Origin of the sequence: Lactiplantibacillus daowaiensis, from assembly GCF_005405085.1 — a bacterium.
GTDB classification, from domain to species: Bacteria; Bacillota; Bacilli; order Lactobacillales; family Lactobacillaceae; genus Lactiplantibacillus; species Lactiplantibacillus daowaiensis.
This window is the reverse complement of record NZ_BJDJ01000012.1, coordinates 1-57,671: the sequence shown is the minus strand read 5'-3', so window position 1 is coordinate 57,671 and position 57,671 is coordinate 1. Positions and strand designations below refer to the sequence as shown.

The window sequence follows — 57,671 nt, the reverse complement described above, 5'->3', positions numbered from 1 at the left end:
ACTAATAGCGAACATTATGCGGTATACTAGCAACGATAACAACTAATTAGTTGAGATAGACTTGGTGGAAATGCTCGAACATTCGGAAATTTGAACTGAATACTCACTTTTTTTGAGTTGCTTTCCAGTTCTACCCTAGTTTTTTTAGACTAAATTAGCTACAATAGAAAGAAATCACTAAGGAGCGTGCAGCATAACATGGGTAAGTTCGAGGTTTTAAATCATCCGCTCATTCAACATAAGTTAACGATCATTCGGGAAAAAGAATGTGGCACTAAAGTTTTTCGGGAAATGGTCAACGAAATTTCGACCTTAATGGCTTATGAAGTTTCACGGGATATGCCATTGAAGGATATTGAAATTGAAACGCCAATCACGAAAACCACGCAAAAGACATTAGCCGGTAAGAAAGTTGCCATTGTGCCAATCTTGCGTGCCGGTCTTGGGATGGTTGATGGGGTCTTAAACATGATTCCAGCAGCTAAGGTTGGTCATGTCGGGATGTATCGTGATGAAAAGACATTGAAACCAGTTGAATACTTTGTGAAATTACCTAGTGATATTTCACAACGTCAATTATTTGTGGTTGATCCAATGTTAGCCACTGGTGGTTCAGCTATCATGGCAATGGATATGTTAAAGAAGCGGGGCGCTAGCAATATTAAGTTCATGTGCTTAGTTGCGGCTCCTGAAGGTGTTAAAGCGTTACAAGAAGCTCACCCAGATATTGATATTTATACTGCCGCATTAGACGACCATTTGAATGAAGATGGCTACATCGTTCCTGGTTTGGGCGATGCTGGTGACCGGTTATTTGGTACCAAGTAAATTAACTGATTAGATGTGAAAAGCGTGGTTGATCTGATAACAGATTAAGCGCGCTTTTTGTGTGCCGTTTTTTTACTAAGGAAGATTCGATGCAATCTATATTCAAATAGATTGATATAATATAGTAGTAACGCTATATAATAGCGTGATAAATGACACCGTTGCTTGGTCAAGTTGTAGGTGGACATGGCTATCAATGGTACCTGCAGGTTGTAACGACCTGAACCGGATGTCGGCTTAGTCGTGTCTCAGTTTAAAGCGTAAACCGTCAACAACTATTGACAAACATAATCAACTCAGCTATTCTAGGTACAACAATTAAACAGTTCCTTTAATTTAGCTCAGAGAGGCTGAAAAGGATGACGGACGTTTACCCGCAGTGGGTGAACGCTATTCAGACAGACCAGCCGCTTTTGAGTGGGGGTCTGTCTTTTCTTTTATCAATTATTCAATATAAGGGGTGCGTTATGGCAAAGCAAACGGCGTTTCATAATGACGATGTCGTCTTGGACATTCACGACCGACCAAAGTTTGGGAGTTGGCTCGGGTTATCGATTCAGCATTTATTCTCAATGTTTGGTTCGACGGTGTTGGTCCCAATTCTGGTTGGATTAAACCCAGGGATTGCGTTATTCAGTTCTGGGGTCGGGACATTGATGTATATCTTGATTACCCGGCATAAGATTCCGGCGTACATGGGGTCAAGTTTTTCGTTTATCGTCGTGATGCAGTCGTTGATGAAGACGGCTGGTTATCCAGCGATTGCCCAAGGGACCGTTGCGGTTGGGGTCGTTTACCTGATTGTTAGTCTGTTAGTCACGTTGATTGGATCTGATTGGATCGATAAGGCCTTGCCGCCAATCGTTGTTGGGCCAATCGTCATGGTTATCGGCTTGTCATTAGCTAGCACCGCCGCTAAAGATGCGACGATCAATGGTAGCCATTATGACTTGCGCTTCTTTGCGGTTGCCATGTTAACGATGATCTTAACCGTCATCTTTAACATGTACTTACGTGGCTTTATGAGCTTAGTCCCAATCTTGTTAGGGATCGTTTGTGGCTATTTGATTGCGGTCATGTTTGGCATTGTCAATTTTGCACCAGTCATGGCTGCTAAATGGTTTGCCATGCCTGACTTCCAAATCCCATTTGTGACTTATCATCCGGGTATTTATTGGGGCGCCATTTTAAGTATGGCACCGATTGCCTTTGTCACGATGTCCGAACATATGGGGCATATCATGGTGTTAAATAAGTTAACCAAACGAAACTTCTTCAAAGATCCTGGCTTGAATCATACGTTAGCTGGGGATGGGACTGCGTCAATTATTGCCGGTTTCGTCGGGGGCCCACCAGTGACCTCTTATGGTGAAAATATTGGGGTCCTTGCAATTACTCGGGTACACAGTATTTATGTCCTGGGTGGGGCGGCCTTGTTTGCCATCATCTTTAGTTTTGTCGGCAAACTATCTGCTTTGATTCAAAGTATTCCATCACCGGTTATCGGTGGCGTCAGCTTCTTGTTATTTGGGGTCATTGCGTCTAGTGGGATGCGGATCTTAATTGATAACCAAGTTGACTTTAATCAAAAGCGTAACTTAATGATTGCATCGGCTGTTTTAGTCATTGGGATTGGGAATGCGTACTTACAATTAGGCACTTTCCAATTTAGTGGTTTAGCAGTCGCAACTGTGCTTGGTATTATTATGAATTTAGTACTGCCAAAGGCGGCCGTTAACGAACAGTAAGCGCTAGCATACTTTCTTAAAAAGTGAAAACTAATGCGAGTTTATGAAAATCCTATGACATGAAAGCAACGTGAAAGCTTGATGTCATAGGATTTTTGCTAATAAATAAAAAGTTGAAATTATTTTGAATTTTTATTGCCGTGGTGGTATTATTACCATTGTATTTTGATTAGGGGTAACTCTAATTTACTATTTCATGTTTCGATACAATTGACGTTATGTTGAGTACACGTTATGGTTATCCTGACACCGAAATTAAGGAAAGAGGTGATATTCTGTGAGTGATCCAGTTCCTACCGTCAAGTTCCTTGGTTTAACGTTTAACGTGGCGAACGACCTTTCAATTTTAATTACTTGTTTGATCGTTTTCTTGTTCGTTTTTGCGCTATCTCGGCACATTGCGATGAAACCAAAAGGTGGGCAAAATGTGCTGGAGTGGCTCGTTGAGTTCACGAATGGCATTGTCAAAGGTTCAATTAAGGGGAATGACGCATCACATTTCGGTTTATATGCGTTCACGCTGTTCCTCTTCATTTTCGTTGCTAACCAAATTGGGTTGTTCATTCATATCCAAGTTGGGGAGTATACGTATGTTAAAAGTCCTACCGCTGATCCGGTAGTCACTTTGACGTTATCGTTGATGACGATTGCGTTAGCACACTATGCCGGAATTACGAAAAATGGCGCCAAAGCTTATTTCAAAGGCTACTTAGCACCATTTACTTTGTTCTTGCCGCTTAACATTTTCGAACAATTCACAAACTTCTTAACATTAGGTTTGCGGTTGTTTGGGAATATCTTCGCTGGTGAAATGTTACTGACCTTAATTAGTGGTTTAACCAGTAGCAAAAATTGGATCAGTTATATCTATTCACTACCAGTTGAGTTAGCCTGGCAAGGATTTTCAGTCTTTATCGGGAGTGTGCAAGCATTCGTGTTTGTCACCTTGGCTTCAGTTTATATTTCTCGACAATTAACGCCAGAGGAATAAGAAGAAATTTCTGTTTTTTAATTTTAAGGAGGATACACAAATTATGGGAGCTCTTGCAGCAGGTATTGCGATGTTTGGTGCCGCTATTGGTGCCGGTGTTGGTAACGGTTTGATTATTTCTAAAATGCTTGAAGGTATGGCCCGTCAACCAGAATTATCTGGTCAATTACGGACTAACATGTTTATCGGTGTTGGGTTGGTTGAAGCGATGCCTATCATTTCCTTCGTTGTTGCCTTAATGGTTATGAACAAGTAATCATTGGATAACAGATTCATTTTTATCAAAATGGAAGAAGGAGGTGTCATTAGATGCTCTCGCATTTAATTATCGGTGCATCCGGTCTATATCTGGGCGACATGTTATTTATTGCGATTAGTTTTATTATTTTGATGGCGTTGATTGCGTTAGTTGCGTGGAATCCAATCACTAAAATGATGGGTGAACGGGCTAACAAGATTGCCAACGATATTGATACGGCTGAAAAATCCCGCAAAGAAGCGAGCGATTTAGCTGACCAACGTCGCGAAGCGTTATCACACTCACGGAGCGAAGCAAGCGATATCGTCGCTGATGCTAAGCAAAGTGGTGAAAAACAACGGGCCAGCATTGTCGCTGACGCGCAAAACGAAGCAACGCAGTATAAACAAAGCGCGCGCAAGGATATTGAACAGGAGCGTCAGGATGCCTTAAAGAACGTCCAATCTGACGTTGCTGACATTTCTGTCCAAATTGCTTCGAAGATTATCAAGAAGCAATTAGACCCTGAAGGCCAACAAGCATTAATTAATTCGTATATTGAAGGGTTGGGAAAGCATGAGTCTTGATAATCTTACAATTGCAAATCGATACTCAAAGGCCCTCTTTGAGCTCGCGGTTGAAAAAGATCAGACCGAAGCATTCCTGACTGAATTAAAACAATTGCGGCAAGTCTTTATTGATAACCCTCAATTGGCAGAGGTCCTCTCAGGATCATTGCTAACGGTTGATCAAAAGCAGGAAATGCTGCGTACTTTGACTGACCATGCTTCAGAATACATTCAGAATTTTATTCAAATGTTGTATGATTATGGCCGTATGAGTAACTTGGTAGCGATTATCGACGCTTTTGAACAACGTTATGACGACAGTCAACAAATTGTTCATGCCGAGGTAACGTCTGCGGTCAAGTTGTCCGATGAGCAAGCTAAAGCCATCGCAGCGGCGTTTGCTAAACGTGTCGGGGCAAAACAGGTTCAATTGAACCAAAAGATTGACCCCGAAATCATTGGTGGTGTTATTGTGAAGTCAAACAACCAAACGTTTGATGGTAGCGTGGCATTACAATTAATGAATTTAAAACGAGCACTCATCAACAATTAAAAAAAGTCTTTTACGAAGAGGTGAAACTTTTATGAGCATTAAATCTGAAGAAATCAGTGCTCTAATCAAACAACAATTAGAAAGTTATCAAACTGAGCTCTCAGTTGCTGAAACCGGTACTGTCACCTATGTTGGTGATGGGATCGCCCGGGCCCATGGACTCGACAATGCCTTACAAGGGGAATTGCTTGAATTCAGTAATGGTGTTTACGGGATGGTGCAAAACCTTGAAAGCAACGATGTTGGTATCGTTGTTTTAGGTGATTTTGACGGTATTCGCGAAGGCGATACTGTTAAACGGACTGGCCGTATCATGGAAGTTCCAGTTGGGGACGCCATGATTGGCCGGGTTGTTAATTCCTTAGGTCAACCAGTTGATGGTTTAGGTGAAATCAAGACCACGAATACGCGGCCAATTGAACACAAAGCCCCTGGGATTATGCAACGTCAATCTGTTAGTGAACCCCTCCAAACTGGGATCAAGGCCATTGATGCCTTAGTACCAATTGGTCGTGGCCAACGTGAATTGATCATTGGTGACCGGAAGACTGGTAAGACTTCTGTTGCCATTGATGCGATTTTGAACCAAAAAGATCAAGACATGATCTGTATCTATGTTGCCATTGGGCAAAAGGACTCAACTGTCCGGGCTCAAGTGGAAGCTTTGAAGAAGTTTGGCGCGATGGATTACACGATCGTGGTTACGGCCGGTCCTTCTGAACCAGCCCCATTACTTTACTTGGCACCATATGCTGGCGCTGCTATGGGTGAAGAATTCATGTTCAACGGCAAGCACGTTTTGATCATCTATGATGATTTATCAAAACAAGCCACCGCTTATCGTGAACTCTCATTGATCTTACGTCGGCCTCCAGGTCGTGAAGCTTATCCTGGGGACGTTTTCTACTTGCATTCACGGTTGCTCGAACGGGCAGCTAAGTTGAACGATGACTTGGGTGGCGGTTCAATGACAGCCTTACCAATTATCGAAACGCAAGCTGGGGATATCTCCGCTTATATTCCAACCAACGTTATCTCCATCACCGATGGTCAAATCTTCTTGGATAGTGATTCATTCTATTCAGGTGTTCGGCCAGCGATCGATGCCGGGGCTTCTGTTTCTCGGGTCGGTGGGGATGCTCAAATCAAAGCGATGAAGTCAGTTGCTGGGACTTTACGTTTGGACTTGGCTTCTTATCGTGAATTGGAATCCTTCTCACAATTCGGTTCTGACTTGGATGCGGCAACGCAAGCTAAGTTGAATCGTGGTCAACGGACGGTTGAAGTCTTGAAACAACCCGTTCATTCACCATTGAAGGTCGAAGAACAAGTTATGATCTTGTACGCTTTGACCAAAGGGTATTTGGACAAAGTTGCCGTTGACGACATTGCTCGGTATCAAACTGAAATGTTTGATTTCATCCGCAGTAATCATCAAGATCTTTTTGATACGATTGTATCAACGAAGAAATTGCCTGATACTGACAAGGCCAATGCAGCCTTAGATGAATTTGCCAAGCAGTTCCAGCCAACCGCTGCTGCTGCTAAGTAATTAAGAGCTGAAAAGGATGGTGAGTAGTGCATGGCAGAATCATTAATGGATGTTAAACGCCGGATTGAATCAACCAAGAAGACTCATCAGATCACGTCAGCTATGCAAATGGTCTCAACCTCAAAGTTGAGCCAGATTCAAAAGCATACTGGCACGTATCAGGTGTATGCTTCTAAGGTTGAAAGCATCGTTTCTCATCTTGCCAAAGCTCATCTGATGTCAGCTAGTGCCGGCGTTCCCAACAGTAATTCCAACACCATTTCGGTGAGCGAATTGTTGGCACAACGCCCCGTTAAACGTACCGGATTATTAGTGATCACCTCCGACCGGGGGTTAGTTGGTAGTTATAATAGCAGTGTCTTAAAACAGACGAATGCCTTTATGCAAGACCACCAATTAAACGCTGATAACGCGGTCGTTTTGGCGGTTGGTGGTACTGGTGCGGACTTTTATAAGAAGAATGGCTTAAACGTGGCCTATGAATACCGCGGCGTCTCTGACGTGCCAACCTTCAAAGAAGTTCGTGAAATCGTCAAAACCGTTACTTCCATGTACCATAATGAAGTCTTTGATGAACTTTACGTGTTCTATAATCACTTTATCAACCGGTTATCATCAGGATTCCGGTCAGTTAAAATGCTGCCGATTTCTGAAGAAACCTTTGAACAAAGTGAACAAGATAACCGTAAAGCCAAAGATAGTCGAGTCGATGTTGGACCCGAATATGAAATGGAACCTTCGGAAGAAGCGATTTTGTCAGCCGTATTGCCACAATACGCTGAAAGTTTAGTTTACGGTGCCATTTTGGATGCCAAAACTGCTGAACATGCTTCATCGTCAACCGCGATGAAAGCTGCATCAGATAACGCTGGCGATTTAATTGATAAATTAAATCTGAAATATAACCGCGCACGTCAAGCTGCTATTACCACTGAAATTACCGAAATCACTGGTGGTTTGGTTGCGCAAGAATAACGAATTGGGAGGAATTAACGACTAATGAGTACAGGTAAAGTTGTACAAGTTATTGGACCCGTCGTTGACGTTGAATTCTCTCTAAACGACAAGTTGCCTGATATTAATAACGCCTTACTCATCCATAAAGATGGCGATGATACCTTAACGGTTGAAGTTTCGCTTGAATTGGGTGATGGGGTCGTTCGGACCGTCGCCATGGATGGTACGGATGGTTTACGTCGCGGGATGGCCGTTGAAGACACTGGTTCTTCAATTACGGTTCCTGTTGGTAAAGAAACGTTAGGTCGGGTATTTAACGTCTTAGGAGAAACCATCGATGGTGGTCCTGAGTTCGGTCCAGATGCAGAACGGAACCCGATTCACCGGGATGCCCCTGCATACGACGAACTCACAACCAGTACGGAAGTATTGGAAACTGGGATTAAAGTTATTGACCTCTTAGCACCATATGTTCGTGGTGGTAAGATTGGGTTGTTCGGTGGTGCCGGTGTTGGTAAGACCGTCTTAATCCAAGAATTGATCCATAACATTGCGCAAGAACATAACGGGATTTCTGTCTTCACCGGTGTCGGTGAACGGACTCGTGAAGGTAATGACCTTTACTTCGAAATGAAGGGTTCTGGTGTTTTAAAGAACACGGCCATGGTTTATGGACAAATGAACGAACCACCTGGTGCCCGGATGCGGGTTGCTTTGACTGGTTTAACGATAGCGGAATACTTCCGTGATGTTGCGGGCCAAGATGTGTTGTTATTCATCGATAACATTTTCCGGTTTACGCAAGCTGGTTCTGAAGTTTCCGCCTTACTTGGCCGGATTCCTTCAGCCGTTGGGTACCAACCAACGTTGGCTACTGAAATGGGGCAATTGCAAGAACGAATCACTTCAACCAAAAAAGGTTCTGTTACGTCGATTCAAGCCGTTTATGTGCCTGCCGATGATTATACCGACCCGGCACCTGCGACGACTTTCGCCCATTTGGATGCGACGACCAACTTGGAACGTTCTTTGACTGAACAAGGGATTTATCCTGCCGTTGATCCGTTGGCTTCTTCATCAATCGCTTTGGACCCATCAATTGTTGGGGCTGAACATTATCAAGTTGCCACCGAAGTTCAACGTGTCTTACAACGTTATCGTGAATTACAAGATATTATCTCAATCTTAGGGATGGATGAATTATCTGACGAAGAAAAGACCACTGTTGCACGTGCACGGCGGATTCAATTCTTCTTGTCACAAAACTTCTTCGTTGCTGAAAACTTTACGGGCCAACCTGGTTCTTATGTGCCAATCAAAGAAACTGTCAAGGGCTTCAAAGAAATCCTTGCCGGTAAATATGATGACCTACCAGAAGATGCGTTCCGTCAAGTTGGTAAGATCGAAGATGTCGTTGAAAAAGCGAAATCGATGGTCACTGATTAGGAGGGGTTAACATGGCTGACAATGCAAACTCATTAACCGTTAGCATCGTAACTCCAGACGGTCAGGTCTATGAAAATAAGACGCCAATGTTGATCGTACGTACGATTGACGGCGAATTAGGGATTTTGCCTAATCACATCCCCGTAATTGCGTCTTTAGCAATTGACGAGGTCCGTATCAAACAAGTCGAAACTGATCAAGAAGACGACGAAATTGCCGTTAACGGTGGCTTCGTAGAATTCAGTAACAACACGGCGACCATTGTGGCCGATAGTGCTGAACGTCAAAATGATATCGACGTTGCGCGGGCGGAAAATGCGCGGAAACGAGCAGAAAGTCGGATTCAAGCGGCCCAACAAAAGCATGATGATGCTGAGTTGGCCCGGGCCCAAGTCGCTTTGCGGCGGGCTATGAACCGATTGAACGTTGCCCATCACTAGTCGTCAAACTTGCATCTAGGTGCAAGTTGATTGATGTGTGCAATGTCGCACGAGCGTAAAAGCTAATCAAAGCACCGCAACCAATTTTGGTTGTCGGTGCTTTTTGTTTTACGCTGAATTTGCGGGATGGGTCGGTCGCGACCTTTGGCACAGGTCGAGCCACGCCGAAGACGGCAAGGGTGCCAAACGCCAACGCGAAAATCAGGCATAAGGTCAAGCCGATACAAGTGCGAGTCATACCTTTGGTCAGGTCCAATTATGGCCGTGGATAGGGGCATTTGCTTGACTTTTAGATACTTGAACAATAGTTGTCACTTAACTAACCATTTAGCTGTGTCTAATCCAGGAAAATGTAATGAAATTGTAAAATGTAATATTTATAGCGACACTTCCTATGTTATGATGATTAGGAAACCAACAAGGAGTTGAGCGAATTGCGCTATTTAGGCGTTCAAGCGCTATTAAACCTCGTTAGTCAATTTTTATTTATTTGGATTGCTTTTTGGGCGTTGCAACCCTTGCGATTGGATCGCAAGATGGATGCCAGAGCACCGCAGCAAGCACGGGCGTTAATCGTGTTGTTGGCGGTGGTCATTGGCTACACAGCTAGTCAGTTTTTCTGGAGCTTTTTTGATGCAGTCCGAAATCTTGTGTATCTAGTACGTTAATAATCGCGAATGTATGGAGGGTTTATCCATGGAAGAAATTGTAGTTCATGGCGGTCGGCGTTTAACGGGTCATGTGCATATTGAAGGCGCTAAAAATGCGGTTTTACCGATTTTAGCAGCGGGCTTATTAGCTAGTTCTGGTACGACCCACTTGACCAACGTGCCCGTGTTATCAGACGTGTTCACCATGAACAACGTCTTGCGTTTTTTGAATGCAAAAGTTGATTTTGATGAAATTAATAAAGAAATTAATATTGATGCGAGTCACGACCTGTCATCAGAAGCCCCATTCCAGTATGTTTCTAAGATGCGGGCCTCGATCGTGGTGATGGGGCCATTGTTAGCCCGACTTGGTCATGCTAAAGTGGCGATGCCTAGTGGCTGTGCGATTGGTTCGCGGCCAATTGACCTACACTTGAAAGGTTTAAATGCCTTGGGTGCTGAAATTGAACGCCATGATGGGTACGTTGAAGCAACGGCCCAACACTTACATGGTGCGACGATTTATTTAGACTTCCCAAGTGTGGGCGCCACCCAAAATATTATGATGGCGGCAACGTTAGCTAAAGGCACCACGATTATGGAAAACGTGGCGCGGGAACCGGAAATCGTTGATTTGGCTAACTATTTGAATCAAATGGGTGCTAAAGTCACTGGTGCTGGGACTGAGACGATTCGGATCGAAGGGGTTACCGCTTTACATGGCTGTGACCATAGTATCGTGCAAGACCGCATTGAAGCGGGTACCTTTATGGTCGCTGCAGCGGTGACACAAGGGAACGTTTTGATTGAAGATGCGATTGCCGAACATAACAAACCGTTGATCTCTAAAATGCGTGAAATGGGCGTGCGGGTCACTGAAGAAGCTGGCGGGATTCGGGTCATTGGACCTGTCACGCTGAAACCAACGTCGGTTAAAACGATGCCACATCCCGGGTTTCCAACGGATATGCAGCCACAAATGACGATTTTGCAGTTGTGTGCCCAAGGGACGAGCTTATTGACTGAAACGGTCTTTGAAAATCGCTTCATGCATTTAGATGAGCTACGGCGGATGAATGCTGATTTCAAGGTGGAAGGTCGTTCTGTTATTATGTATGGCCCAACGAATTTCAATGGGGCGCAAGTTGCCGCTACTGATTTGCGTGCCGCCGCTGCCCTAGTGATTGCTGGGTTGGTCAGTCGGGGCTACACCGAAGTCACAAACTTGAAGTATTTGGATCGTGGCTACTTTAATTTCCATGGTAAGTTAGCCAAGCTTGGCGCTGAAATCAAACGAATCGACGTACCGGATGAAGCCGTGTATGCCTTAAATCCTGATTTTGTGGACCAAGCGGCCGAATAAACTTGAAATAGGTCTAACCAAAACCTTCAAAATACGATAAAATCGTGTTTGAAGGTTTTTTTACGGAAAAATTGCCGCACATTCAGGAGGAAACTATGTTTATTAATATAATTGACCAACACATCTCATTGAAGCCGACCGAAATCGGCGATGCTGAACCCTTATTTGCTTTAATTGACGCTAATCGTGCGCATTTGAAGCCATGGATGGCATGGGTGGATGCGACCGCTACTGTAGCTGATGAACAACGCTTTATTGAAAGCATGCTGACCAAGCAAGCGCGTGGTGAAGTGTTCATTACGACAATTATCGTTGATGGTGAAGTTGCTGGGATGTTAGATATTCATAATATCAGTGCGGCTAATCATCGTGGCGAAATCGGCTACTGGCTAGGCGCTGACTTTGTCGGTCATGGCGTGATGACTAAGTCACTGGAACGCTTGGAAGAGATTGCCTATACGGAATTAGACTTACACAAGTTGCAATTGAATGCCGATGTTGCCAATCAAGCGAGCCGCGCAGTTGCTGAACGGCGGCAATATCATTTGGACGCGACGTTACCAGAAAATGCGTTTGTTAATGGCGCATATGTGGATGAAGCCATTTATTCGTTAACGGTTGATGCTTGGTCACGTCGTCAAGATGATTAAGCTTCGTTAAAATTCGGGCTTCAGGGGCTTGCTAGCACTGGATGCAGGCTGTTCAGACCCTGATGGGGTATGCTATAATTGTTTGTTGTATAACTGTAAGTTTGAGAGGAGAAAAAACATGGCTTTAGATATTGGTATCGACTTGGGTACTGCCAATGTTTTGATTTACGTTTCGGGGAAAGGGATCGTGTTAAACGAACCCTCTGTCGTTGCGATTGATACGAACACGAATCAAGTCTTAGCGGTGGGGTCAGAAGCTTACCAAATGGTTGGTAAAACCCCTAGCAACATTCGGGCAATCCGGCCATTGAAAGATGGCGTTATTTCGGATTTTGATGTAACCGAAGAGATGCTGTCTTACTTCATTAAAAAATTAAACGTTCGGGGCATTATGTCACGACCAAGTATTATGATTTGTACGCCAACTAACACCACTGAAATCGAACGCAAGGCGATTTTACAAGCGGCTGAAAAGTCTGGTGGTAACAAGGTTTATTTGGAAGTCGAACCAAAGGTTGCCGCGATTGGTGCGGGGATGGACATTTTCCAACCACGCGGTAACATGGTCATTGATATCGGTGGTGGGACGAGTGATATTGCCGTCTTATCATTAGGGGATATCGTTGCCAGCAGCTCATTACGGATGGCTGGCGATCGGATGAACCAAGACATCGTTAACTATGTTAAGGATGAACATCACTTGTTGATTGGTGAACGTAGTGCTGAACAAGTGAAGATTCAAATCGCGCAAGTCTTCAAACAAGATGGCGATGATGACAAACACATGCAAGTACGTGGGCGTGATACGGTTACTGGGATGCCACGATCAATTGAAATTGACTCAAATGAAGTTGAAGTGGCGATCCATGAAACCTTGATGCAAATTGTCAGCACGGCTCATCATGTGATGGAAACTTTACCACCAGAAATTGCTTCCGATATTATTGATCGTGGGATTACGTTAACTGGTGGGGGTGCGCTTTTGAGTGGCTTGGATCAATTGATCAGCCAAAACTTAAAAGTGCCCGTTGTGGTTGCTGAACACCCATTGAACAATGTGGCGCAAGGTGCCGGTATTTTGCTCGAACATATGCAAAAAGCAGGTAAAAAATAGGCGTGCAACGGATTTTAATAAGCAGTATTCGCTGGTATCAACGGGTCATCTCTGCCGGGACGGCACCGCATTGCCGGTATTGGCCGACTTGTTCAGCCTATACGTTGACTGCAATTGAACGTTTTGGCGCCGCTAAGGGCACCTTAATGGGCATAGCGCGTATTTTACGCTGTCACCCGTTTGTAAAGGGTGGTTTTGATCCGGTGCCAATGAAGTTTTCACTTCGACGCCAACCGATTTCCAAGGAGGAACAAATCAGTGTCAAGAAAAGATAAAGCTGTCTCAGTTGACTTAAACGAAACGCAAGTTAATGGTCAAACCGTGACGGAAGTTTTAATTGGTAAACAAGTTATTGGTCAAGTAACGGAAGTTGCAGATAACCGTTTCGATGCTGAAATGGTTAGCGACAACCAACCATTTGCCCATACCAAATCATTTGATGAAAGCTTACAAGAAGTTTTATCAGCTTATCATTTACACAAAGGCTAATTTTTGGTTAACCTTGCAACCTGGTGTCGTTAATCGGTACCAGGTTGTTGTATAATCAAGGGTATCTTAAGAAAATAAGGAGTGCTATTGTGGCAGAAGAATCCAGACTCCGTACTCAAGAAGAAGAATCTCGAATTGATTACGGTATCATATTTTCAGTCATGATGTTGGGCCTGATCGGGCTGGCCTCAATTTACGTTGCCGCTAGTCACGATTCCAGTTCCGTCAACGTGACCAAACAAGTTATTACTCAAATTATGTGGTTCATTATTGGGACCGCGTTAGCTGTCATCATTATGCAATTTGATTCGGAACAATTATGGCGGGTCGCCCCGTTGGCTTATTGGTTCGGGATCTTCCTATTAGCCGCCGTGTTACTGTTATATAGTCGTTCGATGTATGCCAGTACCGGTGCCAAAAGTTGGTTTGCGGTGGGGTCATTAACCTTCCAGCCATCTGAAGTGATGAAGCCGGCCTTTATATTAATGCTAGGTCGGGTCGTCACGATGCATAATACTGAAAACCCAGTCCATTCGTCAAAAAGCGATTGGTTATTGATTGGGAAGTTATTTGCTTACATGGTGCCTGTTGCGGTGCTGTTAAAGTTACAAAATGACTTTGGGACGATGTTAGTGTTCTTTGCCATTTTAGGTGGGGTCATCTTGGTTTCTGGGATTTCTTGGAAACTGTTAGCGCCGACTTTTGCGATTGTCTTTGCAATTGCGGGGACCGCGTTATACTTGGTGATTTCTGATAGTGGTCGCCATGTCTTGGAAGCCGTTGGGTTTAAAGCTTACCAATTCGCGCGGATCGATACGTGGTTAAATCCATCGACTGATACGTCGAATAATGCTTACCAAGTTTGGCAAAGTATGAAAGCCATTGGTTCTGGTCAGATTACAGGACGTGGGTTTAACGTCTCACACGTCACCGTGCCAGTGCGTGAATCTGATATGATTTTCTCCGTTATTGGTGAAAACTTTGGCTTTGTTGGTTGTACCGTCGTGGTCTTGTTATACTTCTTGTTGATCTATCAAATGATCCGGGTCACGTTTGATACTAAGAATGAATTTTATGCGTATATTTCAACCGGGGTCATTATGATGCTCTTGTTCCACGTGTTTGAAAACATTGGGATGAGTATCGGGCTATTGCCAATGACTGGGATTCCGTTGCCGTTTATTAGTCAAGGGGGTTCGGCGTTGATCGCCAATATGGCGGGGATCGGTTTGATGATGTCGATGCGGTTCCATTACAAGTCGTACATGTTTAGCCGTAACGACCGGTTCGAATAAAAATTAAATCAAGGAAAGCATGGTGTTGGATATGAGTGAAGATGCAACTTACTTTTGGACTAAAGATACTGATGGGCATACGCGGATTGGGTTAACGAAATCTGCGCACGAAGCACTCGGTGAGATTAAATATGCGGAGTTACCAGCGATTGGTGACAAGGTGAGTCAAAAGCGGGCCTTCCTCAGTATTGAAGCCACCAAAGCGGTTTCTGAATTTAATTGTCCCATCAATGGGACGGTCGTTGCCGTTAATCCGGCCTTGAAGACTGATTTTGATGATTTGAATAGTCTTGAAGATGGGGTTGCTTGGTTAGTTGACGTTGACTAACTGAAAACTGGTTTGAAAACACTTGACAATTCTTTCAAGCCTCGGTATACTCGACACATTAATAAATCATTAAAAAATAACATTTTGAAAAGATGAGTACGTGGTTACGACTACTAAGAGAGTCACTAGTTGGTGCAAGGTGATTAGTCGCGAAGCCGAAGATGGTCTTGAATTAATGTAGGTTAGTGAGCGTCAGTAAGCTAGCCTTGGGTGCACCCATTAACGTGCGGAGTTTATAAACTCTTGAGATAGCTGATGCGAGTCAGCTATAAACATAGGTGGTACCACGAGACCAAGCTGCTCGTCCTATTATTATAATGTCATTATAATAATTAGGATGAGCAGCTTTTTTTGATACATGGATTAAGGAGGAATCGCATTGATTGAATTTAAAGACGTGACCAAAACGTTTAACACGAAACAAGGCGCCGTACATGCGGTCCAAGATGTTAACTTAAAAATCGAAGATGGTCATATTTACGGCATCGTTGGTTATTCTGGTGCTGGGAAGAGTACGTTAATTCGGATGCTTAACGGACTAGAGACGCCAACAACTGGGACGGTGACGATCGACGACGTGGAAATTTCCGCTTTAGGCGGTGCCAAGTTACGTGAACAACGCCATAAGATTGGCATGATTTTCCAACATTTCAATTTGCTCTGGTCACGGACCGTGTTGCAAAACATCATGTTTCCACTCGAAATTGCGGGTCAAAGTAAAGCTGAAGCGAAAAAGCAAGCGGAACATTTAGCTGACTTGGTTGGGTTAGCAGGACGTGAACAAGCTTATCCATCTGAATTATCTGGTGGGCAAAAGCAACGGGTCGGGATCGCCCGGGCCTTAGCGAATGATCCCCAGATCCTCTTATCCGATGAAGCAACCAGTGCGTTGGATCCACAAACGACGGATGAAGTTTTAGATTTATTGTTGGATATCAATAAGAAGTTACATTTAACGATTGTGTTGATCACGCATGAAATGCATGTGATTCGTAAAATTGCGGATCATGTGGCAGTCATGGAATCTGGTAAAATCGTTGAACAAGGTCCCGTCTTAGAAGTCTTCAAACGACCAAAACAAGCCGTAACCAAGCGCTTTGTTAACGAAGAAGTGACACCGTCCTTGACTGATACGACAGCGGTTGTCGATCAACTGCTTGCGAAGTATCCAAAGGGGACAATTGTTCAATTGACGTTCCATGGTGACCAAGCCAAATTACCAATCGTTTCTGAAATGTTGAAACAATATGGTGGTTTAGATTTGAACATCATTGAAGGGACGATCCATCAAACCCAAGAAGGGTCGATTGGGACCTTATATATTCAATTAACAGGCGAACAAGCAGAAATTGATGGCGCCTTGGCGTACTTGCAAAAGATGCGGGTGGAAACGGAGGTTTTAAATCGTGAATGATCAAGGCTTAGGTTCATATTTCAAGTTCTCAAATGTTGACTGGGGCAATATGATGACTTCCACGTGGGAAACCATCTGGCTAACCGTCGTATCAATGGTGGTTGTCGCCATTTTAGGGATTGCCCTGGGGTTGTTGTTATTTGAAACAACTGACAGTCACAATCCACTAGTCAAGCTATTGAATTGGCTCGTGGCATTGTTCGTTAACGTGTTCCGGTCCATTCCGTTTATCATTTTGATTGTGCTATTATTACCGATTACGCAAAAGTTAGTCGGCACGATCATCGGACCACGCGCGGCATTGCCATCATTGATTATTTCCGCGGCACCATTTTATGCGCGGATGGTTGAACTGGCTTTCCATGAACTCGATCATGGGGTCATTGAAGCCGCTGAATCAATGGGCGCGACGCGTTGGCAGATTGTCCGGAAGGTCTTGTTACCGGAAAGTTTACCAGCGTTAGTTTCTGGGATTACGGTGACGACGATTTCATTGATCGGGTATACTGCAATGGCCGGTGCGATTGGGGCCGGGGGTCTTGGTAACTTGGCTTATCAAGATGGGTTCCAATCCAATAATAATGCGATTACCTTAGTGGCAACCGTGATTATCGTCATTATCGTGTTTATCTTCCAATTTATTGGTGATATTGCTGTTAAGCATATCGATAAGCGCGCTTAAATTTAGTTAGGGTATTAATCACATAGGAGGCAACAAGTTATGCGTAAAAAGGGAATTTTAGGGTTATTAGCAGTGGCCGCAACGGCCGTCTTATTAGTTGGTTGTGGGAAGTCATCATCGTCTTCAAGCAAGATGACCACCATCACGGTTGGGGCTTCGGCGGTCCCACATGCTGAAATTTTGAAGCACGTGCAACCACAATTGAAAAAGGAAGGCGTTAATTTGAAGATCAAAGTCTTCCAAGATTACGTCTTACCAAACAAGGCCTTGGCAGCTAAAGAATTAGATGCCAACTACTTCCAACACACGCCATTCTTAAAGAACTGGAACAAAGAAAATAACGGGACATTAGTTTCAGCTGGTTCTGTTCATTTGGAACCAATTGGGGTTTATTCTAAAAAAGTTAAGAGTTTAAAGGACTTGAAGAAAGGGGCAACCGTCTTGGTCAGCAGCAATGTGGCTGATTATGGTCGAGTTTTGACACTCTTTAAAGATGCTGGTTTGATTACCTTGAAGAAGGGGACCGATATCACATCAGCGACCTTTAGCGACATTAAGACGAACAAGCGTCATTTGAAGTTCAAGCATTCTTACGAAGCTAAGTTAATGCCTCAATTTTACAAGAACAACGAAGGTGATGCCGTTGTGATCAATGCCAATTACGCGGTTCAATCTGGCTTGAATCCAAGTAAAGATGCAATTGCACTTGAAAAGTCAGATTCACCATACGCCAACATCGTGGCGGTTCGTAAGGGCGACCAAAACAAAACGGCTATCAAGAAATTGATGAAGGCGTTGCGTTCTAAGAGTACCCAAGAATGGATCAAGAAGAAGTACAAGGGTGCCATCTTACCAGTTTCTGATAACTAAATTTAATCTTGATTTAAGTGATCCGGCCAAAGCAATTTGGTCGGTTTTTTTATTTGGATTAAAATTCCATGAGACCAGGCCCAGCTTGACTTTAGACCGCTTCCAAGGTACGCTAATGAAGTCAAATAAATTGTAGAATGGGGTTAGCAAAATGCGTAAATATGGTGTTATTGGTTTAGGTCAAGTTGGGGCCACTGTTGCTTATACATTGGTACAACAAGGGACCGTTGATGAATTGGTTTTAATCGATCATAATGAAGCGCTAGCACAAGCACAAAAGATCGATTTAGACGATGCGTCAGCGCGGCTCGCTTCAACGACCAAGATTATTTTAAATGATTACGCGGCTTTAGCTGATGCTGAAGTTTTAATCGTGGCTTCTGGGAATATCAAAGCCATTGATATGAATAGCTCTAAAGGCCGTTTTGGTGAATATGATTCTAATCAAGCGATCGTTCGCGATATTGCCCCTAAAATTGTGGCTTCTGGGTTTAAAGGTATCTTAATTGATATCATGAACCCTTGTGATGTCATGACTGATTACTTACAACGTATGACTGGTTTTGACCGTAACCGCGTCTTTGGGACTGGGACGTTCTTGGATACCGCCCGGATGCAAAAGTGTGTCGGTGAAGCGCTAGGCACTAACGGAAAAAACGTGGATGGTTATGTCTATGGTGAACATGGCAATTCTCAATTCGTTGCTTGGTCCACTGTGCGGGTCAACGGCCAACCAATTTCACATTTCCAAGCAGCGGCGCATTTAGACTTGGATAAATTAGAAGATGATGCGCGCCAAGGTGCGTTTGCCGTGATGGCAGGTAAGCACTATACCAATTTTGCGATTGCCACTTGTGGCGTGCGTTTGGCTGAAGCCGTCAGTGCCGATGCTAAGTTAGCTTGTCCTGTTTCTGCATTTGATCCCGAACTTGGGACGTATGTTGGGATGCCAGCGGTTATCGGTAAAAATGGGATTGAATCCTTGATTCGTCTTGATTTAACGGCGGATGAACAAGCCTCATTGGCAGCGTCTGCGAAGTTTATTAAAAAGAATGTTGATGTTTTACCACAACCTTAAGCTTGTGGGTTAGTTAAAAGATGGTCGCTTGCTGAAGCTGAATTTCAGTGAGCGGCCATCTTTTAGTGTGTCTAGCACCCGCAAGTTTGGCGAAGCATGCTAAAATAGACGTTAAACTTAGTTATAGGAGCGCCGAATGGATACTAAAAAATTAACAACATTAAAAGCCGATTGTTTACAACTGCGGCAACATATTCGTGCGGGCGATTTATACCAATCGTTACCACAGCGCATTGGCTATTTAATCAATCAAATCGATGTCGTATCGGCGACCACGGTGATTGCGGTCCCCGATGGCGATGTTGAGACTTTAATTGAAACCTTAAATGCTGGTCTAAATGAAGGTAGTTTAACAACCATTACCGATGATCAGATTAAACAACTTTTACCACATCTGGGGTCATTGAATCCTGCCATCCGTGATGCTGGTTGCTATTATTTATTAAACGAAGCCTTACAACAACAATTATTAAGCGAAGACCAATTAGGGCTGATTTTTGATACCTTGATTCAAGATGACCAATTATTTGCGCATATTGATGAACCACAAAATGATGCGATCTATCAGCGCTCATTTGCGATTTTGATTTTAGCAGTGCTACTATACGCGGATCATGCAGGGTTTCATTTTATGACGGACGCCCGACTAGAACAACTGGTACAACAATTTACCACGTACTTAATGCTTGAACGTGATACGCGTGGTTTTGTGGGCACTAATGGTTGGGCGCATGCGTATACCCACGTGGGCAATTTGTTAGAAGAATTGGCAGAAGAACCACGATTAGCACGCGCTGATAAGTTAATGATGCTGGCGACGTTGATTGAACGTTATCAACGCTTGAACACACCACTGATTTTTGGTGAACCAGAACGCTTGTCGTCATATTTGGCGTTGATCACCACTAAAGACGATGTTTATACTGAATACGTCTTATTGGCCTTTAAACGTTGGCATCAACAATTGATCATGCAACCAGCACCTAAGTCAGAATCGGCTTGGAATCGGGTCTTTAATCGCAATCGGTTGTTAGAAGCGATGGCGTTACACGATGATTTTCCAACGGCAGTCAGTGATTATCTCGATGAAGAATTGGAATTTTTAGGTTAGTTGAAGGGAAGTTTTTAGATGCAAGCAAAAGCAGTTGGTCTCTATCAAGGGACTACAAGTGACGCCGACCAACTTTTTCAAGACGTCACGCTTGAGGTGCCTGCCCCAACTGGTCGCGACATTTTAGTCGCCGTCCAAGCGGTTTCGGTTAATCCGATTGACACGAAGCAACGCCAAGCACAACCAGCAGTTTCGACACCACGAATTTTAGGATTCGATGCCGTTGGCAAAGTTTTAGCGGTGGGTGAGGCGGTGACGTCGATTATGACCGATGATATTGTCTACTATGCCGGGGCGGTCGACCGTCCCGGTAGTGATGCCCAATACCAACTCGTTGATGAACGACTGGTGGCCTTAGCGCCGAAAACTTGGTCAGCATCCGATGCCGCTGGGGTGCCACTAACAGCCTTAACGGCGTGGGAAGCGCTGTTTGAAAAGTTAGGTTGGACCGCTGAAAAAGGCGCCAATGAGGGGCACAGTGTTTTGATTGTCAATGGTGCTGGCGGGGTCGGTTCGATTGCCATTCAGTTGGCAAAGTGGGCCGGCCTGACCGTCGTTACCACGACTGGTCGGCCAGAAACGACGGCGTGGGTCAAACAATTGGGTGCTGATATCGTGTTGGATTACCATCAAGATTTGGCGGCACAATTGGCGGACCAACAGCTTAAAACCGTTGATAGTGCAATTTTATTACATTCAACTGATTTGTACTTGCCCAAAGTTGCGCCACTAATGCGACCATTAAGTACAATTGTCGCGGTGGTGACAAATGCGCAGCCGCTACCGATGGACTTGCTAAAGCCGAAGAGTTTGAACTTTGCTTGGGAATTCATGTTTACTAAAGCCAATTACCAAGTACCTGAGATGGCCACGCAGGGGATGATTTTGGCACGTGTTGCGGCCTTGGCCGATGCTGGTGAGTTAACGGCGACGACCAAACAAGTCTTAGCTGGGATCAATGCGACGACTTTGACGCAAGCCCATCGAATTGTTGAAAGTGGCCAAATGCTGGGTAAATTAGTCTTAAGCGCGCCTTTTAACGGATAATAGCGCTAACAAAGTTGCAAAAATGTTTTCAATTGTAGCGAGATATTGTAAAATTAAATCAGCCGTAGTATGAAATAAATCTTGATAGGATGAACTTAATAATGGAGACACAAAAAAAGATCCATGTTGGCTTGTTGTTTGGCGGGAACTCTTCTGAACATGATGTTTCAAAGCGTTCTGCGCACAATATTTATGATGCCATGGATAAGAGCAAGTATGACGTTGACTTATTCTTGTTAACTAAAGATGGTATCGTATTAGATAACGCCGCGACCCAACGCATCTTTGCGGGGGAACCGGAAGATAAAGTCGTTGCCGAGGAAATGCCAAAGTTAGATATGCGTGATCCATTGGCGCCCATCAAGAACCTGGCGAATGCCACGGATATTGATATCTTCTACCCAGTGGTGCACGGGAACTTAGGTGAAGATGGGACGTTGCAAGGACTCTTCAAGTTATTGAAGAAGCCTTATGTTGGTAGTGGCGTGTTAGCTTCTGCTGCTAGTTTTGATAAGGATATTACGAAGCAAATCTTAACGCATCACCATATTCAAAATACCAAGTACGTTGTGGTGACACCGGAAAACCGCGATCAAATGACATACGCTTATTTACAAGCGCATGTTGGCGATCACTTGTTTATCAAGCCGGCCAACCAAGGGTCATCAGTCGGGATTCATAAAGCTGAAAATGAACAAGAATACTTGGATGGCTTAGCCGATGCGTTCAAATATGACTTCAAGATCTTAGTTGAAGAATCAATCGATAATCCACGTGAAGTTGAATGTTCAATTTTGGGTAATGAAAATCCTAAAGCTTCTAAGCTTGGGGCGATTGATGTGCCCAAGACGGACACGTTCTATGATTACAATAACAAGTTCGTGGATGCTAGTGGTGTCACGTTTGAATTGCCAGTTGACTTACCAGCTGACTTGACGAAACGGATTCAAGACATGTCATTAGGCGCTTTTAAGGCCCTTGGCTTGAAGGGTATGGCACGCGTTGACTTCTTAGTTTCTGAAGCTGGCGAACCATATTTGGGTGAAATCAACACGTTACCTGGTTTTACGAATATTAGTTTGTATCCAAAACTCTGGGAAGTTTCTGGCATTGGTTATTCTGATTTGATTGACCAATTGATTCAACTCGGGTTTGATGAATTTAAGCGGCAAGCCGCAATTCACTATGATTTTGTGGCGTTAGACGCAGAATAAACTAGCGTTAACGTTGTGGTGGTTGGGATTTAATTCCAACCACCTTTTTTTACATAAACGGGGAGGTTTTAATATGCGGCGCTATTGGGAGTGCCGACAACTAGGACAACATAGTTTAACTGGCGAGGCTTGGTTAGGCTGGCTAGCTGGGTTAAGTTTAGCCGTACTAGTTAAAGTGTTAGGGGTACAAGTTGGTGGCTGGTTAACATTAGTTGGTTTGGGTATTTTGAGCGGTTGGCTACCCTGGCTGACTGGTCGGTTAAGCCATCAAGTGCGGTCTAAGCGTCAACTCGGTTATTTATGGACCTTACAATTAATGTTCGCTTTAATCTGGTTGCCACTTGGTTGGGGTGGCTATTTAGCCACCCTGCAGGCCAGTGTCAGCTTACCGGCCGCATTTCAAAATTGGCTATTTATGACCCGCTATCAGTGGCTACCAATCGTCGGTAGTTTGTGGGCGGTGTTATGGGTCGTCTCATGGAAATGGCTGCCAAGTTTTGGTCAACAGTTGCGTCAGCTGACAACTTGGCGTGCTTGGTGGTTGACTGGCTGGCATACCCCATTTTGGCCAGTGGTTTGGCGCTTATGCCGCTTGCTTGGTGGTGTGCTTGGCTGGCTAGTGTTAGTCGGCATGGGGATCGGTGTGGTTGCCATGGTTGAACGGGTCAGTCGCTTAGCTGGTTTAGGAATGGCAGTGTTGGTCGTCACTGGCGTGCAGTGGGACATGTGGTGTTGGTTTGCTGGTGGGTTACAACGTTGGCTAAAATGCCCAGTGAGCACCCGGCCACACGCTTGGCGTCATGGGGGCTATCTCATCCTTAGCTTAGGCTTGGCCATTTGGTGGTTAAATGGGACTAATTTGGCGGCACCAGCAGTTATCGCCCATCGGGGGGTGAATGGTCACAATGGCGTTCAAAACACCACGACGGCGCTTAAACGGACCGTTAAAGCAACACAACCGGCAGCTGTCGAGATGGATATCCAACCGACCGCCGATCACCAGTGGGTCGTGATGCATGACCCGACCCTTGATCATCTAGCCGATCGGCGTGGGCCAGTTAGTGATTATCAGCTCAATCAACTAGCTGGCCTACCGCTGCTAGAAAACGGGCAACATGGTCGGTTAAGTACGTTCAGTCATTATTTAAAGACTGCCCATCACTTGCAGCAACCATTGTTGGTGGAAATTAAGGCGTTGGGACCAGCAGATGAATTAATGCCGGCATTTGCTGATAAGTATGGTCGGCGCTTGTCGCAACATCAAGATCAGGTCCATTCGTTGGATTATGCCGTTGTGGCCCGTCTGAAACGACAAGCACCGCAGTTAAGGGTTGGCTTTATCACGCCGTTTTATCTCACTGATTTTCAAAAGAATGCGGCTGATTTTTATTCCCTCCAAGCGTTAACCGTAACGCGGGAGCAACTAGCGGCAGCGAAACGACAAGGAAAACCAGTTTACTTATGGACGGTTGATCGGCCGCTAGCGATGCAACGATTGACGACACTGGGGGCAACTGGTCTAATTACGAACCGGCCCGGCAAATTACGCCATTTGATGCAGGGGCCACGTTTGGTTTATACGTATCAACTTATTAACTGGGTCGTTAGTTGGTTATAAGTTTATTAACCCTAATTTAGGGTGGTGGTGTAGTCGCTAGACCGATTAAACGCTAGTATTTAGGAAAATGATGAGCGCCTTTGTTTGACGGCCTTAAAGTGAGCTAAACCAAGTGATGAATCGCTTTTAATCGGGTTGGTGGTTCACTTAACAACGGGTAGTTTAGTTCAGATAACTAAGCGGAGGGCGTGATAATTTCTGAGTGACGTTTAGTATTAACCATGATATAACTTAATATTAAATAAGAATTAATCTTATTTCTTGCGTATTATGTGTTATCTGAATATAATAATATGCGTAATTGGTATTGTCCAATTCATTAAAATAGGGGCAAATAAGTTATTTTGAGTACTCCCAGAGGATCGATTAGGTGTAACAACATTTAGTGTGCGAGTGGGGTCGGGCTAAATGGTGACAAAAATTAGTACGGTTAGGTTTAACGGCAATCGATAAAAGAGGGGTTTAAGATGAGAATTTTGGGAGAAAAGGTCCGGCAATTCCGGAAACGCAAAGGGATGTCACAAAAGGAATTGGCTGACGGTATTTGTACGCAAGCCACGATTAGTTTAATTGAAAAGAAAAGCAAGATTCCTAGTATGAAGATTATGATGAAGATTTGTAATCGACTGGGGATTCGGTTGTCTGAGGTCATTATTGAAAATGATGATCAATTATATCGGACATTTAAGAAAATCGATAATTTAATTCGCCATGACCAACTGGCTAATGCGGCCACGATTTTTGAAAAAATTCGGCCGAAACAGTTACGTAGTAATACGGATAAAAAACAATATTATTACTATGAAGGTTATATCCAATTGATTTTGAATGACAATCCCGATGAAGCGATTTTTAATTTTGGGATGTTGTTGAATCAATTTGTGAAGTCGAGTCATGATATGTATGCGATTCTAGCTACGTTAGGCACCGGTTTAGCGTATGAACGCAAGCAGTCGTATGATAAGGCCGAAATCTTCGTCAAGCAAGCCGTTGCGACATTGCATGCGATGGATGCACAAGATATGCCACTTGGCGATGATGATTACTTACAAAATGAAATTTTAATTTATGCGTCTGCGGCACAACTTTATGCGAAAATCAACTTCCCACAAGAAGCGTTGGAATTGATTGATTTGGCGCTAAAGAAAGCCCAAGATAGTCAGTCACTGTATTTGCTGGATCGACTATATGCGCAAAAGGCGGCCAATGAAGTGGTCTTAAACAATGTGCAAGCGGCCCATGACCATTATTATGTGGCCTACGCATTGAGTCTAGTCACGCACAATGCCAAGTTGACCCAAAAGATTATTGAAGATATGGCGACGTATCATATCGCGCCATTAAAAGTTGCGCGTGAAGCATAATGAACACAATCTAAAAGCCCGTTGCGTGTCAGGTTGACATGCGGCGGGCTTTTTAGTGTAAATCACGATAAATATTGATGACTTTGCCGACAAATTGATCTAGATATTGTGCCCAAGAAATAAACAGTGGTTGGCCCATCCCACCAAGGGTCAACATCAGATGTGAGTAGTCGAGCATATAAGCTTGTCGGATAACGGTATGGTCTTCATCCAGATTAATCGCAATTAACGTGGCTTTACGAAGCGGCAGGGTTTTATCTTCGGCCGTCGCTTGGATGACAACCACATCGTTAGATAAAATGCCAAGACTGGTTAAATCTGATTCGGTGACGCGTAGCCAGTTAGTGACAGTCCCAATTTTTTTCGTACCGAAATAAGGCGCTAAGGCGGTTTGGATGTTTTGGTCACCCGGGATAATCAGTTGCTGTTTACTACCGGTTACTTGGATTTTCTGTGGTTTTTGCGCTTTACGTTCATCAGCGTTTGATTTGTAATCTGGAATTAAGCCGGCAAGGTTAAAGATTTCTTGTTCTGAAATCCGTAATCCGGCTGCGATTTTCCGCAAGTTAATTGGTTTTGGAATATTACGTTTGTTGTTTTCAACTTGCGAATAATAAGATGGTGAAATGTCGGCATACATCGCAACTTTACGTACCGAGTCGCCATGGCTGAGCCGAATTTTTTTAATCTTATCGCCAAATGTTTCATTCTGCATACGGTTCGCTCCTTATATTTAACAAGTATAGCAACGAACCTTACGCCCACCTAGGATTGACCGCTTAAAAAAGCGTAAAAGTGGTTGCAAAAGTAAAACGTGTGTTTTATACTATTTTTTAAATAAGCTAGTCGTGATTATAATGGCATAATGTTGTATTAATCAGCCTGATAGCTATTAATATTGTGATGTTGCAGTGATGGGGACCGGGGTTGAAATGGGGATTAAAACCAGTTGTTTATCCTGTAGTGTTTGCAAAAGTAAAACACTTTGGAGGCGTTTATATGAATTTTTGTCCGAAATGCGGGACAGCGGTAAGTCAAGAGGTCCGTTTTTGCCCGAAATGCGGGTTTGATTTAAGTGGCACATCAACAGCTAATTCGACGAGTACGGTGACACCAGAAGCGGTATCGGCACAGCCAACACCAATGAGAACCGCGACCAGTACTAATGATCAGGCACAGTGGCAAGCAACAACGGCCACGGCAACAGCTGAAACTGATTACCAAAGTAATTTTGGTTTTATGGGCGCGACAAAGGAGCTATTTAATCACTATGTGACGTTTAGTGGTCGGATGAGTCGGGCTAATTTTTGGTGGGCTTATTTAGGCTACCTCGTGTTGTATTTGATTGCGATGACGCTTTACTACTCATTTGGTGACACGTTTAGTAGTTTGTTGCTAATCGCAATTGTGTTGATTTACACTTGTCCATTACTGTCTGCGGCTAGTCGCCGGTTGCATGATACGAATCGGTCTTTTGGTTATTATTGGGTCTTATTGATTCCAATTGTGGGTGCGATTTGGCTGATTGTGTTGTTGTGCAAAGCTGGTGACGAGCAAGCTAATCGTTTTGGCTAGGTTGTCATGGCTGAAGTTATTTATTGCCCGCATTGTGGGGCGCAAGTGGCACCAACACAACGATTTTGTACGCATTGTGGTTTAGACGTTCGCGGACCATTAGCATCTCCAACAGCGTCAGCTGCTAAAACGGTGCCAGTGACACATCAAAATATGTTTGATTCAGCCACCACGCAATTAAATGGTTGGACCGGTCAACGACGGAAAGTCCCGATTAAATTAGGCAGTATGTTTAGCGAGGTCTTTAAGCGGCATACGGAAGCCGATGCTGAGACACTATTTATTGTCGGCACTGGTCACACGACGCCGACGTTACAGCAAGTGAGTGATTCACCAGTTAAGCCGTGGTTATTTTCGCGAGTTTTTGTCATTTTTACGATGACGATTGCCATTTTGGCTGGTAGTTTTTTTCTGTTTAATGGCGAGAAAATGTATATTAGTCTGATTTTTATGAGTGCGCTGGCTGTGCCATTTTCGTTATTAATGCTGTTTTTTGAAACGAATACGTTTCGTAACATTAGTATCTTTAAAGTCACGAAAATTTTTATGGTCGGTGGTGTTGCCGCGGTTTTGGCAACGATGGTGCTATATCAATTTGTCAATGTTCAGAATTTAACGGTGGTGACCGCAATTATCGTCGCGATGGTTGAAGAGACTGGCAAGTTAATTATCATCGCTTACTACGTTCGTCGGTTAAACGCACGCTTTATTTTAAATGGCTTACTCATTGGCGCGGCAGTTGGCGCTGGTTTTGCGGCCTTTGAAACAGCTGGCTATGCGCAAGATTTAGGATTATCGGTTTTATTGATCCGGAGTTTGGGGTCTTTAGGCACACACACGCTATGGGGTGCAATCAATGGGGCCGCGCTTGTTTTAGCCAAAGGCGATCGATCACTAACGGGGCTTGTTTTTCGCGACGGTCGGTTTTTACGTTTCTTTGGGTTGACGGTGGCATTACATGCGATTTGGGATATGCCGGTACCTTTTGACTTGATCTTACAGCTGGGGTTAATCGTGGTGGCTTGGATTACCGTCCTCGTCTTGATCAATGCGGGGTTACGGGAGGTTCGAACGCTACAAGCACAAACGTGAAAAGGAAGTAGGAGTGGAAAGTAATGAAGTTTTGTATTAAATGTGGGCAACAATTAGCAGCCGAAACGCAATTTTGCACGAATTGTGGCGCTGAACAACCTGATGCGACAACTACTGAAAGTAGCACTGAATCAACTAACGAAACGGAAGCGACATCAGCAGCAACTGAAACGCCGCAACGTGCAGCGCAAGCAACGACGGTACCGGATGATGAAGAAAGTAGTCGGCAAATGAAATGGCTGATTATTGGTATTATCGTCGCTTTATTGGTCGCAGTTGGTGGTGCGATGGGTTACCAGACGTATAAACGTAATCATCTTACCGAACAAGATATTGCCGATATTGGGTATGATGTCGCGACTAATAGTTTAGGTGATGACATTACAGTCTATTATGACAAGACTAACAATAACATGGATATCGTTGCTAAGTCGGGGTCGAGTTTATATAATCGCGCAGATGATGTGGTCAATGGCTATATCAGTGCCGGTCGGTTGACGTCTTATGTCGGCAAATTCAAGAAAATTTCGACCGAGATGGCTAAGAAAATGCCGACTGATTCACGAGATGTGCGTGTCAGATTCATGAATCCTGAAAATACGAATCGATACTTATACATTACGCAAAATGGTGATGTGACCTATGACTTTACTAAAGATGATGATTAATTAGGAAAGCTTAAATGCGGAGACGGCTGTGACTAAGTCAATTACTTTAAAGAAGGCGTACGAATTCTAAAGCGGAGTGGCTATCGTGATGAACTATATGGCGGCGGTCATTTTAGCACGATTAATTATGTTCATTTACCAAGACATAAAACAGTACGGCGATAGGTTATTTGGAGGCGTAACGACTAATGAAAAAAGCGATGCAATTACCGGTGCTATTGGGGTTGGGACTGATGTTAGGTGGTGTGGGTGCCAGTTATCAAGTTCCGACAGCTCAAGCGGCTGCTTGGCATACGGGGACCCCGAAAGTCTTACGGCACAAATGGGTTGAAAAGGGCTTTGGTATTCATTTTTATAAAAAACACATTGTTGTTTGGGACCGTTCAGTGGGGTGGTTAGCCACCGCACACCCGTGGATTAATGTACGATATCAAAAAATTGGTAAAAATAAATATCGGACTTTTGCTTATTGCCCACATGATGATCGAAATTTTTTGTCCACTTGGAAACTAAGTGCCAACCATAAGAGACTTAATGACGACTTGCATCGTTAGCATTGATGACTTTGGAGGGGAATCAAATGAAAAATAAACAAGTTTTAGCTTTATCAGCAACCGTTTTAGCTACTTTAGCGATGGGGGCCACAACCTTAACCGCCAATGCGGCTACCACGTATCAACGGAGCAAAATTACTAAGGTTGCTGCAAAAGCTTATTATGCACAACGGCAAACGGGGAAGACTTATCAATTAAAGGGAACGACCAAAAAGGCAACGTTGAAAGCCAACCATGCCTTGAAAAATTATACTAAAGCGACATGGACAGCCACGAAAAAAACTAAGCTTACCCAAAATGGTAAACAGTATTTGTATTACTACGTTAAGAGCAGTAAAAATGGTGCGAGCGGCTGGGTTAATAGTAAATATTTAGCAGTTGGTCGTAATTTTCAAGCAACAACGGCCACTAGTACGAGCGTGACAAAGCTTGCGGTTGCTAAAGCTGGCAAGTATTATAGCCTAAATGGTAGCAATGCTTATGTGAAATTTAGTCATGGTGTTGCTTTGAATAGTGATGCTACTTATACGCAAAGCCAGCAACGGTATGTCTATAAGGCCGGTAAGAAGTACCTTTATTATTATGTGACTAGTGCTGATGGGAAGGCTACTGGCTGGGTTTGGCATGGATACTTGAAGGCAGCCACTGATAGTAGTGTTACCACAACTGGGACGGTCAATAACACCACGACAACGGAAAAATTTTCAGAAAGCAATAAGACAACTAATGAAACCGGCAACTCCGACTCAAATAATACTGAGTCAAATAATAGTGGCTTAAATATTGTTAAACGTAGTACGTTTCTTCAAAACTTGGATGACAACCAGACATATGCACCCGGTGTTTACATTGAAGGACAGTTATATACCAACATCCACTATGTGGTGGACGAGTATAATCACCAGTCACTGTTTGGTGACCATGATGGTAAAACGGTTGATACAGGCTATGGACCATGGGATACTATTTTTTTGGCAAACGGTGATGTACTTAGTGATGTAGATACCTTCTATAGTACTAGTGCACCGATAGATGGCTTTAATCCGATGCAAGGCACAAGTGATAAGGCAACATATACGTGGCAACAATATCATGCGCCAGGCTACACTTACACGGAATGGCAGTTTAACGTTGTGACTAAGAAATGGGATCAAGGCAGAGTGTTACGAATATACACAGATTAGCATTGATGACTTGGAGGGGAATCAAATGAAAAATAAACAAGTTTTAGCTTTATCAGCAACAGTTTTAGCTACTTTAGCGATGGGTGCCACAACCTTAACTGCTAATGCGGCTACCACGTATCAACGAGGCAAGATTACTAAGGTTGCCTCGAAATCTTATTATGCACAACGGCAAACGGGGAAGACTTATCAATTAACAGGAACGGCCAAAAAGGTGACATTAAAGGCTAACCATGCTTTAAAGAATTATACGAAGACCACTTGGGTTGCGACTAAGCAAACGAAGATTACTAAAAATGGTAAACAATACCTTTATTACTACGTCAAGAATAGTAAGAATGGCGCTACCGGTTGGGTTTACAGCAAGTATTTAACTGCTGGTAAGAACTTCCAAGCAACGACGGCTAAAACGACCACTGCAACTAAGTATAATCAAGCTAAAGCAGGCAAACTGTATACGTTAACGGGTAGTAATGCTTACGTGAAGTTTAGCAATGGTGTTGCTTTAAAAGCTGATACAACGTATACCCAAACGCAACAACGGTACGTTTACAAAGCAGGTAAGAAGTATCTTTATTTCTATGTCACGACAACTGATGCCAAAGTTGGCGGTTGGGTCTGGCATGGTTATTTGAAGGCCGATAGTAGTACGAGTTCGACGAACAGTACCACGACTAATTCAACTAGTAATGGTACAACGACTGGCACCACGGATAATAATTCATCAACCAATACGTCAACCAGTGACAGTACACCAGCTTGGGCAAGTTATGACGGCAAACGTGGTCCAATTATTATCGATGAAGAAGATTTTAATAGTTATCTATGGAAGGGGAATACTTATGATTTAGGTGTCTACTATAACGGCAAACGCTATACTAATGTCCATTATAAGTATGATACGTCGAATCCATACTTATATAAGCAAACGCTTGTTGGGACAACCGATGGTAAAGAAGTTGCGATGACCTGGAGTGGTGCTGGATCAATTAATATTAAGGTACCAGTCGATGGTGATGCCATGCTTGATGATGAAAATAATTACTTTAGTATTTATGCCCCGTCAAATAGTTTTAAACCAGGTATTACATCTGGTCATGGAGATCAGGTCTCGAGTGGAACTTGGTATCAATATAATGTTGAAGCTAACAATTATAGCAAGTGGCAGATGAACTTAACAACCAAACAATGGGATAAGACGGCTGTTGTCACCAATCCTTACGACGCTCAGTAAATCATTAAGCCACGAAAAAAACGTTGCCTGCAATTGCAAGCAACGTTTTATTTTAAGCTAAATTACTTTTTCTTAGGTTTAGGTGCTGGTTTGTTGGCCAAATCAGTCCGGACAACTAAGACATCACAAACCGCCATCCGAGTAACATATTCGGTAACGGAACCGATTAATAAACGTTCCACGGCGTTTAAACCAGTGGCGCCAATCATAATCAAGTCAATGTCTAAATCTTTTGGTACATCCCGCGCAATAATTGTCTTGGGTGCGCCATATTCGATCGAGTAGTCCACGTTATCTAAACCATCCGCCTTGGCTTCGGCAACGTACTTGTCTAAAGTCTTTTGGGCGGTGTCAGTAACTTGCTCTACCATGGTCGTATCAAAACTAGAAATGTTTTGGAAGGCCCGGGTATCTACGACGTGTACCATATGGACGGACGCTTTAGGTCCATTTCGTTTGGCCACGGCGACCGCTTTTTTAAATGCTAATTCCGCTTCGTAAGAACCATCAACGGGAACTAAGATGTGTTGGTATTGTTGTAACATCATTCTCACCCCTCAATACTTTATACTTATATTGTAAAGGTTTTCGTAAAAAATAAAAAGCGTTTTCTACTGGAAGCCCATAAAACTAATTAAAAATAAACCGATCCCCATCATAATGATGCAACCGCTAGCCAAAGTGATCGCGATAAACGCAGTACTTTGATAAAAGATGGTAATGGCACTCGCCACGGCCACGATGAGCATTAAACTCCCGCCATAACGCGCAATCGACTTGACCGCTGGTGTTTTAGTGGGGTCAAAGGTTAAAAATGGTTTGGCTTGATGACTTACTAAGTAGTAGCCGAGGACGGCTGCGATGATGGTGTAGATGATAAGTAATAAGGTGATCACTGTTTTTTGCCTCCGTTTTTTGTTTTGCTGAAACGTGCTCAGGCGCAACCCGTCGGACCTCACACGCTATAAAAAAAGAGCCAGGACAAGTCCTGACTCACGGAAGCAAGCTTCCGGAAAAACTAGTGGTGCCGTTAATCGCCCTTCAGTATTGACCCGCTTCAAGGCAGGTGGGACCTACTGTGAGGCCACTCAACTACCAAGTGATAAGGCATGTTTAGTGACAACCTGTAGTTGGTCCCAAAGTAGTATTAATTGTTCGGCAACACTTTGTTTAGAGCAATGCGCACACCTTAGTAATTTCGACTATTAGTCTAGCATATTAAAATAAAAGTTGCAATTATTCTCGTGGCAATCACGATGTTAACGGTTTCGTGAATTAGCCTGTAATAATTTTTTGTATTGTTCACCAAGGGCCGTTTCATAGCGACCGTTAGTTTTCGGTTCGTAATAAGTCGCTTGTTTGATAGCATCGGGTAAATATTGTTGTGCGACCCAGTCGCCAGGATGATTATGGGGATAATCATAACCAACCCCGTGACCAAGTTTAGCGGCGCCAGCATAATGGGCGTCTTTTAAGTCCGCGGGAATATCGCCAAAATGCCCGTTACGGACCGTTTCTAAGGCACCATCAATGGCGGCCATGGCCGAATTGGATTTAGGTGACAATGCCAACTCAATCACCGCATTAGCTAGTGGAATGCGGGCTTCTGGTAAGCCTAATTGATCAGCGGCTTGGACAGCTGCGACCGTGTGGCTACAAGCTGGCGGGTTCGCCAGGCCGACATCTTCATAGGCAATCACCATCAAGCGCCGCATAATACTCTTTAAGTCTCCAGCTTCGATGAGCCGCGCCATATAGTGCAGGGCAGCATTGGCATCGGAACCACGGATCGACTTTTGAAAGGCTGAGATCACATCATAATGTGCGTCACCATCTTTATCGGCGGAGAGTGCTTTTTTCTGCAAACACTCTTCGATAATTGGCTGGGTAATCGTGACGTGGTCGTCGTCTGGTTGCACTGTTGAAAGAACTGCCAGTTCTAAACCATTGAGGGCACTCCGCAAGTCACCGTTGGTTGCCGTACATAGATGGTGTAAGGCGGCTGGTTCTAAGTCAACGTGATATTGACCCAGGCCACGCTTTTCATCGCTTAGCGCGCGTTTTACGGCCGTTTCGATGTCCGTTGGTTGTAACGGGTGCACTTGAAAGATTTGTGTCCGACTTCGAATGGCTGGATTGATACTAATATAGGGATTTTCAGTGGTCGCCCCAATTAAAATAATCCGCCCATTTTCTAAATGGGGGAGTAAGAAATCTTGTTTGGTTTTATCAAGCCGGTGGATTTCATCTAAAAGTAAAATGACGGTACCGCTCATTTTGGCTTCTTCGGCCACGATTTGCAGTTGCTTTTTACTATCCGTAGCCGCGTTAAGCATCCGAAAGGCATACTTAGTCGAGCCCGCAATCGCACTAGCAATACTGGTCTTACCAGTGCCAGGTGGGCCATAGAGAATCATTGATGATAAGCGTTTCGCTGTGACCATCCGCGCGATGATTTTGCCGGGACCAACCAAATGTTGTTGGCCGACGACTTCTTCGATCGTTTGGGGTCGCATGCGATATGCTAATGGTTGTTGCATCTTTTTACGCGCCTCCCTTGCAAAACTAGTCCCAATTATTATAGCATTTAGAAGGAACCTAGCCGAGTAATCGGTTTAAACCTACGTGAGCCCTAATCGCTCGCACCAATCAATATAAATCTTAAAACGAGGTTAACAATAATGGAATTAGATGCAGTTGGAAAAGCAATCATGCAATACCATTTAGTACCACTAGTCAGCCATTCGAACTTAGGCTTAGAAGTCACGATGCAACGAGTTGACGAACAAGGCCATTTGTCGACGCAACCGTATCCAAAAGCGCTTGGCAATCAACAACAAAATCACCAGTTACACAACGACTTTGCCCAAACGCAATTAAAGATCAGCACCCCAGCGATGAGTGATTTATCAGCTTTGATGAATTACTTAACGGCGCTTAATACGACTGCTCGTCGGGCACTAGCCGCAGATGATTACTTGTGGCCATTGTCAAGCACGCCGATTCTACCAGCTGACTTAACGGATATTCCGCTAGCGGAGACGGATGACCTTGGCTTTAAACGGCGACAAGCCCAAGCGAAGAAGTATGATGTGACCAAATTGATGACCACCGGCACGCATGTTAATTTGAGTTTCAACGAACAGCTATTTACGCGCTTATATACCGAAACGTTCCATCAACAATACGCCAGTTATGTGGAATTTCGCAATGCTGTGTATTTGAAAGTGGCTCAAGGATTTGTCCGGATGAACTGGCTGATCCAATATTTGTTCGGTGCGACCCCAACCTTAGCCATTACGGCTACCAAGGCGAAGCCACAGCGGACAAGTGTGCACAGTCCCGCTGGGCGATTTAATGATGTCAATGGGGATTATACGTCGATTGATCGCTATATCGCTAAAATACAGGCAGACGTCCGGCACAAAAATTTATTGTCCATCAGTGACTTTGATGGTCCAGTGCGGTTTCGTAGTTTAGGTCAATTGTCGACGTTAGCGCGACAAGGCGTCTATTATTTGGAATTTCGGGGCTTAGATCTAGATCCAACTAAACCAACTGGCGTCGATCAACAAGCCGTTGAATTTTTACGCCTTTTAGCCAGCTACTTTGTCATGATGCCGGCGTTACCGACTGCCATGGTCGAACAAGTTGGCGCTCAAGCGGCAGCATTAACGGCCCAAGTCACGACTGAAAATCCAACGACGGCTAGTGCGCAAGCCCAACCAGCACAGCAAGTGTTAACGGCATTAAAAGATTTTGTCACGACACATGGGTTGCCAGCTAGTGATGCGGTTTTGTTAGATCAATTGAAGCAACGGGTCGCTGACCCCAAGCAAACCTTGAGCGCGCAAGTTGCACAACAACCAGATGCATTAGCTTGGGCGACGCAACAAGCGCAAACTTACCAAAAGGCGGCGCAAGCAAAACCATTCGCCTTGCCAGGTTTTACTAATTTAGATTTATCGAGTCAGTTATTGGCCGAACGGGCTTTAGCACGGGGAATTAAAGTGGATGTGGTGGCCGCTGATGCGAATATCTTGCGCTTGACGCATCAAGATACGGCGCAACTAGTTGTTAACGGGAGTGGGACTGACTTGAACCCGCAAGCGTTGACTACGGTTTTGGCGCATAAAGTGGCTGCAAAGCAAGTGATGGCTGAACATGGTGTCCAAGTGCCCGCGTCTCAAACCTATCATTCGGCGAACCAATTGATTGATGATTATGACCGATATGCGCAAGGTGGGATCGTGTTAAAGGCCACTGATAAAACACATGCTGTTGTCGCTTTTCGGATTATGCCGCAGCGGCAATTATTCGAACAAGTGGTGCATCAATTATTTGAACAGACCACGTCAGTAATGGCCGAAGAATTGATTGTTGCTTCTAGTTATCGCTTCTTAGTAATCGGTGGTAAAGTGAAAGCGGTCGTTGAACGGATTCCAGCCAATGTTGTTGGTGATGGCCGGTCAACGATTCAAACGTTGCTTGATCGTAAAAACGAACGGTCGTTACGTGGGGCCGCTTTTAAATACCCACAATCGCAATTGAAATTGGGCACCGTTGAACGGTACCGGTTAGACTCTTATCACTTAGATTTGGATTCAGTTGTGAGTCGCGGCACACAGATCTTATTGCGCGAAGATGCGACTTTTGGCAATGGGGCCGATGTGCTAGATGCCACCGACGACATGCACCCGTCATATGTTCAGGCCGTTGAAAAGCTAGCTGCGGATTTGCACTTACAAGTGGCTGGATTCGATGTCATGATTCCAAACTTATATGCTGAATTAACGCCAGATCATCCAGAAATGGCAGTTTATTTAGGGATTCATGCCGCACCGTTCTTATACCCACATGTCTTTCCAATGTTTGGTGACAGTCAACCGGTGACTGAACAATTACTAGATGGCTTGTTTCCAACTAATTAGGTTTTAAAAAAGCGACCCACCATTTTGGTGAGTCGCTTTGACGTTAAAATAGCTTTTTAAATTTACCGAATAGGCCACCAGTCGACTTTTGATTAGTCGTTGTTGGGGCTGCTTGATAACGTTTCTCGATATCGATAACATCTTGGTTAATGGCGGTATCTGCCGCAAAGACGAGGGCATAGTTGTCATCGCCAGTATGGTAGACGCTGTCGGTTTTTAAGGTAAATTGCACGTTGGCCTTGGCAACTGCCGCCAGATAGGGCCCCAAGATGTCTTGGTCTAAATTCCCATTAATCAGTAGGCGGTAATCAGGGTGGGCCGCAAATGCTTGATTCATTTCGTCGATATAATGATGTCGTTTCACTTGATAAACGGTGATGGCGACCTCGACTCGTTCACGGAAGGTCCCGAGGTATTTGTGTTGTTCATCGGGATGCAATTGCGGCGTCCCGTGCATGGCGGTTTGTAACCGATCGCCTGCTTGGTTTTCTGTATCAGCCATATCAAACATCCTTTCTCAGCTAATTAATCCATTGTAGCATGTTCACACCAGAAAGGCGACGGGGGCGCTGATAGCGAAATAAGGTTACTGTTAAATAACGGCTGATTAAGGTATGCTAATGGCAATAAGGATGTGAGACGCATGTTTACGAAATCTGATTTTGAAATTTTTAACGATGACACCTTAGCCGGGCGGATGCAGTTGATCAAAACAGTCATTGACCCTAAGTTTGAGGCAATTGCGCCGACGATTGTGACACACTTGGCTAACGATGATCATCAATTTTATGCGCATGTCGCAAAACATTTACGGCGGTTCAAGAATCCACCGGTCGATACGTGGGTCGCGTTTAGTGAAAATGCGCGTAGCTATAAGGCTTTGCCACATTTTGAACTCGGCTTTTGGCCCGATCGGTTATTTATCTATTTTGATATTTTGGATGAGAGTAAAGCGCGTGTTCAGGCTAGTTTAACGCCGGCCGAGCTATTACCACTATTCAAAACGTTACCAGCCAATTATGTCATCAGCAATAATCATGGTGTGCCAGATACAAAACCGGCAACACCAGAAAATATTGACCAAGCTATTAAAAAGTTCGACCAATATAAGCACAGCGAACTAGTTGCCGGACGGGCTGTTCCAGCCGATGCGGCACTGTTTGATGATCCAAAGGCTTTAGAACAATATATTTTAACGACTTTTGAAACGTTGATGTCAATTTATACGCCAATTATGGCGGCAATTAAATAGCAGTGCTTGAGTCATTAAGTCGCAATCGTCGTCATTTTGTCTGCCTATTAAAAAAATGCCGATTATAGCTGGAGGTTGGGCGGCATGTAATCAGCCGTGTTAGTGGCATTGGCGCGAGGTTTTTTCGTGCTTAGGCCACGGATGTCTTTTAAGACTGGGTTGTAGGCTTAAAAGCAAGGTTCAAGACGTTTTTCAGGCTTGGGCCGGTCCACACCGCTGATGGAATGACGCCCAATCGGAAGCGGCAATTAACGGGTACTTTTTCTTTCAGCACTTTAAAACCAAAAGAAAAAAGCCATCGCAAATGCGATGACTTTTTTGATATACCGGAAATTAAAGTTTGTTGTAGTATTCAACGATAAGTGATTCGTCGATATCTGCTTCAAGTTCTTCACGTTCTGGTAGACGAGTCAATGAACCTTCAAGCTTGTCAGCATCGAAAGATACAAAGTTAGGACGTGAAACCACGGCTTCAACAGCGCCAGTGATAACCGTTAACTTCTTAGACTTGTCACGAACTGAGATAACTTGGCCGACTTTAACTTCGAATGAAGGGATGTCAACACGTTTGCCATCAACAGTGATGTGACCATGGTTTACTAATTGACGAGCTTGGCGACGAGTTGTAGCCAAACCTAAACGGTAAACCATGTTGTCCAAACGACGTTCGAGTAAGATCATGAAGTTAACACCATGCTTACCTTCGCGAATCTTACCAGCTTTGATGAATAAGTTAGAGAATTGACGTTCAGTTAAACCGTACATCATCCGTAACTTTTGCTTTTCACGTAATTGTGTACCGTATTCTGAAAGCTTACCGCGACGGCCTTGGCCATGATCACCAGGAGCGTAAGGGCGACGAGCTAATTCTTTACCAGTACCTGAAAGGGACATTCCCAAACGACGGGAAATTTTCCAACTTGGACCTGTATAACGAGACATAAATTGTATCCTCCAATAATTTTAGTTGGAGTAAAATAATCCGATGCGAGTTCGATATTCGTTCAGATTGGACTGCAGGTTTCACCATTGCAGCCGCAGGTTACTAACTGACCACTAAGTGGCACCAATCTGTTGACGAGCTTACCCACTCACTGCTGCATTATTTTACACAAAGAGTAGCATAGCATGTTCGACCCAGATTAGTCAATGTGTTGCACCAGAATCTTGACAAATTCGACTAACTCGACTTCGTTGTCAGTGGTAAATCGATCTAATGATGGTGAATCGATGTCTAAGACACCGATTTTGCGATCGCCTTTGGTTATTGGTACGACGATTTCTGAGTTGCTGGCACTATCGCAGGCAATGTGACCAGGAAATTCATGAACGTTGGCAACGCGATGGGCTTGTTGATCAGCAAAGGCCGTCCCCACAACGCCGGCACCTGGCTTAATGTGCATACAAGCGACTTTACCTTGGAAGGGACCTAAATCGAGTTCATCGGTTGCTGGATTGTATAGGTAGAACCCAGCCCAGTTTAGGTCATCATATGTATCGTTGATCAAGGCACTGGCGTTGGCTAAGTTAGCAATCAAATTGGTTTCTTGATAGAGTAAGGCGTCGAGTTGTTGGTTCATAAGTGATGTTTGGGTCTCTGACATGCGAAAATCCTCCTAGAAAGTTAATAAATTCGTACTGTTTGATAATTGTGACTATGCTATAATTTTGTTGTATAGATTTTAATTGGAATTTAAGTAAAAAGCAAGGCGGCGGCTCGGCAAGGCGGGTGCGAGACCTAGCAATTAAAAATCAACCATTTAGAGTAAGGGGTATTCATATGCAAGTAGCAATTGGCATTGTGGTGGTCGCCATCGTCATTTATGCGGCCATTGTCGGCTTCCAAAAGTACATAGATAAACAGGTGCAACAGTTAGCGGATCGACAGCACCAGTTAGTCGAGCAAGCACAAGCCCTCGATTTTGAAAAAATTCAGAATTTAGGCTTAACCGGTGGGTCATTGGCTAAGTTTGAAGACTTACAAGCGAATGCCAAATCAATTGAAAATGACCGGCTGCCGAATGTGAGCGAACAATTGACGCAAGTTAAACAACAAGCGCGCAGTGTGAAGTTTGTGGATGCCAAGCAAAACTTGAAAAAGCTGACGAGTGCGTTAGATGAAATCAAAACCAAATTAACGACACTCCAAGAAGGGTTAGATGCCTTAGACAATGCGGATCAAGCCCATCGTCAAGCTGTCGCTAGTTTAGAAAAGAAGTATCAAGACTTACGGAAAGTCTTGTTGTCACAAAACTTCGCGTTTGGGCCAAGTATCGATCAGTTAGAAGATCGGTTAGCGAACTTAGAAAGTGATTTTGATAATTTCACACAGTTAGCCAAATCAGGTGATCATGATGCGGCCGAACGGGTGTTGGATCAATTACGCCATGATACAAGCGCTTTAGAAACAGATATTGACCAAATCCCACCAATTTATAAAGATTTAGTTAGTGGTTTTCCAGATCAATTAACGGAATTAAAGACTGGCTATCAACAATTGATCGATAATCATTTCCACTTTGAAGTGGCGACGATTGAACCAGAAATTCAAGCATTGACTAAAGCCATTGAAGATAACAAAGCGTTACTTGGCGACTTACAAGTTGAAGCGGCGCAAACTGGTAATCACGCGATTGAAAAGCGAATCGATCACTTGTATGATGTCATGCAAACTGAAATCGATGCTAAAGAAACGGTCGATGCGCAACAAAGTGAAATCAGTAAATTCTTAACGCATGCGATGAACCAAAATCATCGCTTACAAGTAGAACTTGATCGCTTGGCACAGAGCTATACCCTGAACAATCATGAAGTTGAACGGACACGGGAATTAAATGAACAATTGAAGAATATTCAATCTGTTTATCAAGCGGATACAACGGCGATTACAAGTAAACAAGCCGTTTATAGTACGATTGCAGCGCACTATGACGACCAAAATAAGCAACTAAAGGGCATTGAAGAAGAACAAGTTGGTATCAATGATGGGGTCGCTGGTTTGGCGGCAGAAGAGTCCAAAGCCCACGATACACTGCAACGGTTTGATTTTGAAATCCATGCCATCAAACGACAGGTTGAAAACTTAAACTTGCCAGGCCTACCACAAGCTTACTTGGATTACTTTATGGTAGTCAGCAAAGAAATCGAAAAGTTGGATCATGATATTAACAAGTTGGTCATCAACATGGACGATATCACCAAGCAATTGATCGTGATTCAAGCGGATATGGCAACCTTAAAAGAAAAAACGAGCGATGTCACAGACGCGGCTATTTTAGCCGAACAAGTGTTGCAATACGCGAACCGGTATAAGAATAGTCATGAAGAAGTCCAAGCGGCGAGTGTGGAAGCCCAACGCTTATTCAATGAAGATTTTGAATATGCGAAGAGTTTAGAAGTGATTGCCGCCGCAGTTGATAAGGTCGATCCAGGGTCTTACAAGCGGATTGAAGATAGTTACTATGGTCAAAAAAAGACCGACGCTAATTAAAAAGACTGAAAAAGCCACTGGTAACGGTGGCTTTTTGTGTGACGATGAAAGCAAAAAGACTTGTTTCAACCTTATTATTTGGTATAATTGCAAAGAATTCTTATCGAAAGTAAGCGCCCGGCGCTACTTTTTGGAAAGTGAAGGCTCAAGCATGATTTATTTTGATAACAGTGCGACGACACAAGCCGCACCGACAGTATTAGACACGTATACCAAGGTTTCTCAACAAGTTTGGGGTAACCCGTCTAGTTTGCATAACTTTGGCGAGTCCGCTTATCAGTTGTTGGAACAATCGCGTCAGCAAATCGCTGATCTATTGAATGTGAAAGCACGCGAAATCTTCTTTACCTCTGGTGGGACTGAAGGCGATAACTGGGTATTAAAAGGGACCGCCATGGAAAAACGGACGTTTGGTAAACATTTGATTACCACGGCCGTGGAACATCCAGCAATCCATAACTCAATGGAACAATTGAAAGAACTCGGTTTTGATGTCACTTATCTCCCGGTGGATCAAGAAGGCCGGATTTCAATCGATGACTTAAAAGCGGCGATTCGACCAGATACGATTTTAGTGTCAGTTATGGCCGTTAATAACGAAATCGGGACGATTCAACCGTTACAAGCGGTGGCGGATGTGTTAAAAGACTATCCGAAGATTCATTTTCATATTGATGCGGTCCAAGGAATCGGTAAGGGCATCCAAAAGCTGATCATGAATGACCGGGTTGACTTTGTGACCTTCTCAGGCCATAAATTCCATGCCACTCGTGGGGTTGGCTTCATTTATGCCCGAACTGGGCGGAAGTTGGCACCGTTGATGGCTGGTGGGGGTCAAGAAAACAATTGGCGTTCAGGCACTGAAAACTTGCCAGCAATCGCTGGGATGGCGAAGGCCTTACGGTTATTGTTAACGGATGAGGATCAAAAGGTGGCGCGTGAACGGGCTGTTAAGCAACGCATCTATGACCACATTAAAGATTTTGCAAAAGTGGATATCTTTAGTCGACCAACGGATGGTTTTGCACCGCATATTTTATGCTTTACGATTAATGGGGTGCGTGGTGAAACCATTGTGCACGCCTTTGAGGACCAAGGCATTTATATTTCAACGACCAGTGCTTGCTCGTCTAAGAAACACATGGCGTCTAGCACATTGATGGCGATGCATACACCAGAAGCAGTTGCCACGAGTGCGGTACGAATTAGTTTAGATGAAAACAATACACTAGCGGAAGCCGATGAATTTAATCAGATCTTTGATAAACTGTATCAAAGATTCTCAAAAATCAACGCTGACGCCTAACTGAAAGGAACCTGTTAATGCAATACACTGAAATCATGGTGCGTTACGGTGAATTATCGACCAAAGGGAAAAACCGGCGGAATTTTATCGATAGCTTAGGCCGTAACGTCCGTAAAGCGTTACATGACTTCCCAGAATTAAAAGTTCATGCGGATCGTGACCGGATGCATATCGCCTTAAATGGTGAAGATGCGACTGGTGTCATGGACCGTTTGAAGCTCGTATTCGGGATTCAAAACTTCTCACCAAGTATTCGCGTGCCCCAAGACATGGATGACGTTTATGCCACTGCCATTGAAATGGTGCAAGCACAATTCAAACCTGGGATGACGTTTAAAGTGAACACGCGGCGTGCTGACCATCGGTTTGAATATGATACGAATGAAATCAACGATATGTTGGGTGGCGAGATCCTCGAACATGTTGACGGAATTAAAGTTCAAATGAAACAACCGGATATCATTATTCGCGTCGAAGTTCGTTTGAACGGTATCTTCTTATCTTCTGAAACCATCCAAGGCGCTGGCGGTTTGCCAGTTGGGACGGCTGGTAAAGGGATGTTGATGCTTTCTGGTGGGATTGATTCACCAGTTGCCGGTTACCTCGGGATGAAACGGGGCGTCGACATGGAAATGGTGCATTTCTTTAGTCCGCCATATACGAGTGAACAAGCGTTAGCCAAAGCCAAACAATTGGCTTCTACTTTGGCAAGTTACGCTGGTAGTGTGAAGTTTATCCAAATCCCATTCACTGAAATTCAAGAAGAAATCAAAGAAAAAGTGCCCGAAGGTTATTTGATGACCGTTCAACGGCGCTTAATGATGCGCTTAATGGATGCGGTAACGCGTGATCGGCATGGGAAAGCCATTTTTAATGGTGAATCATTAGGTCAAGTGGCCTCACAGACGATGGATAGCATGATTGCCATCAATGACGTCACGACTTTGCCAGTCTTGCGGCCAGTTATTTCAATGGATAAAACGGAAATCATCAAGATTGCCGAAAATATCGATACGTATAACTTATCGATCATGCCATTTGAAGACTGCTGTACGATCTTTGCGCCACCAGCACCAAAGACCCACCCAAAGTTAGATCGTTCGCGGTCTTATGAAGAACGGATTGATGTTGAAGGCTTAATGCAACGAGCGTTAGATGGCATTAAGATTAGTGAAATCAAGCCAGGCGAAAATTACTTAAACGCCCAAGAAGACGTTTTCGCGGAATTACTTTAAAGGGTTCAATCAAACGTCATTAGCTAAGTGGTCTAGCTAATGGCGTTTTTTGGTGGTGAAAAAGGTACTAGCCGGTAATCGATTAAATGATATTATAAAACTAATATTATTGATCAAGAGGGTTAATCATGAAAAAACAGGTTATCAAGGGTCAACTGGCAATATTGTTACTGGTGCTAGTGATTTGGTTAGGTTGGAGTTGGTGCTTGTATCACAGTACGATTTGGTTTGCCGGTAGTGAAACGGCTTGGCAGGCCAACTTAGGGATGTTTGGTCTAGCATCGCCTTGGTTATTGATGGTAGTTGAAATCGGCGTCGGGTTAAAACAACATCAGAATTGGCTATTAATGGCGGGTAGCTTAGTTGGGCTGGTGTATTGGCTATGCAGTTATCAACGAACGAGTCAATTGATGGTGATGCTCGTCGTACCGTTGGCATTAATCATGTGTTGGGTCCAAACGCAAGTGATTGTGGCGCAGTGGCTGCCGACTGCTAGCTTAAAAGCGCCACGGCGATGGGGGCTGGGGCTTATTGTGAGCTTATTACTGATTGGTGGGTTGATGCGGTTGAGTCCAACGGCGACGGTCCGCAGTTACTTGGCGGGTTACAGTGACCCACTCACGGCGATGACAACACACTTAACCTTTGATCAGCATCCTGATGGCTTGACTAATCGGACACGCAATTTTGATGTCACCACTAAGGCGCCACAAGTGATCACTTTACGCGTCCTGGAGACACAAGGGGTTAAAGGGATTGAATTAACCTTACATCAACGTGGCTTAGGATTTTATGTGACTGAATATCCATGGTGGGTGGCTTAAGAAAAATCAAGCATGGCACCAAGGCCAGTCGTGTCGTGGAGTTTGAACTAGCGTTATCCCAACAATAGGTGGTGCGCCTCGGTATTGGTTGGACGACGAAGCGGATGATTAAAAGTCAAAAAACTAGTCCTAACATTTGCGACGCGACCAACTTTGCGGTAAATTTAACTCATACTAGCGTTGACTAGTGACGTTGTCATTATTAAGTCATTGAAGGGGTGTTTTACGTGCAAGTACGATTTCATGATCAAGCTTTAGATTTAGCTGGCGAACCATTAACTGATGGGGACCAATTACCAAAGTTTAAAGTATTTACGACGCATAACGAAAAGTTAAAGACCAAGGATTTATTAGGTAAGCCGACGTTGATTAGTGTCATGCCCGATATTGATACCCGCGTTTGCTCGATTCAAACCCGTAAGTTTAACCAACAAGCTGACCAGTATCCACATGTGAGGTTTATTGCAGTTTCTAATAACTCAATTGCCGATCAAGCCGGATGGTGTGCTAAAGAAGGCGTTAAGAACTTAACGGTCGTTTCCGATGAAGAGTTATCATTTGGTTATGCAACGAACTTATACTTGCCAAATAACGGGACTTTAGCACGGGCAATTTACGTTGCCGATGCTGACGGGAAGATTGTTTATCACGAAATCGTACCTGAAATGACCCACGAACCAAACTATGTGGCGGCTTTAGATGCGTTAAAACAATTCGAATAATAATTGACGCCGGCTTGAAAATTCATTACAATGGGAACATTCAAGCAATGAGCAAGAGAGTAACTTAACGGGTGATTATCAGAAAGAAAACGGGACTGTGAGTTTTCAATCCAAGTTAAGTGAAAGTAGCTTGCGAGCTGTTGGCCTGAACTTTAAGTAGGGTCGACCGGACGGATAGCCCGTTCGTTAACAACAACGTTTAAGTGTAAAGAGGCTAGTCCTCTTTAAAATTAGGTGGTACCGCGAAGTCCAGTCGTCCTATGTATTTAGGATGAGTGGACTTTTTTAGTACCCGAAAGGATGTGCAGTAAATGTCAGAAGAACCAACGACTGATATGCCCACCAAATATGACCCGACCGCTGTTGAACAAGGCCGGTATCAAGAATGGTTGGACGAAGATTTATTCAAGCCTTCAGGCGACAAAAAAGCGAAACCTTATTCCATCGTTTTACCACCACCAAATGTAACGGGTAAGTTGCATTTAGGTCATGCCTGGGATACGACCTTGCAAGATATCATCATTCGCCAAAAGCGGATGCAAGGATTTGATACGCTCTGGTTACCTGGGATGGACCATGCCGGTATCGCAACCCAAGCCAAGGTTGAAGCCAAGTTGCGTGAACAAGGTGTTAGCCGTTACGACTTAGGCCGTGAAAAGTTCATTCAACAAGTTTGGGATTGGAAAGACGAATATGCGTCAATCATCAAACAACAATGGGCTAAGTTAGGCTTATCTTTAGATTATTCACGTGAACGGTTCACGATGGATGACGGGTTATCCGACGCCGTTAAAAAAGTCTTTGTCACGTTATACAAAAAAGGCTTAATTTATCGTGGCGAATACATCATCAACTGGGATCCCCAAGCGCGGACGGCGTTGTCTGACATTGAAGTGATCCATAAAGACGACCAAGGGGCCTTTTATCACGTAAAATACCCATTCGTTGACAAGGATTATACGTTTAATGGCAAGCACTACATCGAAATTGCGACGACACGTCCAGAAACGATGATGGGTGATACAGCCGTAGCGGTTAACCCGAGTGACGAACGTTATAAAGACTTAGTTGGTAAAAAAGTGGTCTTACCATTGGCTGACCGTGAAATTCCAATTATCGCCGATGCTTATGTTGATCCTGAATTTGGGACTGGGATGGTTAAGATTACGCCAGCTCACGACCCTAATGACTTTAAAGTCGGTAATCGTCATGACTTGCGTCGAATCAATACGATGAATGAAGATGCCACGATGAATGCCAATGCGGGCAAGTATGAAGGCTTAGATCGCTTTACCGCACGTAAAGCAATGGTCAAGGATTTGGAAGATCAAGACTTGATGCTTAAGATCGACCCAATCGTGCATAGTGTTGGGCATTCCGAACGGACCGGGGTTCAAGTTGAAGCGCGTTTATCAACACAATGGTTCGTGAAGATGAAACCATTGGCTGAACAAGCATTGAAGAACCAAAAGACCGACGATAAAGTTGACTTTGTGCCGGATCGCTTTGAAGATACCTTTAATCAATGGATGGAAAACGTCCATGACTGGGTTATTTCACGGCAACTCTGGTGGGGGCATCAAATCCCAGCTTGGTACAACAAGAAGACGGGTGAAACTTACGTCGATGTTGAACCACCAAAGGATATTGAAAACTGGGAACAAGATCCAGATGTCTTGGATACCTGGTTCTCAAGTGCCTTATGGCCATTCTCAACATTAGGTTGGCCAGATGAAGACGCTGAAGACTTCAAGCGTTATTTCCCAACGAATACGTTAGTTACTGGTTATGACATTATCTTCTTCTGGGTGTCACGGATGATGTTCCAAAGCCTTGAATTTACGGGTAAGCGGCCATTTGACCATGTCTTATTACATGGGTTGATTCGTGATGAACAAGGGCGCAAGATGAGTAAGTCATTAGGTAATGGGATTGATCCAATGGATGTCATCAAGAAGTATGGTGCCGATTCATTACGGTGGTTCTTATCTAACGGCTCAACGGCGGGACAAGATGTTCGTTTCAGTTACACGAAGATGGATGCCGCTTGGAACTTCATCAACAAGATCTGGAATGCCAGTCGTTATGTCATCATGAACTTAGGCGATATGGACAAGCCAACGTTACCAGCTCAAAGTGACTGGACCTTGGCTGACAAATGGATCTTAAGTCGTTTGAACGATACGGTTAAACAAGTGACGGTGCTCTTTGACAAATTTGATTTTGGTGAAGCCGGCCGTGCTTTATATAACTTTATTTGGAACGACTTCTGTGACTGGTATATCGAAATGAGTAAGGAAGTCTTAACTGGCGATGACGCCCAAGCTAAGGCTAATACCCAAAACGTCTTGGCCTATGTCTTAGACCAAACGTTGCGGTTACTCCACCCAATCATGCCATTTGTGACTGAAGAAATTTGGTTATCGATGCCACATGAAGGCAAGTCCTTAGTAGTTGCGGATTACCCTGTTGATCATCCTGAATTTGATGATCCTGAAGCTGAAACCAACATGGCCTCATTGATCGAATTGATCACCGCTGTCCGGAGTATTCGCGCCGAAGCTAACGCGAAGATGTCGTCAACCGTTGACGTGTTGATCAAGACGGATAGCCAACGGTTACAAACTGTCTTCAAGACCAATGAAGATTATATTCAACGTTTTGCACATCCAAAGACCTTGTCGATTGGGGCCGATGTGACTGCGCCGAAGTTATCAATGACTCAAGTGATCAGTGATGCGGAAGTTTATATTCCATTAGCTGAATTGGTTGATTTGAATGAAGAAATCAAAAAGCTTGAAAAAGAACAACAAAAGTTTGAAAGTGAAGTCACACGTGCAACTAAGAAGCTTGGTAACGAACGCTTTGTTGCCAATGCCCCTGAAGACGTTGTGAATAGCGAAAAAGAAAAATTAGCAGATAACGAATCCAAGTTAGCTGCCACTAAGCAACGCTTGGCTGATATTAAAGCGCAAGCTTAAAGTTGCGTCAAAAGAGCCTACGTGAGTTGACACGTAGGCTTTTTTGCTAGCGAAGGGGAGGACTCGATGTGATTCAAGATTATGAAACGGCATTAGCTTTTATTCATGGCCGAACAAAATTCAAAAAGATACCGACATTAGACCGGATGCGCACCTTTTTACAGGCGTTAGGTGATCCACAATTAAAAGTGACTGGTATCCATGTCGCCGGCACGAATGGTAAAGGTTCCACGGTCGCCGATTTACGTGAGTTACTAATGGCCGACGGGTTAACGGTCGGCACGTTTACGTCGCCATTTATTGTCCGGTTTAATGAACGGATCAGTGTCGATGGCACACCGATTAGTGATGACGATTTGGTGGCTTTAGTTCAACAAGTTGAACCAGTGGTTGCCCAATTGGATGCGACGTTGCCCACGGGTGGCCCCACTGAATTTGAAATCATCACGGCGATGATGTTTTTGTATTTTGCCACCCAACCAATTGATGTTGCCGTGATCGAAGTTGGACTAGGCGGGTTGTATGATTCGACGAATGTCTGGACGCCACAAGTCAGTGTGATTACGACGATTGGCTACGATCATATGCAGATCTTGGGAGATACGTTGACGGCGATTGCCACCCAAAAAGCGGGTATTATTAAAGCCAATGTACCAGTGATTGTCGGCAAGCTCCCAGCGGAAGCCCAAGCGGTGATGGTAACCACCGCTGCTGAACGACAGGCCCCATTACAAACGCTTGGTGAGACGTTTACGACTAAGCTATTAGCACCCCAAGGCTGGGGTGAACGCTTTGACTTTAATAATGCTGATGCGCATTTTAAAGGGTTAACAACGCCGTTATTAGGTGATTATCAAGTAGACAATGCCGCTGTGGCGCTCCAAGCTTATTTGACTTATCATCGCTTGCAACAAACGCCAGTAGCGGTTCGTGATATTCGCCAGGCACTTGCCCAAACGCAATGGCCAGGACGACTAGAAGTCTTGAATCAAGATCCCTTGATTTTGATTGATGGGGCCCATAATGAACCAGCCATGACCGAACTGGCGGCAACCATTAAAGCGCGCTTTGGTCAACAAACCGTTTATTTGGTGTTAGCCATTTTGGCCGATAAACAACATACACAGATGATTCAAACGTTAGCGGCATTACCCAATGTACATTTGGTGTTGACCCAGTTTGCTGGTCCAGGGACGCGTACCGTGACTGATCCAACAATGTTAGAAGCTGAGTTACCAACCGGTCAGACAGCGCCGATATTTGCGGATTGGCAGTCAGCGCTAGTTGAGGTGACCCAGCAAATGTCTAGTGACGATATCTTGTTATTAACGGGGTCGCTATATTTCATTTCGGATGTGCGGGCTTATTTTAAAACGAGTGAGGCCTAGTTTTACGGAGTTGACTGACGAAAGCGAGGTCAATTGCGATGAATATTCAAGCCATCACGACAACATCAGACTGGACGATTCAGATTCACCACTTAATCCAACATTACTTTCAGCAAGTCTTAACCGATGATCAGCAGGCCGAACAGTCGGCACGCCAGTTCATTCAACGTTATCCGATCGATCAAGTGGCGAGTTGGCCAGTAACTTTGCCAGCTGATCCAATCTGGGCCAATTTGTTGACGGCGTTACGTTGCGGCCAATTGTTGCAACGGCAACCGCGGGTCGTCTTAGGCCAAGTTTTTGGGAGTCAATCCCTAGGACAACAACTCCAACATGATTTTGCGGGGCAACCGCAAGAGCAATTAGTTTTGTTATGTTTGGATACTAAAAATCAGATTACCCGACGGCAAGTGATTTTTCAGGGGACCCTTAATACGTGTCCAGTGCACCCGCGTGAGATTTTTCAAGTGGCTTTACAAACCACTACGGCGCGAGTTGTGGTTGCCCACAATCATCCTAGTGGGGATGCGACCCCGTCAACGGCTGATATTGCCTTTACTAATCGGGTGGTTGCGAGTGGTGATTTATTAGGTATACCAGTTTTGGATAGCTTTGTTATCGGTGAAAACGATTACTTTAGTTTTGCAGCCCAAGGGTTGTTAAATTGTAATACGGATTGAGAAAAGAATGTGGTAAAATAACGGGGTTAGGACGGAATATAATTCTGACTAATCGCGTTTTTTGTTAAATTTTATCTAAGTTCAATAATGGGACTGTATTTTTTAATAGATTACGGTATGCTAGGATTCAGGCAAGTTTTTAATGCTGAGCTATTATGCTATAATACTTACTATTATGACTAATAAAATAATTAAATTGTAAATGATGAAGGGATGAATGTAGTGTTCGGATTTGGGACAAAGAATATCGGGATCGATCTCGGTACTGCCAACACGATTGTGTACGTTGACGGCAAGGGAATCGTACTACGAGAACCATCCGTGGTTGCGAAGAACACGAAGACTGGTGAAATCGTATCCGTTGGTTCAGAAGCACGGGATATGATTGGGAGAACCCCAGCTAGTATCGTAGCGATTCGGCCAATGAAAGATGGGGTTATTGCAGATTACGATACCACCGTGGCTATGATGAAGTACTTTATTCAAAAGACATTAGGCCGTTCTAATGGTAAGCCTTATGTCATGGTTTGTGTGCCAAGCGGTGTAACTGAAGTTGAAAAGCGGGCCGTTATCGATGCTACTCGAGTAGCCGGTGCACGGGACGCGTATGTCATCGAAGAACCATTTGCTGCGGCGATCGGTGCTGGCTTGCCAGTTATGGATCCAACCGGTAGCATGGTCGTTGATATTGGTGGTGGGACGACCGACGTGGCAACGATTTCCTTAGGTGGGATCGTGTCAAGTCGTTCGATTCGAATGGCCGGCGACAAGATCGATGATTCAATCATTTATCATGTCCGTCAAAAGTTCAATCTTTTGATTGGTGAACGTACGGCTGAACAATTGAAAATCGATGTCGGTTCTGCTTCTTTGGAAGCAGCTAAAGACATTGAAAGCTCAACCATTCGTGGGCGGGACTTATTATCCGGCTTACCTAAGACGGTTGAAATTTCGGCGGTTGATGTCGCTGAAGCGATTCAAGAAATCGTCTCAGAAATCATTTCGGCTATTAAGGAAACCCTTGAAGAAACTTCCCCAGAAATCGCTTCTGATGTGATTGACCACGGGATTGTTTTGACCGGTGGTGGCGCCTTATTGAAGAATCTTTCCGAAGTCATTGCTGATGCGACTAAAGTGCCAGTATTTATTGCTAACGAACCACTTGATTGTGTGGCCGTTGGGACTGGTGAATCACTTAAAAGCATCGATGTTATGAAAAAGCGATAACAGGTGGGCGGGAAGATGACTTCCCGCTTATTTATTGTTAACTAATTGAATTTTCGACCGGGGGTTCAACATGCAAAAGTTTTTTTCCAACCGTAAACTGGTAATCGTCATCATTGTCTTAATCATCAGTTTCGGCTTGATGAGCGTATCTGTCGCTATCCGTAATAAGAAGTCAACGCCACCGTTGATCCAACAATTTGGGAACGATGTGGCTGGTGCAGTTGACCGGGTGATTGCTTGGCCCGTCAATGGGTTGCAAGGGGCTTCAAATTCGGTATCCGATTTATTGAACACTTATCAAGAAAATCAAAAATTAAAGAAGCAAGTTGATCAATTAGCCCAAGCTAAGGTCAATGCGCAAACCGCACAAGCGGAAAATAAACAATTACGCAAAGAATTGAAGTTAAATAAATCTTTAACCAGCTATACGGCAGTCACGGCGAATGTCTTAACTCGGACCCCATCATCATGGATGAATCAATTCGTGATTTCTAAAGGGGCCACTTCTGGGATTAAGAAAAACATGCCAGTGATGTCGCAATCAGGGTTAATTGGCCGCGTTGTCGAAGTAAACCAAACGAATGCTAAAGTTGAATTGATTTCTAATTCCAGTTCATCAGCAGATAAGTTTGCGATTCAAGTCACAAACAAGTCTGGTAGTACCGTTAATGGGATCGTCACTGGTTACGATAAGAGCAGTAACTTAATCGAAATGGGTTCAGTTACGTCTAAGACCAAGATTGAAAAAGGCGACAAGGTCGTGACAAGTGGTTTAGGTGGTGTGACACCTAAGGGCTTGTATGTTGGGACCGTTGCTAGTGTGAAACAAGATGATTACGGCTTGGCTTCCGAAATTCGGATTACGCCAGCCGCTAACTTGAGTGACTTAACGGTGGTCACCGTCGCAGTCAAGTAGGGGAGGTACGGCATTGAGATATTCACGTTTAAGAATTATCTTCCCAATCGGGTTATTTATCGCCTTGTTTTTAGACGGTTCATTATCAAACGTCTTTGCGGGTCACCTATTCAAGTATCCGTATTCTAGTGTGTTGCACTTAGTCTTACTGTGGATCGTGTTCGCCATCTTTTTAGATGATCGTGACGATCTGCCAGTAGGCCTGTGGGCTGCTTTAGCCGGGCTGGTTTTTGACTGGTATTATACTGGGATTTTCGGTGTCTACTTAGTGGCTTTACCATTGGTTGTCTATATCAGTCGTCAAATTAAGCCATGGTTGGATTTAAACTTCCTGACCATGCTGATGGTTTATATCATTAATTTAACGATTGTGGAAGCCTTCGTGTACGTTTGGTACTTAATTGGTAAAGTGATTACGAGTAATTTAGCCGACTTTGCGGTCTACACGTTAGGCCCAACCATTGCGGTCAACTTAGCCTTGTTTGTGATCTTGTATTATCCAGTACGGCAGTTGTATCTAAAAGCGAGTTAGTCGGTAGAAAGGAATTCAAAACATGCAACAAAGTGTGGTTTTAAAGGCCAGCAATGATGGCTATGAATTGATCTTTCGGCAGGCTGCTGGCTTTGATGAGATTATGGTTGACTTAAAGACCTTGTTAGACCGGTTGCAAATTGATAATACGACTGACAAGCAAATCTCGTTTGATATGAGTACCGAAGGTCGGTTATTAACTGCCGACCAAACGCAAGAAGTGACGAAGATGATCAATCGTTACCCATTGTTTAGCATTCATAAATTGACGGCTGACGTCATTTTGAATGCGGATGCCATGGCAATGATTGAACGCAATACCGTGCATTTAGTGAATCAAATCATTCGTAATGGCCAAGTTGTGACTATTACGGGAGATGTCTTGTTCTTTGGCAAGATTCATAAAGGTGGTGTTTTGCGGGCGACTGGAAACATCTTTGTGATGGGTGACGTGGCTGGTGCATTAGAGGCCGGGTATCCTGACCACAATGATGCCGTCATCGTTAGCCAATTAACGACGGTCCCCAAAGTTCGCGTCGGCGAATTGTTGGAGTTAGTTGATCTTGAAAAGACCGTGCCAGGTGCTAATGTCGTTTATATTAACGATATTCAAACCTTGGATTATCAACCATTAAATCAGTTAAAACGCGTACGACCTAAATTATTCATTCAGAACGGAGGACATGTTTAATGGGAAAAGCAATTGTCGTTACCTCTGGTAAGGGGGGCGTCGGTAAAACGACCACGACTGCCAATCTCGGGACGGCGTTAGCCTTAATGGGCAAAAAAGTTTGTTTAGTCGATTTAGACATCGGTTTACGTAACTTGGACGTCATCTTGGGGTTAGACAACCGGATTCTATACGACATTGTCGATGTTGTGGAAAATCGGGCGCAGTTGCGCCAAGCATTAGTTAAAGATAAGCGGTTTGATGACTTATTATACCTATTGCCAGCTGCACAAAATGCGGATAAAAACTCGTTGAATCCCGACCAAGTCAAAGCCGTGGTTGATGAATTAAAGCCTGACTTTGACTATGTCTTGTTAGATTGTCCCGCGGGAATCGAACAAGGGTTTATGAACGCGATTGCTGGTGCCGATGCGGCGATTATCGTCTCAACACCAGAAATTTCTGCAATTCGCGATGCTGATAGAGTTGTTGGGTTATTGGAACAATATCCATTAGCTGAAGCACCTAAATTAGTGATCAACCGGATTCGGCAACGCATGATGCAAGACGGGGAAACCATGGATATCGATGAAATTACCCACCATTTGTCAATCGATTTATTAGGAATCGTCTTTGATGATGATGCGGTGATTCGGACGTCAAATAATGGGGAACCAATCGTGCTTGATCCTAAGAATCCAGCTTCACAAGGGTATCGGAATATCGCCCGTCGCATTGAGGGCGAAACTGTGCCATTGATGAACATTGAAACGCAAAAAACAGGGGTTTGGTCGCGTATTGCCGGAATTTTTCATCGGAATAAGTAATTAATCCTTGACGACTCAGCTAATTTTGGTTAGTATGAGAACAACATTAAAAAACAGAGAACAGAAGAGTAGTTGATTAGACAGTGAGCAGAGAGTCGACGGCGGTGAAAAGTCGATCACGTTTAAATGACGAACCACATCTGTGAGTTGAATGGCTGAATAAAGTAAGCTGTTTCGGTTGGCCTCGTTAGCGGCGGAGTTTAGTGATAAACTCGCTGAGTTCAGTTGTGTGAGCAATTGATAAAGATGAGGTGGCACCGCGATAGAAATCGTCCTCTTAGGTTTTAGACCTAGGGACGATTTTTTTATTATCACTAAACTCCATGAGGTAGTAACTGTGAAGTTGCTACGAACTGAGGTGGCACCGCGTCGAATCGTCCTCTTGAGCAATGACTCAAGAGGACTTTTTTTGTGACTGTTTTAGCGAATTGGGAGGGAATGCACATGCACTATATTTTTGAAATTTTGCCATCATTATTATCTGGCGCCGGTATGACGCTGCAAATCTTTTTATGGACGTTGGTCGGGTCATTACCATTAGGGTTGGTTTTGAGTTTAGGGTTGATTTCTAATATTAAACCGTTGCAATGGTTGATCAACTTTTATGTTTGGCTCATGCGGGGGACGCCACTGTTACTACAACTCATTGTTGTCTTTTATGGCTTCCCATTAATCGGCATCGTCTTTCCACGGTATGAAGCAGCGTTATTCGCGTTCATTTTAAACTACGCCGCTTACTTTGCGGAAATCTTCCGTGGTGGGTTACAATCAATTGATAATGGTCAATATGAAAGTGCCCGGGTATTACGTTTAAGCTATGCACAAACTATTCGTAAAATCGTGATTCCCCAAGTGGTCAAAATCGTGTTGCCATCCGTTGGGAATGAAGTCATCAACTTGATTAAAGATTCATCGTTAGTTTACGTTATCGGGCTAGGCGATCTGCTACGTGCGGGTAATGTGGCCACTGCGCGTGATGTGACGTTGATTCCATTGATGCTTGTCGGGGTGATTTACTTACTCTTAACAGCAGTCACGACTTTCGTCTTAGGTCGGATCGAAAAACACTACAGTTATTGGAAATAAGGAGGCGGTCGTATGTTAGAACTTAAAAATATTACCAAGCGTTTCGGTGACCGGACGATCATCGATAAGTTGAATTTAACCGTTAAAGATGGTGAAATCTTAAGTATCGTCGGCCCTTCCGGTGCTGGGAAGACGACGTTACTACGTTGTATTACTGGACTAGAACAAGTTGATGGTGGCGAGTTCTTAATTGATGGCCAACCATTTGATCCTTATACGAATCGGACTAATGAAAGTGTTATTGGGGTCGTTTTCCAGAACTTTCAATTGTTTCCACATTTAACGGTGTTACAAAACATTACGTTAGCACCAACGATGGTCTTAAAAGAAAGTGCCGATGATGCTAAAGCGACAGCCCAAAAGTTATTGGATCGGTTGAACTTAGGTGATCACGGTGACCAATACCCTTATCAATTGTCCGGTGGGCAACAACAACGGGTTGCGATTGCGCGGGCATTAGCGATGAAACCCAATGTCTTATGCTACGATGAACCAACTTCAGCGCTGGATCCGAACTTACGGCAAGAAGTTGAAAAGCTGATTTTAGGGTTAAAAGCTGATGGCGTGACGCAAATCGTCGTTAGCCATGATTTGACCTTTGCGGAAAATATCGCTGACGATATGTTACATGTTGAACCGAACCAGACGAAGTAGGGGGTGGCAGGATGAAAAAACGACTAATGTCATTAGGCCTGCTGCTGGTCGTCCTAGTCGGTCTGGCAGGGACGCTATCTGGTTGTGAAAATGTGACCACGCGGGCGAATACGCAAGATACTTGGTCCAAAATCAAAAAACGCGGTACGGTAGTTGTCGGGTTAGATGACAGCTTTGTGCCAATGGGGTTCCGGGAAAAATCAGGGAAACTAGTTGGTTACGATATTGATTTAGCCAAAGCAGTTTTTAAGTTGTATGGGATTAAGGTCAGCTTTCAAACCATTGACTGGTCGATGAATGCCACCGAATTGCGTAATGGGACGATTGATTTGATTTGGAACGGCTATACGAAGAACCCACAACGGGAAAAAGTAGTGGCCTTTAGTGACACTTACTTGAAGAATAAGCAAGTATTGGTCTCATTAAAGAAAAATCACATTAATTCGTTTAACGATATGACGGGCAAGACGCTCGGGGTTCAATCTGGGTCATCGGGTTATGAATCATTGGAAAATAATCCGAAGTTGTTAAAAGACAAAATTGCTAAGAAAACGCCAATTCAATACGATACGTTTACGAATGCTTTCTTGGATTTAAATGCTGGGCGGATTAAAGGATTGTTGATTGATAGTGTTTACGCTAATTATTACATCAAGCATGAATCCAATTCAGCAGATTATCAAGAAACACAAGGTAACTTTAAGTCCGAAGACTTTGCAGTTGGCTTACGTAAAGGCGATAAGACGATGAAGGCGAAAATCAATGCTGGCTTAAAGACTTTGAAAGCCAATGGGACGCTAGCAAAGATTAACAAGAAGTGGTTCGGGAATCAAAACGTTGAAAATTAAGTGTGTGTATGAAAGTCAGCTGCGGCTGACTTTTTTTATGGCAATTGATTTGGCAGTGCAAATGACAAAAAAACGCAGCGTTGTCAGTAGACAAAGGCTGCGTTAAATCGGCTCTATGATATTTGGTGTTGATGGATAAAATCCATCGACGCCTTTTTTGTAAAACAAACTAAAAAGGGCATACTG

At 44.0% G+C, this 57,671-nt stretch carries 58 protein-coding genes and 2 other annotated features; of the genes, 51 read left to right on the top strand and 7 right to left on the bottom strand.

Going from position 1 to position 57,671, the window contains the following annotated elements:
- Positions 1-198 precede the first annotated feature (198 nt).
- From upp to FFM75_RS08515, 27 genes are all read left to right on the top strand, one after another.
- A complete protein-coding gene (gene upp / locus FFM75_RS08645) occupies positions 199-828 on the top strand; it encodes a uracil phosphoribosyltransferase (RefSeq protein WP_137628778.1) in 630 nt (209 codons plus the stop codon).
- Positions 829-1,295: 467 nt separating this feature from the next.
- The gene (locus FFM75_RS08640) at positions 1,296-2,576 is read left to right on the top strand and encodes a uracil-xanthine permease family protein (RefSeq protein ID WP_137628777.1); all 1,281 of its coding nucleotides are present in this window, start codon (positions 1,296-1,298) and stop codon (positions 2,574-2,576) included.
- 277 nt (positions 2,577-2,853) lie between these two features.
- On the top strand, positions 2,854-3,567 hold the full coding sequence (atpB, locus tag FFM75_RS08635; RefSeq protein WP_137628776.1) for a F0F1 ATP synthase subunit A: 714 nt from the start codon (positions 2,854-2,856) through the stop codon (positions 3,565-3,567).
- Between the two features lie 43 nt (positions 3,568-3,610).
- Positions 3,611-3,823: a F0F1 ATP synthase subunit C gene (gene atpE, locus FFM75_RS08630; RefSeq protein ID WP_130845638.1), complete on the top strand. Its 213-nt coding sequence runs from the start codon at positions 3,611-3,613 to the stop codon at positions 3,821-3,823.
- 53 nt (positions 3,824-3,876) lie between these two features.
- Positions 3,877-4,392 carry a F0F1 ATP synthase subunit B gene (atpF, locus tag FFM75_RS08625; RefSeq protein ID WP_137628775.1) on the top strand — a complete coding sequence of 172 codons (516 nt, stop codon included), beginning with the start codon at positions 3,877-3,879 and terminating at the stop codon, positions 4,390-4,392.
- Positions 4,382-4,927, top strand: a complete 546-nt coding sequence (atpH, locus tag FFM75_RS08620) for an ATP synthase F1 subunit delta (protein WP_137628774.1) — start codon at positions 4,382-4,384, stop codon at positions 4,925-4,927. The genes atpF and atpH overlap by 11 nt, the downstream gene beginning before the upstream one ends.
- Before the next feature lie 31 nt (positions 4,928-4,958).
- The gene (gene atpA, locus FFM75_RS08615; protein WP_137628773.1) at positions 4,959-6,479 is read left to right on the top strand and encodes a F0F1 ATP synthase subunit alpha; all 1,521 of its coding nucleotides are present in this window, start codon (positions 4,959-4,961) and stop codon (positions 6,477-6,479) included.
- 30 nt (positions 6,480-6,509) lie between these two features.
- The gene (locus FFM75_RS08610; RefSeq protein WP_137628772.1) at positions 6,510-7,454 is read left to right on the top strand and encodes a F0F1 ATP synthase subunit gamma; all 945 of its coding nucleotides are present in this window, start codon (positions 6,510-6,512) and stop codon (positions 7,452-7,454) included.
- A 24-nt stretch (positions 7,455-7,478) separates the two neighbouring features.
- Positions 7,479-8,882: a F0F1 ATP synthase subunit beta gene (gene atpD / locus FFM75_RS08605; RefSeq protein ID WP_137628771.1), complete on the top strand. Its 1,404-nt coding sequence runs from the start codon at positions 7,479-7,481 to the stop codon at positions 8,880-8,882.
- An 11-nt stretch (positions 8,883-8,893) separates the two neighbouring features.
- Complete coding sequence (locus FFM75_RS08600; RefSeq protein WP_137628770.1) at positions 8,894-9,322, top strand: F0F1 ATP synthase subunit epsilon; 429 nt, start codon at positions 8,894-8,896, stop codon at positions 9,320-9,322.
- A gap of 434 nt (positions 9,323-9,756) precedes the next feature.
- A complete protein-coding gene (locus FFM75_RS08595) occupies positions 9,757-9,990 on the top strand; it encodes a DUF1146 family protein (protein WP_137628769.1) in 234 nt (77 codons plus the stop codon).
- A 28-nt stretch (positions 9,991-10,018) separates the two neighbouring features.
- A complete protein-coding gene (gene murA, locus FFM75_RS08590; RefSeq protein WP_137628768.1) occupies positions 10,019-11,335 on the top strand; it encodes a UDP-N-acetylglucosamine 1-carboxyvinyltransferase in 1,317 nt (438 codons plus the stop codon).
- A 95-nt stretch (positions 11,336-11,430) separates the two neighbouring features.
- On the top strand, positions 11,431-11,985 hold the full coding sequence (locus tag FFM75_RS08585; RefSeq protein WP_137628767.1) for a GNAT family N-acetyltransferase: 555 nt from the start codon (positions 11,431-11,433) through the stop codon (positions 11,983-11,985).
- 118 nt (positions 11,986-12,103) lie between these two features.
- A complete protein-coding gene (gene mreB / locus FFM75_RS08580) occupies positions 12,104-13,099 on the top strand; it encodes a rod shape-determining protein (RefSeq protein ID WP_137628766.1) in 996 nt (331 codons plus the stop codon).
- Positions 13,100-13,101: 2 nt separating this feature from the next.
- Positions 13,102-13,374 carry a membrane protein insertion efficiency factor YidD gene (yidD, locus tag FFM75_RS08575; protein WP_137628765.1) on the top strand — a complete coding sequence of 91 codons (273 nt, stop codon included), beginning with the start codon at positions 13,102-13,104 and terminating at the stop codon, positions 13,372-13,374.
- The gene (locus tag FFM75_RS08570; RefSeq protein WP_137628764.1) at positions 13,358-13,588 is read left to right on the top strand and encodes a DUF2969 domain-containing protein; all 231 of its coding nucleotides are present in this window, start codon (positions 13,358-13,360) and stop codon (positions 13,586-13,588) included. Before yidD ends, FFM75_RS08570 begins: the two co-directional genes overlap by 17 nt.
- An 89-nt stretch (positions 13,589-13,677) precedes the next feature.
- Positions 13,678-14,883 carry an FtsW/RodA/SpoVE family cell cycle protein gene (locus FFM75_RS08565; RefSeq protein WP_137628763.1) on the top strand — a complete coding sequence of 402 codons (1,206 nt, stop codon included), beginning with the start codon at positions 13,678-13,680 and terminating at the stop codon, positions 14,881-14,883.
- A gap of 31 nt (positions 14,884-14,914) precedes the next feature.
- Positions 14,915-15,211, top strand: a complete 297-nt coding sequence (locus FFM75_RS08560; RefSeq protein ID WP_137628762.1) for a glycine cleavage system H family protein — start codon at positions 14,915-14,917, stop codon at positions 15,209-15,211.
- Positions 15,212-15,590: 379 nt separating this feature from the next.
- The gene (locus tag FFM75_RS08555; RefSeq protein WP_137628761.1) at positions 15,591-16,625 is read left to right on the top strand and encodes a methionine ABC transporter ATP-binding protein; all 1,035 of its coding nucleotides are present in this window, start codon (positions 15,591-15,593) and stop codon (positions 16,623-16,625) included.
- A complete protein-coding gene (locus FFM75_RS08550; RefSeq protein ID WP_137628760.1) occupies positions 16,618-17,307 on the top strand; it encodes a methionine ABC transporter permease in 690 nt (229 codons plus the stop codon). The genes FFM75_RS08555 and FFM75_RS08550 overlap by 8 nt, the downstream gene beginning before the upstream one ends.
- A 39-nt stretch (positions 17,308-17,346) precedes the next feature.
- Positions 17,347-18,177, top strand: a complete 831-nt coding sequence (locus FFM75_RS08545) for a MetQ/NlpA family ABC transporter substrate-binding protein (protein WP_137628759.1) — start codon at positions 17,347-17,349, stop codon at positions 18,175-18,177.
- 151 nt (positions 18,178-18,328) lie between these two features.
- A complete protein-coding gene (locus FFM75_RS08540) occupies positions 18,329-19,255 on the top strand; it encodes an L-lactate dehydrogenase (RefSeq protein WP_137628758.1) in 927 nt (308 codons plus the stop codon).
- 136 nt (positions 19,256-19,391) lie between these two features.
- Positions 19,392-20,366 (top strand): DUF2785 domain-containing protein, encoded by a 975-nt coding sequence (locus tag FFM75_RS08535; RefSeq protein WP_137628757.1) that lies wholly within the window; start codon positions 19,392-19,394, stop codon positions 20,364-20,366.
- A gap of 18 nt (positions 20,367-20,384) precedes the next feature.
- Positions 20,385-21,413, top strand: coding sequence for a zinc-binding alcohol dehydrogenase family protein (locus FFM75_RS08530; protein WP_137628756.1), 1,029 nt, complete (start codon positions 20,385-20,387; stop codon positions 21,411-21,413).
- A 101-nt stretch (positions 21,414-21,514) separates the two neighbouring features.
- Positions 21,515-22,627: a D-alanine--D-alanine ligase family protein gene (locus FFM75_RS08525; protein ID WP_137628755.1), complete on the top strand. Its 1,113-nt coding sequence runs from the start codon at positions 21,515-21,517 to the stop codon at positions 22,625-22,627.
- Positions 22,628-22,700: 73 nt separating this feature from the next.
- Positions 22,701-24,245, top strand: a complete 1,545-nt coding sequence (locus FFM75_RS08520; protein ID WP_137628754.1) for a glycerophosphodiester phosphodiesterase — start codon at positions 22,701-22,703, stop codon at positions 24,243-24,245.
- A gap of 467 nt (positions 24,246-24,712) precedes the next feature.
- Positions 24,713-25,609 carry a helix-turn-helix transcriptional regulator gene (locus tag FFM75_RS08515; RefSeq protein WP_137628753.1) on the top strand — a complete coding sequence of 299 codons (897 nt, stop codon included), beginning with the start codon at positions 24,713-24,715 and terminating at the stop codon, positions 25,607-25,609.
- A 52-nt stretch (positions 25,610-25,661) separates the two neighbouring features.
- Here the strand turns inward: FFM75_RS08515 and FFM75_RS08510 are convergent, their stop codons facing one another.
- Positions 25,662-26,324, bottom strand: a complete 663-nt coding sequence (locus tag FFM75_RS08510) for a helix-turn-helix domain-containing protein (RefSeq protein WP_137628752.1) — start codon at positions 26,322-26,324, stop codon at positions 25,662-25,664.
- A 284-nt stretch (positions 26,325-26,608) separates the two neighbouring features.
- On the opposite strand from FFM75_RS08510, the gene FFM75_RS08505 reads away from it, so the two are divergent.
- From FFM75_RS08505 to FFM75_RS08480, 6 genes are all read left to right on the top strand, one after another.
- Complete coding sequence (locus FFM75_RS08505) at positions 26,609-27,184, top strand: DUF805 domain-containing protein (RefSeq protein WP_137628751.1); 576 nt, start codon at positions 26,609-26,611, stop codon at positions 27,182-27,184.
- 6 nt (positions 27,185-27,190) lie between these two features.
- Complete coding sequence (locus tag FFM75_RS08500; protein WP_137628750.1) at positions 27,191-28,276, top strand: PrsW family intramembrane metalloprotease; 1,086 nt, start codon at positions 27,191-27,193, stop codon at positions 28,274-28,276.
- Between the two features lie 23 nt (positions 28,277-28,299).
- Positions 28,300-28,944, top strand: coding sequence for a zinc-ribbon domain-containing protein (locus tag FFM75_RS08495; RefSeq protein ID WP_137628749.1), 645 nt, complete (start codon positions 28,300-28,302; stop codon positions 28,942-28,944).
- 188 nt (positions 28,945-29,132) lie between these two features.
- A complete protein-coding gene (locus tag FFM75_RS08490; protein WP_137628748.1) occupies positions 29,133-29,498 on the top strand; it encodes a hypothetical protein in 366 nt (121 codons plus the stop codon).
- Positions 29,499-29,524: 26 nt separating this feature from the next.
- Positions 29,525-30,682, top strand: a complete 1,158-nt coding sequence (locus tag FFM75_RS08485; RefSeq protein WP_137628747.1) for a hypothetical protein — start codon at positions 29,525-29,527, stop codon at positions 30,680-30,682.
- Between the two features lie 25 nt (positions 30,683-30,707).
- Positions 30,708-31,916 (top strand): hypothetical protein, encoded by a 1,209-nt coding sequence (locus tag FFM75_RS08480; RefSeq protein WP_137628746.1) that lies wholly within the window; start codon positions 30,708-30,710, stop codon positions 31,914-31,916.
- Between the two features lie 62 nt (positions 31,917-31,978).
- Here FFM75_RS08480 and FFM75_RS08475 read toward each other — a convergent pair whose 3' ends face one another.
- The 3 genes from FFM75_RS08475 to FFM75_RS08465 all read right to left on the bottom strand — a co-directional run bounded on the left by FFM75_RS08475 (position 31,979) and on the right by FFM75_RS08465 (position 34,456).
- On the bottom strand, positions 31,979-32,461 hold the full coding sequence (locus FFM75_RS08475; protein WP_137628815.1) for a universal stress protein: 483 nt from the start codon (positions 32,459-32,461) through the stop codon (positions 31,979-31,981).
- Positions 32,462-32,527: 66 nt separating this feature from the next.
- Positions 32,528-32,812: a hypothetical protein gene (locus FFM75_RS08470; RefSeq protein ID WP_137628745.1), complete on the bottom strand. Its 285-nt coding sequence runs from the start codon at positions 32,810-32,812 to the stop codon at positions 32,528-32,530.
- Between the two features lie 363 nt (positions 32,813-33,175).
- On the bottom strand, positions 33,176-34,456 hold the full coding sequence (locus tag FFM75_RS08465) for a replication-associated recombination protein A (protein ID WP_137628744.1): 1,281 nt from the start codon (positions 34,454-34,456) through the stop codon (positions 33,176-33,178).
- Positions 34,457-34,597: 141 nt separating this feature from the next.
- On the opposite strand from FFM75_RS08465, the gene gshAB reads away from it, so the two are divergent.
- Positions 34,598-36,847: a bifunctional glutamate--cysteine ligase GshA/glutathione synthetase GshB gene (gene gshAB, locus FFM75_RS08460; RefSeq protein WP_137628743.1), complete on the top strand. Its 2,250-nt coding sequence runs from the start codon at positions 34,598-34,600 to the stop codon at positions 36,845-36,847.
- Between the two features lie 43 nt (positions 36,848-36,890).
- On the opposite strand, the gene FFM75_RS08455 is transcribed toward gshAB, so the two are convergent.
- The gene (locus tag FFM75_RS08455) at positions 36,891-37,349 is read right to left on the bottom strand and encodes a YueI family protein (RefSeq protein ID WP_137628742.1); all 459 of its coding nucleotides are present in this window, start codon (positions 37,347-37,349) and stop codon (positions 36,891-36,893) included.
- A gap of 141 nt (positions 37,350-37,490) precedes the next feature.
- Here FFM75_RS08455 and FFM75_RS08450 point away from each other — a divergent pair, with 141 nt between their 5' ends.
- Positions 37,491-38,099, top strand: a complete 609-nt coding sequence (locus FFM75_RS08450) for a DUF1054 family protein (RefSeq protein ID WP_137628741.1) — start codon at positions 37,491-37,493, stop codon at positions 38,097-38,099.
- A 333-nt stretch (positions 38,100-38,432) separates the two neighbouring features.
- Here the strand turns inward: FFM75_RS08450 and rpsD are convergent, their stop codons facing one another.
- Both rpsD and FFM75_RS08440 read right to left on the bottom strand, forming a co-directional pair.
- A complete protein-coding gene (gene rpsD / locus FFM75_RS08445) occupies positions 38,433-39,041 on the bottom strand; it encodes a 30S ribosomal protein S4 (protein ID WP_137628740.1) in 609 nt (202 codons plus the stop codon).
- A gap of 200 nt (positions 39,042-39,241) precedes the next feature.
- Positions 39,242-39,703 carry a GAF domain-containing protein gene (locus FFM75_RS08440; protein WP_137628739.1) on the bottom strand — a complete coding sequence of 154 codons (462 nt, stop codon included), beginning with the start codon at positions 39,701-39,703 and terminating at the stop codon, positions 39,242-39,244.
- 176 nt (positions 39,704-39,879) lie between these two features.
- On the opposite strand from FFM75_RS08440, the gene ezrA reads away from it, so the two are divergent.
- The 16 genes from ezrA to FFM75_RS08360 all read left to right on the top strand — a co-directional run bounded on the left by ezrA (position 39,880) and on the right by FFM75_RS08360 (position 57,485).
- Positions 39,880-41,589, top strand: a complete 1,710-nt coding sequence (gene ezrA, locus FFM75_RS08435; protein ID WP_137628738.1) for a septation ring formation regulator EzrA — start codon at positions 39,880-39,882, stop codon at positions 41,587-41,589.
- 151 nt (positions 41,590-41,740) lie between these two features.
- Positions 41,741-42,895, top strand: coding sequence for a cysteine desulfurase family protein (locus FFM75_RS08430; RefSeq protein WP_137628737.1), 1,155 nt, complete (start codon positions 41,741-41,743; stop codon positions 42,893-42,895).
- Between the two features lie 17 nt (positions 42,896-42,912).
- Positions 42,913-44,130 (top strand): tRNA uracil 4-sulfurtransferase ThiI, encoded by a 1,218-nt coding sequence (gene thiI / locus FFM75_RS08425; protein WP_137628736.1) that lies wholly within the window; start codon positions 42,913-42,915, stop codon positions 44,128-44,130.
- Between the two features lie 128 nt (positions 44,131-44,258).
- A complete protein-coding gene (locus tag FFM75_RS08420) occupies positions 44,259-44,954 on the top strand; it encodes a hypothetical protein (protein WP_137628735.1) in 696 nt (231 codons plus the stop codon).
- Positions 44,955-45,181: 227 nt separating this feature from the next.
- On the top strand, positions 45,182-45,676 hold the full coding sequence (gene tpx, locus FFM75_RS08415) for a thiol peroxidase (protein ID WP_137628734.1): 495 nt from the start codon (positions 45,182-45,184) through the stop codon (positions 45,674-45,676).
- 38 nt (positions 45,677-45,714) lie between these two features.
- Positions 45,715-45,940, top strand: a binding site (T-box leader).
- 47 nt (positions 45,941-45,987) lie between these two features.
- Positions 45,988-48,657, top strand: coding sequence for a valine--tRNA ligase (locus FFM75_RS08410; RefSeq protein ID WP_137628733.1), 2,670 nt, complete (start codon positions 45,988-45,990; stop codon positions 48,655-48,657).
- 68 nt (positions 48,658-48,725) lie between these two features.
- Positions 48,726-50,045, top strand: coding sequence for a bifunctional folylpolyglutamate synthase/dihydrofolate synthase (locus FFM75_RS08405; protein ID WP_223876641.1), 1,320 nt, complete (start codon positions 48,726-48,728; stop codon positions 50,043-50,045).
- A 38-nt stretch (positions 50,046-50,083) separates the two neighbouring features.
- Entirely contained in the window at positions 50,084-50,725 is a 642-nt protein-coding gene (locus FFM75_RS08400; protein WP_137628732.1) for a JAB domain-containing protein, read from the top strand.
- Between the two features lie 222 nt (positions 50,726-50,947).
- Entirely contained in the window at positions 50,948-51,952 is a 1,005-nt protein-coding gene (locus FFM75_RS08395; RefSeq protein WP_130845781.1) for a rod shape-determining protein, read from the top strand.
- A gap of 70 nt (positions 51,953-52,022) precedes the next feature.
- On the top strand, positions 52,023-52,868 hold the full coding sequence (mreC, locus tag FFM75_RS08390; RefSeq protein ID WP_137628731.1) for a rod shape-determining protein MreC: 846 nt from the start codon (positions 52,023-52,025) through the stop codon (positions 52,866-52,868).
- A gap of 13 nt (positions 52,869-52,881) precedes the next feature.
- Positions 52,882-53,400 carry a rod shape-determining protein MreD gene (gene mreD / locus FFM75_RS08385; RefSeq protein WP_137628730.1) on the top strand — a complete coding sequence of 173 codons (519 nt, stop codon included), beginning with the start codon at positions 52,882-52,884 and terminating at the stop codon, positions 53,398-53,400.
- 22 nt (positions 53,401-53,422) lie between these two features.
- A complete protein-coding gene (locus FFM75_RS08380; RefSeq protein WP_137628729.1) occupies positions 53,423-54,091 on the top strand; it encodes a septum site-determining protein MinC in 669 nt (222 codons plus the stop codon).
- The gene (gene minD, locus FFM75_RS08375) at positions 54,091-54,897 is read left to right on the top strand and encodes a septum site-determining protein MinD (RefSeq protein ID WP_137628728.1); all 807 of its coding nucleotides are present in this window, start codon (positions 54,091-54,093) and stop codon (positions 54,895-54,897) included. The genes FFM75_RS08380 and minD overlap by 1 nt, the downstream gene beginning before the upstream one ends.
- A 47-nt stretch (positions 54,898-54,944) precedes the next feature.
- Positions 54,945-55,177, top strand: a binding site (T-box leader).
- Between the two features lie 164 nt (positions 55,178-55,341).
- On the top strand, positions 55,342-55,983 hold the full coding sequence (locus FFM75_RS08370; protein WP_137628727.1) for an amino acid ABC transporter permease: 642 nt from the start codon (positions 55,342-55,344) through the stop codon (positions 55,981-55,983).
- 12 nt (positions 55,984-55,995) lie between these two features.
- Positions 55,996-56,637 (top strand): amino acid ABC transporter ATP-binding protein, encoded by a 642-nt coding sequence (locus FFM75_RS08365; RefSeq protein WP_137628726.1) that lies wholly within the window; start codon positions 55,996-55,998, stop codon positions 56,635-56,637.
- An 11-nt stretch (positions 56,638-56,648) separates the two neighbouring features.
- Complete coding sequence (locus tag FFM75_RS08360) at positions 56,649-57,485, top strand: amino acid ABC transporter substrate-binding protein (RefSeq protein WP_137628725.1); 837 nt, start codon at positions 56,649-56,651, stop codon at positions 57,483-57,485.
- The last annotated feature ends 186 nt before the right edge of the window (positions 57,486-57,671 follow it).

What these genes read in the sequence shown, in the direction of transcription:
- FFM75_RS08475 (WP_137628815.1), bottom strand. Translation starts at nt 32,461, where the DNA reads ATGTTACAACAATACCAACACATCTTAGTTCCCGTTGATGGTTCTTAC.
- FFM75_RS08400 (WP_137628732.1), top strand. Translation starts at nt 50,084, where the DNA reads ATGAATATTCAAGCCATCACGACAACATCAGACTGGACGATTCAGATT.
- FFM75_RS08455 (WP_137628742.1), bottom strand. Translation starts at nt 37,349, where the DNA reads ATGGCTGATACAGAAAACCAAGCAGGCGATCGGTTACAAACCGCCATG.
- atpF (WP_137628775.1), top strand. Translation starts at nt 3,877, where the DNA reads ATGCTCTCGCATTTAATTATCGGTGCATCCGGTCTATATCTGGGCGAC.
- mreC (WP_137628731.1), top strand. Translation starts at nt 52,023, where the DNA reads ATGCAAAAGTTTTTTTCCAACCGTAAACTGGTAATCGTCATCATTGTC.
- gshAB (WP_137628743.1), top strand. Translation starts at nt 34,598, where the DNA reads ATGGAATTAGATGCAGTTGGAAAAGCAATCATGCAATACCATTTAGTA.
- murA (WP_137628768.1), top strand. Translation starts at nt 10,019, where the DNA reads ATGGAAGAAATTGTAGTTCATGGCGGTCGGCGTTTAACGGGTCATGTG.
- FFM75_RS08485 (WP_137628747.1), top strand. Translation starts at nt 29,525, where the DNA reads ATGAAAAATAAACAAGTTTTAGCTTTATCAGCAACCGTTTTAGCTACT.
- FFM75_RS08520 (WP_137628754.1), top strand. Translation starts at nt 22,701, where the DNA reads ATGCGGCGCTATTGGGAGTGCCGACAACTAGGACAACATAGTTTAACT.
- FFM75_RS08495 (WP_137628749.1), top strand. Translation starts at nt 28,300, where the DNA reads ATGAAGTTTTGTATTAAATGTGGGCAACAATTAGCAGCCGAAACGCAA.
- FFM75_RS08365 (WP_137628726.1), top strand. Translation starts at nt 55,996, where the DNA reads ATGTTAGAACTTAAAAATATTACCAAGCGTTTCGGTGACCGGACGATC.
- minD (WP_137628728.1), top strand. Translation starts at nt 54,091, where the DNA reads ATGGGAAAAGCAATTGTCGTTACCTCTGGTAAGGGGGGCGTCGGTAAA.
- FFM75_RS08490 (WP_137628748.1), top strand. Translation starts at nt 29,133, where the DNA reads ATGAAAAAAGCGATGCAATTACCGGTGCTATTGGGGTTGGGACTGATG.
- thiI (WP_137628736.1), top strand. Translation starts at nt 42,913, where the DNA reads ATGCAATACACTGAAATCATGGTGCGTTACGGTGAATTATCGACCAAA.
- FFM75_RS08380 (WP_137628729.1), top strand. Translation starts at nt 53,423, where the DNA reads ATGCAACAAAGTGTGGTTTTAAAGGCCAGCAATGATGGCTATGAATTG.
- FFM75_RS08360 (WP_137628725.1), top strand. Translation starts at nt 56,649, where the DNA reads ATGAAAAAACGACTAATGTCATTAGGCCTGCTGCTGGTCGTCCTAGTC.
- mreB (WP_137628766.1), top strand. Translation starts at nt 12,104, where the DNA reads ATGGCTTTAGATATTGGTATCGACTTGGGTACTGCCAATGTTTTGATT.
- FFM75_RS08585 (WP_137628767.1), top strand. Translation starts at nt 11,431, where the DNA reads ATGTTTATTAATATAATTGACCAACACATCTCATTGAAGCCGACCGAA.
- FFM75_RS08640 (WP_137628777.1), top strand. Translation starts at nt 1,296, where the DNA reads ATGGCAAAGCAAACGGCGTTTCATAATGACGATGTCGTCTTGGACATT.
- FFM75_RS08465 (WP_137628744.1), bottom strand. Translation starts at nt 34,456, where the DNA reads ATGCAACAACCATTAGCATATCGCATGCGACCCCAAACGATCGAAGAA.
- FFM75_RS08505 (WP_137628751.1), top strand. Translation starts at nt 26,609, where the DNA reads ATGAATTTTTGTCCGAAATGCGGGACAGCGGTAAGTCAAGAGGTCCGT.
- atpD (WP_137628771.1), top strand. Translation starts at nt 7,479, where the DNA reads ATGAGTACAGGTAAAGTTGTACAAGTTATTGGACCCGTCGTTGACGTT.
- FFM75_RS08510 (WP_137628752.1), bottom strand. Translation starts at nt 26,324, where the DNA reads ATGCAGAATGAAACATTTGGCGATAAGATTAAAAAAATTCGGCTCAGC.
- FFM75_RS08600 (WP_137628770.1), top strand. Translation starts at nt 8,894, where the DNA reads ATGGCTGACAATGCAAACTCATTAACCGTTAGCATCGTAACTCCAGAC.
- upp (WP_137628778.1), top strand. Translation starts at nt 199, where the DNA reads ATGGGTAAGTTCGAGGTTTTAAATCATCCGCTCATTCAACATAAGTTA.
- ezrA (WP_137628738.1), top strand. Translation starts at nt 39,880, where the DNA reads ATGCAAGTAGCAATTGGCATTGTGGTGGTCGCCATCGTCATTTATGCG.
- atpA (WP_137628773.1), top strand. Translation starts at nt 4,959, where the DNA reads ATGAGCATTAAATCTGAAGAAATCAGTGCTCTAATCAAACAACAATTA.
- FFM75_RS08420 (WP_137628735.1), top strand. Translation starts at nt 44,259, where the DNA reads ATGAAAAAACAGGTTATCAAGGGTCAACTGGCAATATTGTTACTGGTG.
- FFM75_RS08480 (WP_137628746.1), top strand. Translation starts at nt 30,708, where the DNA reads ATGAAAAATAAACAAGTTTTAGCTTTATCAGCAACAGTTTTAGCTACT.
- FFM75_RS08610 (WP_137628772.1), top strand. Translation starts at nt 6,510, where the DNA reads ATGGCAGAATCATTAATGGATGTTAAACGCCGGATTGAATCAACCAAG.
- FFM75_RS08450 (WP_137628741.1), top strand. Translation starts at nt 37,491, where the DNA reads ATGTTTACGAAATCTGATTTTGAAATTTTTAACGATGACACCTTAGCC.
- FFM75_RS08525 (WP_137628755.1), top strand. Translation starts at nt 21,515, where the DNA reads ATGGAGACACAAAAAAAGATCCATGTTGGCTTGTTGTTTGGCGGGAAC.
- FFM75_RS08500 (WP_137628750.1), top strand. Translation starts at nt 27,191, where the DNA reads ATGGCTGAAGTTATTTATTGCCCGCATTGTGGGGCGCAAGTGGCACCA.
- FFM75_RS08370 (WP_137628727.1), top strand. Translation starts at nt 55,342, where the DNA reads ATGCACTATATTTTTGAAATTTTGCCATCATTATTATCTGGCGCCGGT.
- atpH (WP_137628774.1), top strand. Translation starts at nt 4,382, where the DNA reads ATGAGTCTTGATAATCTTACAATTGCAAATCGATACTCAAAGGCCCTC.
- FFM75_RS08560 (WP_137628762.1), top strand. Translation starts at nt 14,915, where the DNA reads ATGAGTGAAGATGCAACTTACTTTTGGACTAAAGATACTGATGGGCAT.
- FFM75_RS08535 (WP_137628757.1), top strand. Translation starts at nt 19,392, where the DNA reads ATGGATACTAAAAAATTAACAACATTAAAAGCCGATTGTTTACAACTG.
- atpE (WP_130845638.1), top strand. Translation starts at nt 3,611, where the DNA reads ATGGGAGCTCTTGCAGCAGGTATTGCGATGTTTGGTGCCGCTATTGGT.
- FFM75_RS08540 (WP_137628758.1), top strand. Translation starts at nt 18,329, where the DNA reads ATGCGTAAATATGGTGTTATTGGTTTAGGTCAAGTTGGGGCCACTGTT.
- FFM75_RS08440 (WP_137628739.1), bottom strand. Translation starts at nt 39,703, where the DNA reads ATGTCAGAGACCCAAACATCACTTATGAACCAACAACTCGACGCCTTA.
- rpsD (WP_137628740.1), bottom strand. Translation starts at nt 39,041, where the DNA reads ATGTCTCGTTATACAGGTCCAAGTTGGAAAATTTCCCGTCGTTTGGGA.
- FFM75_RS08545 (WP_137628759.1), top strand. Translation starts at nt 17,347, where the DNA reads ATGCGTAAAAAGGGAATTTTAGGGTTATTAGCAGTGGCCGCAACGGCC.
- FFM75_RS08515 (WP_137628753.1), top strand. Translation starts at nt 24,713, where the DNA reads ATGAGAATTTTGGGAGAAAAGGTCCGGCAATTCCGGAAACGCAAAGGG.
- FFM75_RS08530 (WP_137628756.1), top strand. Translation starts at nt 20,385, where the DNA reads ATGCAAGCAAAAGCAGTTGGTCTCTATCAAGGGACTACAAGTGACGCC.
- FFM75_RS08410 (WP_137628733.1), top strand. Translation starts at nt 45,988, where the DNA reads ATGTCAGAAGAACCAACGACTGATATGCCCACCAAATATGACCCGACC.
- FFM75_RS08430 (WP_137628737.1), top strand. Translation starts at nt 41,741, where the DNA reads ATGATTTATTTTGATAACAGTGCGACGACACAAGCCGCACCGACAGTA.